This is a genomic window from Cognatiluteimonas weifangensis (assembly GCF_003416885.1).
Classification (GTDB): domain Bacteria; phylum Pseudomonadota; class Gammaproteobacteria; order Xanthomonadales; family Xanthomonadaceae; genus Cognatiluteimonas; species Cognatiluteimonas weifangensis.
The window spans coordinates 303,229-360,899 of sequence record NZ_QVPD01000001.1 but is presented as its reverse complement, the minus strand read 5'-3'; the positions used below and the strand labels follow the sequence as shown (position 1 = coordinate 360,899).

Genomic DNA, 57,671 nt, shown 5'->3' with positions numbered 1-57,671 from the left:
CGCGCCGCGCGAGCTGCACCCCACCGCCCGTCGCGTGCGACCGGCGTCACAACCCGCAGCGTATTCCCTTCGCCCCGCTTGCGGGGAGAAGGTGCCCGCAGGGCGGATGAGGGGCCGCCCCACCCGCGCATCTCCTCAACCCGCACCGTATTCCCTTCTCCCGCTTGCGGGGAGAAGGTGCCCACAGGGCGGATGAGGGGCCGCTCCACCCGCACATCCCCCTCAGTCTGCTTTCACGCTACCCTTCCCGCCAAGGGGAACGCATGCGACTCTCGGTCATCCTGCCGGCGAAAAACGAAGCCCAAGGCCTGCAGCAGACCTTGCCGGCCCTGCGCGCGCTGTTCCCCGCCGCGGAAATCATCGTCGTCGACGACGGCTCCACCGACGCCACCGCCAGCGTTGCCGCCGCGCACGGCGCCACCGTCCTGTCCTCCCCGTACCCGATGGGCAACGGCGCCGCGATCAAGCGCGGCACCCGCGCCGCCAGCGGCGACACCCTCGTATTCATGGACGCCGACGGCCAGCACGACCCGGCGCTGATCCCGCAGCTGCTGGCCAGGCTCGAGCAGGGCTACGATATGGTCGTCGGCGCCCGCAACGCCCAGGGCCAGGCCAACGCCGGCCGCGGCGCCGCCAATGCCTTCTACAACCGCCTAGCCAGCTGGATGACCGGGCACAAGGTCGCCGACCTCACCTCCGGCTTCCGCGCCGTGCGCGCCGAGCGCTTCCGCGAGTTCCTGCATCTGCTGCCCAACGGCTTCAGCTATCCCACCACCAGCACCATGGCGTTCTTCCGCAGCGCCTACCCGGTGGCGTACGTGCCGATCCCGGTGGCGGCGCGGCTGGGCAAGAGCCATATCCGACCGATCCGCGACGGGCTGCGATTCCTGCTGATCATCTTCCGCATCGCCACCCTGTACTCGCCGCTCAAGCTGTTCGCGCCGACCGCTTTCGCGTTCCTGCTGCTGGGACTGGGCTACTACGGCTACACCTTCACCACCGAGCACCGCTTCACCAACATGAGCGCGTTGCTGCTCAGCGCGGCGGTGATCGTGTTCCTGATCGGGCTGGTCTCCGAGCAGATCACCGGGCTGACCTACCTGGCGGCCCGGGCGGAACGCAAGCCCGAATGAATCCAGGCGGCAACCGCAAGCCCCGGGTGCTGGTGCTGGCGTCGACCTACCCGCGCTGGCGCGACGACCCGGAGCCGGGATTCGTGCATGAGCTGTCGAGGCGATTGAGTGCGGAGTTCGATGTCACCGTGCTCTGCCCGCACGCGGCCGGCGCCGCGCCGCGGGAAACGATGGACGGCGTGCGCGTGCTGCGCTACCGCTACGCACCGGCCGGCCTCGAAACCCTGGTCAACGACGGCGGCATCGTCACCAACCTCAAGCGGCACCCGTGGAAATGGCTGCTGGTGCCGGGCTTCGTCCTTGGCCTGCTCTGGCAGGCATGGCGGACGCGGCGCCGCCTGCGGCCCGGCGTTGTCCATGCGCACTGGCTGCTGCCACAAGGGTTGGTGGCGGCTCTGCTGGGGACGCCTTTCCTGGTGACCTCGCATGGCGCGGACCTGTTCGCGCTGCAGGCCGCGCCCCTGCAGGCGTTGAAGCGCCTTGTCGTGCGCCGGGCCACGGCGGTCACGGTGGTCAGCCAGGCAATGCGCGCGGAGTTGCACCGGGTCGGCGCCACGGACGACAAGATCCGGGTGCAGTCGATGGGCGTGGACCTGCGGCAGCGTTTCACCCCGGACCCGGCGCAAGCGCGCAGTGCCGACGAGATCCTGTTCGTGGGCCGGCTGGTCGAGAAAAAAGGGCTACGCCATCTGATCGACGCGCTGCCGGCAATCCTGGCTGCGCATCCGCAAGCCTTTCTCAGCATTGCCGGCTTCGGACCGGAAGAGCGCGAGCGGCGCCAACAGGCCGCGCGACTGGGCCTGCAGGACCGCGTGCGCTTCCTCGGTGCCGTACCGCAGCCGCAGTTGCCTGCGCTGTACCGGCGCGCGGCGGTGCTGGCCGCGCCGTTCGTCGCCACCGGCGATGGCGATCGCGAGGGGCTGGGGCTGGTGCTGGTCGAAGCGCTCGGCTGCGGCTGCCCGGTGGTCACCACTGCGCTGCCCACCGCGCGCGAAATCTTCGGCAACGCGCCCGCACCCGATTGCGTCACGCCCGGCTCGGTGGCGGCGCTGGCCGCAGGCGTCGGCCGTATTCTGGCCGCGCCCGAGCAAGCCCGCCTCCGGGCAATGGCATTGCGCGATCGACTGCTCCCGCGTTTCGACTGGGACGCGACTGCGGCCGCCTATGCGCGCACGCTGCGCGCCATCACCGGAGCGCACGCATGAAAGTGCTGGTCACTGGCGGAGCGGGGTTCATCGGCCGCCATACCGTCCGGCGGCTGCTCGGCGAGGATGCGCAAGTCCTGGTGCTGGACGATTTTTCCTCCAGTGCGCGCACCGCGCTTGACGAGTTTGCGGGGCATCGCGGATTCGACGCCATTACCGGCGACATCTGCGATGAAGCGCTGACACGACGTGTTTTCGAGCGTTGGCGCCCGGAGGCCACCGTACATCTGGCGGGCCTGGTCAGCGTGGCCCGCAGCATCGCAGAACCCGAGGAAAGCCATCGCATGAACGTGGGCGGGGCGATGGCAGTCGCGAAAGCGGCGCAAGCGGCCGGTTGCCGCCGATTCGTGTTCGCCTCTTCGGCGGCAGTGTATGCGGATGCGGAACAGCTTCCTTTGCGTGAGGACGCCATCCTGCGCCCCGCGTTGTCGCCCTACGGCGCGCACAAGGCCGAGGCCGAACGCTTGCTGCGGGCACTGGACGAGGCATCCATGCGCGTCGTCATCCTGCGGTACTTCAACGTCTACGGCGCCGGGCAGCCGGCGGATTCGCCCTATTCCGGCGTGATCACGCGATTCCTGGACAGGCTGGCGCGTGGCCTGCCGTTGCAGATCAACGGGGACGGGGAGCAATCGCGCGATTTCGTCCATGTCGATGATGTCGCGCGGGTCAACGCTGCCGCGGCGGCGGGGCGACTCGGGCCGGGGACCTACAATGTCTGCGCCGGTGTCCCCGTCACGATCAACGCTCTTGTCTCGCTCTTGCGAGAAGGGATGCCGGAGCTGGAAATCCGGCATGCGTCCCCGCAGCCTGGGGAAATCCGGCATTCGCTGGGGGACGCGCGGAAACTCGCGGCCGCGTTGGGCGAATGGCAACCTGCGACGTTTTCGTCCGGGATCGCCCGATTGCTGGATTCCTAGACATTGCCAGCGGATAGCCTGTGCGTGTCATTGGCGGGTGCCATGCAGGTACGCGAGTGCGGTCGCTGCGCGCGCCAGGCCTTTGCGCAGGGGATAGGGCAGCCATGCCTGATCCAGCACGGCCTCGATGCTGTCGGCCCGGGCGACGGCGAGCCGCGCCAAAGGAGCTAACAGCGCTGCGCGCCAGGGATGCAGGGTCGCATCGATCGCCGCGTACCCCAGTGCCCGGTACGCTTCCGGGTGGTCGCCCCGGAACAGCGGCGCGCTGTAACGTCCGCTGGCCTGCATCTTGCGGCTGATGCCGGGGAAGTCCAGGTTGGCAGCATGGTCGACCGGTGCATTGGCATTGTGGGCCAGCCGGGCGCCTGTCCGCTGCATCCGCAGCAGCAAATCGCGGTCCTCGAAGCCGTAATGCCGATAGCGTGGATCGAAGCCGCCCACGGCGCGGAACAGCGGCGCGCGCAGCAGAATGTTGGCGGTGGTCATCGAATGGAGCATTCCGCCGTCGTGCGCGGCGGCGGCGCGGCGCCTGCCAGCGGCGGACTGGTAGCGCCCCCAGAAGCCGCCGGCATGGCCGACGATGTCGCCGATGCTGGCGTCGGCGCCTTCGGCCAGGCATGCGAGGTGTGCCTGCAGAAAATCCGGATGCGCGGGCGTGCAGTCGCAATCCAGCAGCAGCAGCAGGCTGCCCGTGGCCTCGGTGACGCCCAGATTGATCGCACCTGCGCGGCCGAGATTGGCCGGTGCCCGAAGCAGGCGCGCCCAGTCCGGAAGCTCCCGGGCCAGATGCGCGGTACTGCCGTCGGTGGACGCATCGTCGACGACGACCGCTTCCAACGTGTGATCCGCCGGGCGCGGCAGTCGCCCGATCGCTATCACGGTGGCCAGTGCCTCCGCGCCGCCGTTGAAGCACGGCACCACTAGGCTGATGTGCGTTTTGGTCATTACCCTGATGCGCCTTGCAACCAGTCACGCAGGGCGTGCCACAACAGCCGCAATCTGTTGCCGGGGACGAAGAAGCGGAGATCCCGAGGCAACCGGGTCGCGTGTCCGTTCGCGCGGCGCAGGTTGTACAGGTGCGCGCGCCGGCAATCCGGGTCCATGTGTTTGCGATGCTTTCGATACACCATCCAGTAGCCGCGTCGGCGCGTCGGGGATCGACTGATGCGGGTGCTGTCCTCGTGCGCGTGGATGCGCTGCAGCGGCCGTCGGACGCCCCGTGCGGGTCCGTGGGCAAGGATCATCCTGATCCACAAGTCGTAATCCTGCCCCGCCGGAAGGGACTCGTCGTAACCACCGCAGGCAAGCACCTTCGAGCGTTCGGCTAGGATCTGGTTGCCCACGACGTTTCGCTTGAGAATGCTGCCCGCATCCACTCGCCCTGGAGCGAGACGAAGATGCTTCACTGCGCTCGTTGCGATGAGATCAGAAGCAAAGACGAAGGAGTCACCTGGCTGCAGTGCGTCCAGTAAGCGGTTCAACCGACCGGGAAGCATCTCGTCGTCGTCGTCGAGACCGGTGACGTAGCGTCCACACGATTCCCGTATTGCACGATTGCGGCAAGCACTCCCCCCAAGACGCTTCGGTTGCCTGATCCAGCGGAACGGAATGGGGGGCTTGAATTTATCCAGCAATGTCGGCGTCGCGTCATCGGAAGCGTCGTCGACGACAATCAACTCGATATCGGTCCGCCCCTGGGCGAGTACCGACGACAGCGCGCGGTCCAGGTACCCCGCTCGGTTCCTCGTTGGGATACAAATGCTGATCATGATCCCGGTGTCGGTGGGGCGGCTCACAGCAGGCGCCTGCAAAGATCGGTTAGCTGGTAGAAGGCCGCTACCAACCGGGGGCTTGCTCGGGACAATGACAGATCCCTGTTCATGGCAGGAAAGTAGGCTGGAGAGAACCTGCGGGCCATGGAGCGAATATCAGGCTCGTCGAGGCCGGCCTTGATCGCACGTTCGATGCCCCTGGTGTACAGGGAGTCGGCATGGCGCCGTATCAATCGAGAATCACTGGCCTCGAACTCGATCGACGTGGCCCTCCAAGCCTGCGCCGCGCGGAAATAGCCTTCCACACTGGTGCTGTCGGGGGCGGAAGTCATGATCGATCCACTGCGCATCCGCCGGTGGTAAAGGGTTTTCCGCGTAAACACCGTGCCCTTGCTTCGGAGGAGCGCTTGCAGGGTGAACGGCTCGTCTTCGTGCTTCATTGCCTGGAACCGCAGGGGAATTCTTCCCTCGAGGACGGAGCGACGCATGATGTAGAGGCAGGAGGAGGAAATGAATTCCCGACGGCGCAGCATGTCGAGCAGGGCATCCTTCCCTGTCTGGAAGTACATGTCGGCCATGCGGTGATAGCGTGATGTGTTGCCGAGTGGGTGGTTCTCGTCGGAAAAGACATCGGCTGAAAAGCAAAACAGATCTATTTCGGGATGGCTTTCTAGCGTCTCACTGAAGGTCGCAAGCAGTTCGTCCGACAACACGTCATCAGCGTCACAGAACAAAATGTATTCGCACTTGCTCAGGGAAATCCCCGTGTTTCGTGCCGGGCCCAGCCCCGCGTTGTCCTGACGGATGCAGTAAATAGGACTCGCTGGAAAATCTGATGCGATCAACCGGGTCAGGTCGTGCTGGGATCCGTCGTCCACCACGGTGATCTGCCCAAAAGGAACAGTTTGCGCGAGTGCGCTTCGCAGCATTTCGCTGAGATATTTTTCGTCGTTGTACGCGGGGACTACAAGGGACACCGAATGACTGCGATGTGTACGCTGTGAAGAGCCGGCGCTGCTAGTTGCATTCATTCCTGAATTCATCTGGTGCAGGCGAAAAGCGTGCGCCCGTAGTTTCCGGCGTAAGGGGGCGCGCGATCACTGTCTTTCCCCAAGGCGACAATGCTGCTGAACGTTGTGTTCTCCCTGAGCCAGTCATGGATATGGGCGGGAGTCCAGCCGGGCATCCTGCGTCGGAACCAAGCTTCATCTGCATCGCCGAGTTCGATGAATAATACGCGTTTGGTAAGTCTGTCGAGATGGCGGAGCAGTTCGGTGGCGAGGCCCGGGTCTCCGCCTAGAACGAAGTGATGGAGCAGGCTAAGGCAGCTCACAATATCGTAACGAGATGAAGTTTCTCGCAAGAAAATCGTCGCCTCGCCAGCAAGTAGAGAGCTGACTGGTAAACCATATTTGAGCACGCCGATTTTTCTGGCGAACTTGTCGATTTCGATGCCGTATGCATCGTATCCTGCATCTCGCATTTCCTTGACGAACCAGCCGTAGTTGCAGGCGATGTCGAGGTAAGTGGACCCTTCTTCCAGCCTGAGGGGAGTCAGGTGCCTCATCATCATTTCCAGACGGTCACTGCACTTTCTCACCAGTCGCCACTGCGAAAGTTCGGGGCTGGAAATGGGCTGGTATAACTCCCGTCTATTAACGTTCCAGCTCACGTCCAGAAGGTATTGCTGCAATGTGGTTGTCTGCGGCCTGTTTCTCACATATGCGCGGATCCGCTTGTAGCCGCGGGCACAGGCTACTGCGACGCGATGGTTGCCATCGCTCAGTTGGTAGCAATCGGAATGCTGTATGGGATAAACGATGATGGGATCGTTGGGCCGGGAAAAAGCGTGTGATGCCTGGCCTTTTCGGATTTCAGCGCCCCGGTAAAGCGCCACCAGGTTACGCGCTATTGGCAGGATTCCGCCTGCATCCTTGGCATTGAAGTAGCGTCCGAACATGTCGATGCAGCGGACGGCATTCGTGTAGTAGTCGGTTTGCTCGAAGGTGCCGGCGTCGAACAGGCGCTCACCGATCTCGATGTATTGCCTGAGGAGCCTGGAATGTGGGGAGTGGGCTACCTGAGTCGAAGTACGAGTGGCATCGTCCGTGTGTCGCGAAAACTGGAGCCCGTCCATCCCGTGCTCCCCGCCGCAGAGTATCTTGTCCAACGCGATGGGGCGACTGGTAGAAAGGCGCCAGGTGCGTTTAGCATGCTTCAACGCCTTGCCTGCCATGTTGCGCATAGAGATGGATCGTGGTCCTTGCATCTTGTCCGCCATTTCAAAAGCCCATTGCGCTGGAGCGAAGTCCCGTATATTTCCTTATCGACAGCCACAATAGTCCTTGGCCGAGCACCAGACTGATTCCCGTGGCGACAGCCGCTCCCGTTGCGCCATGTTCCGGAACGAGTGCCAGATTGAGGACGATGTTCGCTGCAACCGCGATTCCTATACCCCTGAGACAGTGTCGGATGTTGTCCGTCATGATGAGTATCGTGCCCACGGATCCGAAAATGAGAAAACCGAACTGGGCGCAGGCAAGGATCTGCAGGCTGTCGGTGCTTCCGGAATAGGCGATGCCGTAAAGAGCGACGATGATCGGCTTCCCAAAGGCCAGAAACAAGATCACCAGCGGACTGGTCGCGACCAGGTACCTGGCAGCTGTCTTTCTCAATAAACGTTGGAGATTGTCGGTTTCGCCGCGGTGGTAGAGACGGGCAATCTTGGGCGCGAGGTGCATATTTGCAGCTGCGGAGATTAGCGTGATCAGTTCGGCCGTCCGGGCACCAATCGCGTAGAGTCCGGCCTCATGCTCGCCGCTCAGCTTCGTAACAATCAGCAGGTCGATTCTGCTGTTCAGCAGGTAGAGGGTGGCCAACCACATCAGCGGCAGGGAAGTCAGGATTGAGAGCGGAGAGTGACCGGATTCGGGCGGATGCGTTCCGGCGATCCGGCCAGCCTGGTGGCTTTTCAGTACGAAAATAATTGCAGCCGTGACGGTGACCATCGCCACAAGGTGCTCTGGCGCCAGCGATCCGGAAACCAGCCAGAATGCACCGAGTACCGTCAGCGTGATAATGGGAGACAGTAGCAGTTGCGGCCATTGGCTCGTGATGATGAGCGATCTGGCCTGGAGCAGGGAGGTTCGTACGGCCGATAAATTGTTGAGCAGGGGCAAGGGGGATGCAAGAACGAACAGCCAGCGTGTCTTTTCCGGAACCGGCAATACCAACGCCAATAGCAGGATTGCCGCCATCGCAAGCCCGGAGAAAACAATATGCCGATCCGCCCAACGTATCATCCATCCGAGGCTGCCGACCGTTTTTGCTCCTTCGCGTATGAGGTAGTTGGGTAAACCGAGGCTTGCGGGGATGGTGACGATGGCAACTGTCGCCAGCACGAATGAGTAGAGACCATAGCCGTCTGGCCCGAGGACGCGTGCGTAGAAGACGCTGCCCATGAGTGCCAAAAGGATTCCGCCGATCTTCAATGCCACCATTTCGAAGGTGGAACGCAGGATCTGCCCTTGCTTCACCTCCATCTGGAGTCTGCGAAGTGCGGAATTGAAGAACGACTGGAGTGTGGGCAACGGATTCATTCCTGCGGATGTCGGCTGCAGCCGGGGGCTGTAGTTCCTTCCGTGAGAGAGTTTTTGCAAAGCTCAGCCCGCAATCTGGCGAGCTCTTCCTTGTAGTAGCCAGTCCGCACCAGCAACCAGCGATGCACATCGGCCATGGAGCGGATCCGGCGTGGGCCGTAGCGAACGCCAAGGGTTTGGTAATGGTCCAGGTGCCGCAACGCCCAAGCCTCGTAGCCGGCATTGCCCAGGTCGGCGGCCTGCGCCAGTGCGACTTGCGGCTTGGGTTGCAGGTCCAGGCCGCGGTTGAATGCGGCCAGTGCCGCTTCCGGGTCGTGCGTGGCCAGCGCCGCGCGGCCTTGCAGGCGATACAGCGCCTGTTGCCGGGTCGGGGCACGGGCGAATGCCGGGTTGGCGGCTACGGCATCGATCAATCGCTGCCAGCCAGGCAGTCCGAGTGCCGGGCAACGCCCCGCAAGCACGGCCCGGTTGAGTTGGTCCAGCCAGTCGAGCATGCCCTGGTTCCAGATGCGTTGCGCGCGCAAGGCCTGCTCGGCGGCCTCGAGGTCGGCGGCCGACAGTGTGTTGGCGCCGCAGGCCTGGGCGATGCGGTTGAGCGCAATGATGCTCTGCCCGGGCAGACGTCGCTGCGCGCGCTGCAACAGCTGGCTGGCTTCGGCGGTGCGGCCCTGTGCGGCGAGGATATTTGCGGCGTAACCCTGCGCGCGCGCGGAATCCGGATTGCGTTGTGCCCAGACCATAGCTTGCAGCGGAGGATCGCCCCAGAGCACGGCTCGCTGCCAGGTCAGCCCCAGCAGGATGGCGGGTAGCGCCACTGCCAGGGCCAGTCGCGCGTGCCGTGCTGGTCCCGGCGCCAGCAGGGCGTGCGCCAGCGGCCAGAACAGCAACAACGCGGGCAGGTAGTTACGGTGCTCGAAGTACAACTCCAGTGGCACCGGTCCGCTTTCCACCAGGTGCCCGGCGAGGAAGAACAGCAGCGCCGCCGACAGCCGCGGCCAGCGCGTGCGGACGGCAAATCCGATCACGACTAGGGCGAGGATCGCCAGCAGCGCAGGCAGCGTCGTCCAGGGGTCGAGCAGGCTGTGCGATGCCGCGAAGCCGTCGTTGAACACGCCGCCACTGCCTTCGCGCGGCACCGCCAGCAGGCCCAGGTATTCCATCAGCGCGCGGGGCTGGCTGAGCAGGCGTTCGCCCAGGGTGAAATCACGGATCGCCAGACAGCGCCGGATCGCGGCCGGGACCTGCAGCAGCAGGTAGCCGAGCAAGGCCAGCGACGGCAGGCCGAGCAGCAGCCAGGCGTCGCGACGCAGCGCCCGCCTGCACGGCACCGGCAGCATCGCGGTCTGCGGCAGGTACAGCACCCACCAGGCCATCAGGGTCAGCAACGGGGTCAGGAAGCCGTTGGCCTTGCTTAGCCCCGCCAGCAAGGTCGCGCCGCCGACGCCGACCGCCGCCCACGCCCAGCCGTGCAGACGGCGGCCGTCGCGCCATAGCCGGTAACTGCGATCCCAGGCGAGCAGGCCAAGCAGGCAGAACGTGGCCGCCAGCATCGCCTGCCGCTGCACGATGTACAGCGTGGTGGACACCCACAGTGGATGCGCCAGCCACAGCGTGGCGCCGAGCAGGGCGACCGGGGACTGCCGGCCTTGGCCGCCCTCCTGCGATCGCGGCAACAAGGCTTCCAGCCGCCGCAGCAGCCAGAACAGCAGGCCGCCATTGAGCAGGTGCAGCAGCAGGTTGCTGCGCTTGAACGGGAACGGATCGGCCGGCCAATCGCGCGCGTCGAGCAGGAAGCTCAGCTGCGCTACCGGGCGTCCGGTGGGATCGCCCTCGCCTGATGTCAGGAAATAGAGGAGCGTGTCCAGGTTGCGCACGCCACCGTAATCACCGAGCGCATCGAGGTTGATCCGGTCATCGAACAGAAACCCGCCTTTCAGCCCCGGCCAGTAGGCCGCGGCCGTCAGTGCCAGCAGCAGCGCGACCAGGGCGAACGCCGGCAGTGGAGAGCGAGTGGTGGCCGTCATCGCGCCAGACTGTCACAGCCATCGGGCGCCTGCCAGCCGGGACGCGCGAATAAAAAAGAGAGGGCCGCTTGCGCGGCCCTCGGATGACGCTTGTCGCTGCTGCGGATCAGCGGCAGCTGCCCGGACGGAAGCGGGCGTCGACCGTGGTGTCGGCGGGGTTGCCGCAGATCCAGGTGATCGAACCTTCGCCCGAGGTGGTCACCGGGGACAGGCCGAGGCTCTCGCCGTCGATCTTGTCCTCGGAGCTGGTGTAGTGAATCTTGATGATGCCAGCGGCGGAAGCGGCGTCGGCGCAGCCAGTAGTGCCTACGCAAACCGAACCAACGTCGTTGCCGACGATTTCGGTGTCAGCAGCCAAGCCAGCCTCGCCATTGCTGTCGGGCAAAGTGCCTTCGGACTGGTAGGTTTCCGAAACCGCCAGCTTGGCCGAGGCGGCCAGGTTGATGCCTTCCGACACCTTGGTGCGGACGGTGTAGTCCTGGTAGGCCGGGATGGCGATGGCCATCAGGATGCCGAGGATCGCGATCACGATCATCAGTTCGATCAGGGTGAAGCCTTGCTGCAACTTCTTCATGTTCATGGGTGTATCCCCTAGGAGTGGTGAACTTCACGTGCCCCGCGTGCCGGCTGCTCCGGTCCGTCGGGAGCCGTGCAACGATGCACGTGCACGGACAGCATACGCAGGTCGCGTGCCAATCAGGCCAGGATTGGCTTCTGGACAAGGGCATCGGACCCCAGTCACGGTTCCAAACCGAGGGTTCCGGGGCGCCATGCAAAAAAACGTCAATTAGTGACGTCGAGCGTCGCTTCGCGATGGGTGACCCGGCTGGCCGGTGGCCGCCAGCAGCGTCCAGGGGTCCAGCGCCACCGTGGCCAGCGGCCGGGCGTCGGCGGCGGCGACCAGTTGCACGGCGCTGCCGCGGCTGGAATCCAGCGGCAGCCAGCGGACCGCCGCGGCCGGCAGGTCGAGCCGCCGCAGCGCGGCCTGCAGCCGGGCTTTGGCCAGTGGGCTGCTGCGCAACGCGGCATCCAGCGAGTGGGCGCGCCGGTGCAGCTGCGGCGCTACCGCTGCGTAATCGCGGTACAGCCGCGGTTGCTGCACCGCCAGGTGGCCCGACAGTTCTTCGAACAGCAAGGCGTTGCGCGCCTGCGGTTCGGTCGGCATCGCGACGCCGACCAGTCGCGGCCGGCCATAGCCGGGGTGGTTGTAGGGTGGCCGCGCGCGTGCCCAGTCGGCAGGCGCGATCTGGTTGGCGAATACCAGCTCGAAACGGTCGACATTGCCGACCAGGAACACCGGGCGGCTCTGGAAGAACACGTGCGCGCCGTAGGCGAAGAACGCGGCCTGCAGCAGTGCGATCACGGTGAGGTCGAAGCGCATGCCGCGCTTGCCGTGGCGGTAGACGAGCAGGGTCAGCAGCGGCCCGACGGTGAGGTCGATGGCCGCCAGGAGCAGCAGCAAACGGTCCACGCCGGAGACATGGAACAGCGACGGCGGGTACCACAGCGCGATTGCCAGCGCCGCGGCCAGGCTCAGCACCAGCAGGCTGATCAGCAGGTGGATGCCGGCTGCGCGCCAGCGCGTCATCCCGGTGGGCGCAGGCACGTCGGATGCCGACATTGGGGTTGAAGAGGGCGCGGATGCGGCCGTGGATGCGGACGCGGACGAGATCCGTGCAGGCCAGCGCCTGCGCGCCGCTCCCGCGATTGCGGCCAGCGCGCCGGTGGCCAGCAGCAGTTCGAACGGGCGATAAGGGATGGAATAGCGCGGCTCGGCCTGCAGCAGCGCATGCATCGCGGTGACGTACAGGAACAGCAGCGCGGCGATCGTGGCGGCCGGCGGCGCCCAGGGGCGGCGGCGCCAGGCACCGACGACCAGTGCCAGCGACGCCATGAGCGACAGCGCGAACAGCAGCGGATTGAGCCGGTGCAGCAAGCCGGTGCTGGCGCGCAGGATCGGATGGGTATCCAGCGGCGAGTGGCTGACCCGGTGGAAGTACACGCCGCCGGCGCCGACGCGAATGTCCCAGTCCCACAGCAGCCACGGTTTCTGCAGCAGGTACCAGCGGGCGTAGTAGCCGGGATCCTCGCCCATGCGGGTGCCGATCTCGCGCAGGCCGGCGACGGTGTCGGCCTTGAGCAGGCGTTCCTCGCGGTCGATCGCCTGCATGATCCGGCGCGAGATCGGATTGCGGCTGCTGGTGTTCCATGCCGCGTGGTACTGCGGCCACGCCCCCTGCACCAGATTGACCTTGGCGCGGTCGCCGCTGCCGCCGTCGGCCAGCGTGCTGCCGCGGATGCCCCAGGCCGCCACCGGTAGCAGGAAGACGGCCAGCAGCCACGCCGCCGCGTGGCCGCGCTGCCCGCGCCACAGCAGTGCCGCCAGTGCGAACGGCAGGAACAGCACCAGCGGGTTGACCAGCCAGGCGTAGCCGAACAGTGCGCCGGCGGCGAGTATCCAGCGGCGGGCGCCGGGCCGATCGAAGGCGTGCGCCGTGCACAGCAGCGCGAACACCAGCGTGGCGCCGAGCACGACTTCCGAGAGCAGGGCGCCGGTGGCGGCGATGTGGTGCGGCCACAGCGCCAGCAACACGCCCGCGAGCAGTGCCCAGCCCGAGGCAAGCCAGCGCCGCGCCAGCAGCACGGTGCCGGTGACGGTGAGCGCGCCGAGCAGCGCCTGCGCGTGCAGCAGCAGCGCGTACCAGTCGTCGGGTCGCGACTTCAAGGCCATCGCCGCGGCGATGAACAACGGATAGCCCGGGCCGCGGAAACCGTCCGGCGTCGGCACCGCAGCCGTGTCCGTCGGCCATGCCTTGGAAAACACGCCGTGGTGCAGCAGGTTCCATGCGTAGGCGACGTAGTCGCGCACGTCGCCGCGGATCGGCGCCTCGACCACGGTGGCCAGCACGAAATACTCGCGCAGCAGCCACGCGAACAGGGTGAGCAGGGCCAGTCCGAACAGGAAGCGGCGATGCGCGCGCCCGGCGGCGTCGGACAACATCGTGGTCAAGGCGCCGCTCCGCTCAATCGATCCCGAGCTTCTTCAGCTTGTAGCGCAGCGCGCGGAAGGTGATGCCCAGCGCGGCGGCGGCGCGGGTCTTGTTGTAGCGGTTCTCCTGCAGCGCCTGTTCGATGGCCTGGCGCTCGATCTCCTCGATGTAGGAGGGCAGGGCGGTGGTGGCGCTTTCGTAGGGGCTGACGGTGCGCGGGTCGCGCGGGGCGGAGGGCGCGGCCGCAGGTGCCGGGGCGTGCGCGGGGGCGGCCGTCGTGGCCGGCGTGGGGGCCGGCGGCGCGGTCGGCAGGCGCAGGGCGTCGGCGTCGATGCGCTCGCCGTCGGCCAGGGCCAGGGCGCGCTCGAGGATGTTCTCCAGTTCGCGCACGTTGCCGGGGAAGGGATAGGCCAGCAGCGCGGCCAGGGCGTCGTCGCCCAGCGCCGGCGCGGCGCGGCCCTGTTCGCGGGCCAGGCGCGCGAGGATCCCGGCGGCCAGTTGCGGCAGGTCCTGGCGGCGCTCGCGCAGCGGCGGTACCCGCAGCTCGATCACGTTGATGCGGTAGTACAGGTCGTGGCGGAAGGTGCCGTTGGCGACCAGCGCGCCCAGGTCCTTGTGGGTGGCGCTGAGGATGCGCACGTCCACCGGGATCTCGACCGCGGCGCCGACCGGGCGCACCGATTTTTCCTGGATCGCGCGCAGCAGCTTGACCTGCATCGGCAGCGGCAGCTCGGCGATCTCGTCCAGGAACAGGGTGCCGCCGTCGGCGGCCTGGAACAGCCCGGCCTTGTCGGCATGGGCGCCGGTGAAGCTGCCTTTCTTGTGGCCGAAGAATTCGCTTTCCATCAGCTCGGCCGGGATCGCGCCGCAGTTGACCGGCACGAACGGGCCCTTGGCGCGGCCGCCTTCGGCATGGATGGTGCGGGCGACCAGCTCCTTGCCCACGCCGGACTCGCCGGTGATGGCGATCGGCGCCTGGCTGCGCGCGACCTTGGCGACGGTGGCGCGCAGCGCCTGCATCGCCGGGGAGTCGCCACGCAGGCGGCCGAGGCCGACTTCGTGGTGGTTGCGGTCGGCCTCCTCGCGTCGGCGCAGGCCCAGGTCCAGCGCGTGCTTGACCAGGCCGCGCAGGACGTTGATGTCCACCGGCTTGTTGACGAAGTCGAAGGCGCCGGCCTTGAGCGCCTCGACCGCGGCCTCGACGTTGCCGTAGGCAGTGACTACCGCGGTGGGGATTTCGGGGTGACGGGCGCTGATCTCGGCGACCAGTTCGAGGCCGGAGCCGTCGGGCAGGCGCATGTCGGTCAGGCACAGGTCGTAGCTGCCGCCCTGGGCCAGCTGCGCGCGCGCGGCGGCGAGGGTGGCGGCGGTGTCGGTGCGCAGGCCCATGCGGCCCAGGGTGAGCACCAGCAGTTCGCGGATGTCCTGCTCGTCGTCGACGATCAGTGCGCTTTGGGTGGCGCCGCGGATTTCGCTCATGCGCGCACCTTAGCGGATGCGCGGCACAGGGGCCAAGTATGACTTCCGGGCGGGGCGGCGGTCTGCCCCGCGCCCCGCAGGCGGCTCCTCCTCGCCCCGCTTGCGGCGCCCCTCGCCCCCGCTTGCGGGGAGAGGGACAGGTTCGCGGAGCGAACCAGGGTGAGGGGTGCGGCTTTTGCCGGCGCGGTTGGTGCGTCGCGCGGGTTGGTGCAGTCGCTTCGCCGGCCCCTCATCCGCCCTGCGGGCACCTTCTCCCCGCAGGCGGGGAGAAGGAGACGCTGGCTCACGGGGAGAAGGGGAAGCGGCTTGCGGGGAGAAGGGGGAGCGGCTCACGGGGAGAAGGGAACGGCGGCTCACGGCGGGGCCGTGCGCCGGTGGTTATGCCGGCAGCAGGGTGTGCGGGCCCGGCAGGGTGATGCGGAAGCAGCTGCCGCCGCCGGCCACGGAGACGTAGTCCAGGGTCGCTTCGTTGGCGCGGCACAGCTCGCGGGCGATGTACAGGCCCAGACCGGTGCCGTGCTCGGAGGTGGTGAAGAACGGACGGAACAGGCTGCCGCGGGCGCCCTCGGGGATGCCCGGGCCGCGGTCGAGGACGTCGATCGTCGGGGCGCCGGTGCTCGCGTGCACGGCCAGTGTCACCCGTGCCGGTTCGGTCGGCAGGTGGCCGTAGGTGAGGGCGTTTTGTACCAGCACGGTCAGCACCTGCTGCAGGTGGCGCGGGTCCACCATCGCCGCCACCGGCGTCGGCTCGCCGCCGACCTGCACGCTGCCCGATTCCGGCGGCAAGGTCTGCCGGTAATCGTCGACGAAGCGCCGCGCGAACGCCGCCAGGTCGACGTGCTCGGCGCTGGCGCGCTCGCGTCGGGCCAGCCCGAGCACGCTCTCGACGATGCCGTTGGTGCGCAGGCACTGCTGGTGGATGATCTGCAGCAGGCGGCGGTCGGCGGCGTTGATGTCGTCCGATTCCTCCAGCAGCTGGGTGGCGTAGCTGATCGCCGCCAGCGGATTGCGGATCTCGTGGGCGAGGCTGGCGGAGAAGCGGCCGAGCGTGGCCAGGGTCATCGACTCGGCGCGGCGCGAGACCAGCGAGGTGTCGTCCAGGAACACCAGCGCGGTGTCGCCCTGCGCCAGCAGCCGGGCGAAGCGCGGCAGCACCTCGATCTGCTCGCTGCCGAAACGCAGCGGGGTGTCGTCGGGCTTGCCGTCGCGCAGCCAGGTGCGCAGACGGCGCGCCAGGTCGGGCGCGACCCGGGTCAGGTCGCGCTCGCCCTCGCTCTCGCCCAGCAGCAGCAGCGCGGCCTCGTTGGCCAGGCGGATGCGGCCCTCGCCGTCGACCAGCAGCACGCCGGTGCGCATGCGGCGGATGATCAGCTCGTTGATCGCGGCCAGGTCGGCGACCTCGGCGCCGCGGCGCGCGGCCAGCGCCTGGCTTTCGCGCATCTGCCGGCCCAGCAGGTAGGTCAGCATCGCGATCGACAGGTAGCTGACCGCGAACATCACGCGTTCGGCCAGCGGACGGCCGGTGTCGGCATCGAACAGGGTGCTCCAGACGAACTCGGCCAGCACGCCCACGCCGGCCAGGGCGCCGGCGCCCAGGCCGTAGCGCAGCGGCAGGATCAGCGCCGCGGCGCCGACGTTGAACAGCAGCATCAGCGCGATGCCGGGCGCGGCCAGCGGCAGCGAGTGGATCGCCAGGGAGGCGGCGAGGATGTCGAGCGTGGTCCCGACCAGCACCTGCCCGCGCAGCGCGCGCCGGCGCTGCGCCCAGTACAGCAGCGCGGCCGCGGCGACCAGGTAGACCAGGGTGGTGGCCTTGCCCAGCAGCGGGTGCCGCGGCTCGCCGATCAGCGCCCCGGCCGGGCTGAACAGCACCAGCGCCAGCAGTGCCGCCTCGAACACGCGGTACAGGCTGAAGAAATACAGGTCGCGGCGCTGGGCGTCGGCGAGGGCGAGCGTATCGGTCCGGCGCGCGGTGGCGGGGCTGGGCGGCAAGGGGCGGGTGTCCGGGCCTGGGCGGTGTCGTCGCGAGTATAGGCGGCCGGTGCAGGGCGATTACGCCAGGCGCACCGGGCTCCCGTTTGCTCTGAGCGTAGGCCGCCGGAACCGGGACCGGGACTGGAAGCGTGCTCGTATTCCATTCGCCCTGAGCGTAGGCCCGAAGGGCCGGAGTCGAAGGGCCGGACAGCGTGACGCAAGCGGCCAGAGCCCTTCGACTCCGCTTCGCTACGCTCAGGGCGAACGGGGGTCGTGGGAGGCCGCGTGGTGGCGCAGGGATCCGGCCCCGGTTTTGCCCGGGGCCGGCGCTTGCGCGACAATGGCGGTTCCGCTCGCGCTTCCACTGCCGGCCGGTCCCCGCGACCGCCCCCCGGACATTGCCCGCGGGCGTCCCCTTATTCCCGCTGGACGATCGATGAACTTCCACGAATATCAGGCCAAGCAGCTGTTCGCCGACTACGGCATCGCGGTTCCCCCCGGGCGCGTGGCGCGCACCCCCGAAGAGGCGGTCGATGCGGCCAAGGCCATCGGCGGCGATTTCTGGGTGGTCAAGGCGCAGATCCACGCCGGCGGCCGCGGCAAGGCCGGTGGCGTCAAGCTGGCCAAGACCCTGGACCAGGTGCGCGAGTACGCCAAGGGCATGCTCGGCACCAGGATGGAGACCTACCAGTCCGCCGGCGTGGCGCTGCCGATCGACAGCGTGCTGGTGACCCAGGCCACCGACATCGCCAAGGAGCTGTACCTGTCGGTGCTGGTGGACCGCTCCAGCAAGGCGGTCACCTTCATCGCCTCCAGCGAGGGCGGCGTGGAGATCGAGAAGACCGCGGTCGACAACCCCGACGCGATCAAGACCCTGCACGTCAACTACGTCCAGGGCCTGCAGCCCTACCAGTGCCGCGAGATGGGCTTCGGCCTGGGGCTGAACGCCAAGCAGGTCGGCCAGCTCACCAGGATCATGCTGGGCCTGTTCAAGCTGTTCAACGACAAGGACCTGGCGCTGGTGGAACTCAACCCGCTGGCGATCCTGAAGAACGGCGACCTCGCGGTGCTCGACGGCAAGGTCAACTCCGACGACAACGCCACCTTCCGCCACCCCGACCTGGCCGCGATGCGCGACATCCGCCAGGAGGACGAGACCGAGGTGCGCGCCAGCCAGTACGACCTCAACTACGTGACCATGGACGGCAACATCGGCTGCATGGTCAACGGCGCCGGCCTGGCGATGGCGACCATGGACGTGATCAAGCTGGCGGGCGGCGAGCCGGCCAACTTCCTCGACGTCGGCGGCGGCGCCAACAAGGAGCGCGTCACCGAGGCCTTCAAGCTGATCCTGTCCAGCGACAAGGTGAAGGCGATCTTCGTCAACATCTTCGGCGGCATCGTCCGCTGCGACATGATCGCCGAGGGCATCATCGCCGCGGTCAAGGAAGTGGGCGTGCAGGTGCCGGTGGTAGTGCGCCTGGCGGGCACCAACGTGGAGGCCGGCAAGGCCCTGCTGCGCGAGTCCGGCCTGGCGATCATCCCCGCCGACGACATCAACGACGGCGCCAGGAAGGCGGTGGAAGCCGTCAAGCAGGCCGCCTGACCATGCGTTTGTTCCCGCTTCCAGCCCCCTTGAGTCGAGGGGGCGACCTTGCCGCGAAGCGGCAAGGTGGGGGATGTGGAAGCAACTCCTGACGGACAAGGCGCTTCAAGCCTTGTCCGACGTGTCCGAAGCCACGGGCACGCACACTCAAAGGGATTCCAAGAATGTCCGTTTTGGTCAACAAGAACACCAAGGTCATCGTCCAGGGCTTCACCGGCACCCAGGGCACCTTCCACGCCGAGCAGATGCTCGACTACGGCACCAAGGTCGTCGGCGGCGTCACCCCGGGCAAGGGCGGCAGCGAGCACCTGGGCCTGCCGGTGTTCGACACCGTCGCCGACGCGGTCGCCGAGACCGGCGCCGATGCCTCCGTCATCTACGTGCCGCCGCCGTACGCGGCCGACGCGATCCTGGAAGCGGCCGACGCCGGCATCAAGGTGATCGTCGCCATCACCGAGGGCATCCCGGTGCTGGACATGCTGCGGGTCAAGAACACGCTGAAGGGTTACGAGGACGTGGTCCTGGTTGGCCCCAACTGCCCGGGCATCATCACCCCGGGCGAGTGCAAGATCGGGATCATGCCGGGGCACATCCACAAGCCGGGCAAGGTCGCGATCGTGTCGCGCTCGGGCACGCTGACCTATGAAGCCGTGAAGCAGACCACCGACGCCGGCCTCGGCCAGTCGACGGTGATCGGCATCGGTGGCGATCCGATCAACGGCCTGAACTTCATCGACTGCCTGAAGCTGTTCCAGGACGACCCGCAGACCGAAGGCATCATCATGGTCGGCGAGATCGGTGGCAGCGCCGAGGAAGAAGCCGCCGAGTTCATCGCCGAGTACGTGACCAAGCCGGTGGTCGGCTTCATCGCCGGCGCCTCGGCGCCCAAGGGCAAGCGCATGGGCCACGCCGGCGCGATCGCCTCCGGCGGCACCGGCACCGCCGCCGGCAAGTTCGCGGCGATGGAAAAGGCCGGCGTCACCACGGTCAAGTCGCCGGGCGACCTCGGCGCGGCGATCGCCAAGCGCCTGGGGTAAGCCGCCCCTCATCCGGCGCTGCGCGCCACCTTCTCCCCGCTGCGCGGGGCGAAGGGAAATCCGCCTCTCCTCCGGCGGCTCGCAGGATTAGGTGACAAGACAAGCGGCACGCCGTGCCTTCTCCCCGCGTGCGGGGAGAAGGTGCCGAAGGCGGATGAGGGGCCGGCGGAACATCGCGCCCACCGGCACGATGCGCTGGCCGGGCCGATAAAAGCCGCACCCCTCACCCTGGTTCGCTACGCGAACCTGTCCCTCTCCCCGCAAGCGGGGCGAGGGCAATGCCGTTCCTTTTCCCCGCGTGCGGGGAGAAGGTGCCGAAGGCGGATGAGGGGCCGGCGAAGCGGCAGTCGTGCACGCGGCGGCGTATGGCCCGTGCCCGCCGCACTCCCACCCTGCCGTGTCGCGTGCGGCCGAACCTGCCGACGCGGCGGAGGAAGGGCGCCCTTCAGGCGGCCGTTGCCGCCTCCAGCCGCTTCCACGCGGCATCGTCCAGGCGCTCCAGCACCGCGAGCGCCTCGAGGTTTTCCGCCAGCTGCTCGGCGCGCGAGGCGCCCAGCATCACCGTCGACACGTGCGGGTTGCGCAGGCACCAGGCGATCGCCAGTGGCGCCGGCGCCAGTCCGAGCTCGCGCGCCAGCGCGGTGAACTTGCGCGCGCGCTCGATCCGCCGCTCCTTCGACTCGCCGATCACCATCCGCTGCAGCCAGCCGTAGCCGTCCTGCGCCAGGCGGCCCTCGCTGCGCACGCCGTTGTTGTACTTGCCGGTGAGCAGGCCCGAGGCCAGCGGCGACCACACCGTGGTGCCCATGCCGAATTCGGCGTACAGCGGCGCGTACTCCAGTTCCACCCGTTCGCGGTGCAGCAGGTTGTACTGCGGCTGCTCCATCGTCGGCGGTTGCAGGTTGCGCAGGCGCGCGATCTTGTGCGCCTCGCGGATCTGCGCCGCCGACCACTCGGACGTGCCCCAGTACAGCACCTTGCCCTGCTGCACCAGGCCGTCCATCGCGCGCACCGTCTCCTCGATCGGCGTGTCCGGGTCGGGGCGGTGGCAGAAGTACAGGTCCAGGTAGTCCACCCGCAGGCGCCGCAGCGCGTCGTGGCAGGCGTCGACCACGTGCTTGCGCGACAGGCCTTTCTGGGTCGGCCGCGGTTCGCGGACGGCGCCGAAGAACACCTTGCTGGAGACGCAGAAACCGTCGCGCGGCAGGCGCAGGTCGGCGATCGCGTCGCCCATCACCCGCTCGGCCTCGCCGTTGGCGTAGGCCTCGGCGTTGTCGAAGAAGTTGACGCCGTGGTCCCAGGCCGCGGCGATCATCTCGCGCGCCGCGCCGCGCCCGACCTTGTTGCCGAAGGTGACCCAGGCGCCGAAGGACAGCGCGGAAAGCTGCAGGCCGGAGGATCCGAGGCGGCGGTATTGCATGGGGGGCTCCGTGCTGCGGAGCCCCCATCCTACCGTCAGTCGATCGGCGGAGGCAGCAGCGGCGCGGGAGGTACGGGAGGTGCAGACGGCGCGGACGTGGGTGCTGCCGGCGGCGCAGGAGGCGCAGGCGGTGCGGGCGGCGCAGGCGGTGCGGGCGGCGCGGGAATCCTGAACTGCATCGGTTCCGGCACGGCGACCTGCACGCTGCCGGCCTTGCGGTCGCGCAGGTAGCCGATGGCGACCTTGCTGCCGGTATCGCGGCCGCGCAGCGCCTCCATCACCTCGCGCGGCGAGCCGACCGGCTGGCCGTCGACGCTGCGGATCACGTCGCCGGGCTGCAGCCCGTCCAGCACCGGGCCGGTGCTGAGCACCAGCACGCCCTTGTCGGTGCCGAAATACCGGCCGAGACCGGCGTCGACCGAGGCCAGGTTGAGGCCGTTCCAGCGCATCGCCTCCATGATCACCGGGAACTTGCAGTCGTCGCCCCGGCAATCGCTGCCCGGTGCGAGGCGGATGATCTCGCGCCGTACTTCCGGCGCGATCGCGGCGACACGCGCGGCCTCGGCGGCGGCGCGCGCCTCGCTCGCGGCGCGCCGCGCGGCCGGCAGGGCTTCGCTCGCCAGCGCGCGCGCATGCTCGGCCGCGACGCGCGCTTGCCGCAGTTCGATCTCGCCCTCAGGGCCGATGAACATCAGCCGGTCGCCTGCGCGCGGCGCCACCGCGACCGTCTGTTCGCGGCCATCGCGCCAGAGGCGCAGTTGCACCTTGGATGCGACGTCGTGTCTGCCGATGGCGGCGCGTGCGGCTTCCACGCGCGCCGGGGCGCTGGTGCCGGCGAGCGCCTTGCCGTCGATGGCGACGATGCGGTCGCCGCTTTTCACGCCGGCCGCGTCGGCTGCGCTGCCGGGGGTGACGCCGGCGATGCGCACGCCGGCCTGGGCGTCGGGCGCGAGCACCACGCCGATCACCGGTTTGCGCAGCAGGCGCTGTTCGATCGTCCAGCGGGCCGGCTCGTCTCCGCCGTACGCGCGGACCAGCTCGGCGTAGCGCTTGGCGGCGGCGTCGAGCTGTGCGCGTGCGGCATCGAGTTCCTTCTGCTGCGCGGCGGTCGGCGCCCTGGTTTCCGGGGCGGCGCTCCATTCCTGGGCGGCCGCGGGCAGGGCGAGCGCGACAGCGACGGCGAGCCACAGTGCCGCGCGGGTGGGGGACAGTGTCATGCGTTCTCTCCTGGTCGTGTCGGGATGGGTGTGCGGCAGGTCAATCCACGCTCACCAGCAGCGCGCCGCCGTCGCCCTGCGCGGCGAGGATGCGCTGGGTGCTTTCGAACCCGGCGGCCTGGCGCAGCGCGTCCACGCGCGCCTGCCACAGCGCGGCGCGTTGCGCGGCGTCGAGCCCGGGCCGGGCGAGGCGGGCGTCGATGTCGGCGACCTGTGCGTCGAGTTCGGCCGAGAGCAGGGCCGCGCCGGCGCTGGCGACGCGGTCGTCGCGGGCCAGCGCGAGCAGCGCTTCCAGGCGGGCCGACTCGACGTACAGCGCGTCGAGCGGCTGCGCGGCGTCCGGCGCGGGCGTGGTGTGCGCCGCGTAGCGCGGCTTGCGGGCGGCTTCGACGGCCTCCGGCAACGCGATGGCAGCCGCGTCGGCATCCGGCTTGCGGCTCCCGGCGGCGACCGCGGCGGCGGCGGCGGATCCTGCTGCGGAGATTGCCGGGGGTTTCGATGCGATTGCCGAGGCCGGCAACGCCGGGCGCGCCGCGCTGGCGACGACGGGCGCGGTGGAGCCGGGCGGTGGGGCGACGGGTGCGGCGTCGTGCCGCGGCCACGCGATGACCAGTGCCAGGGCAGCGGCGGCGGCACCGAGCCAGCCGACGGCACGCGCAGGGCGCCTGCGGCCGCGATGGCGGGTGGCGGTCGCGACCGGCGGCATGCCGGCGGGTGCGGTCGCGGTGGCCGGCGGCGTCGCGTCCGTGTCGCGCGTATCGAGTCGCGCGGCGATGCGCGACCACGCAGCGGCCGGCGGCGTCTCCTGCGGCAGGGCGGCGAACGCGGCGCCCCAGTCGGCCGGGCCGCGCCCGCGCGGATCTTGGGCGTCAGGCATGGACGGATTCCTCCAGCAGTGCGCGCAGCCTGCGGCCGCCGCGCGCCAGTTGCGATTTGGAAAAGCTCACCGTGCGCTCCATCAGCGCGGCGATCTCTTCGTGGGTGTAACCCTCGGCGTGGTACAGCCACAGCACGCTGCGGGTCGTCGCCGGCAGCGCCGCCAGGGCGCGTTGCAGCGCGGCGGCCTCGGCGGCGGCCACGGGCGGCGGCGCCAGATCGTCGGGCAGGTCGTCCTCGCCGGGCAATTCCCGGGGCGGACCGGCGGTCCTGCCGCGGCGCAGGCGCATCAGCGCCTCGTTCACCGCCACCTGACGCAGCCAGCTCCAGAACGGCGCGCCGTCGACGGCGCGGTAGTCGCCGATCCGGTCGAGCAGTTTGAGCATGGTGTCCTGCAGCACGTCGGCCGCCTCTTCGCGGTCGCCGCACAACCGCAGCGCCAGGGTGAAGACCGGGCGCTCGAACCGGCGGTAAAGCTGCTCGAACGCCGCCCGCTCGCCGGACCGCGCCCGGGCGAGCAGGGCGGCGGGCACGTCGATGGCAAAGGCCGAGGCGGGCGGGGCGGTGGCGGGCATTCCAGGGGAAGGATGCGCCAGGGGGCGAAAGGGTCGCAGCGGCCGCCGCGCGCAGCCGTCGCCGCGCCCGCGGCGGTGGCCCGGGCTATGATCTGGAGGCGCCCAATGCGCTTTCGAGGAAGGGGAATCCGGATGTCCGTATCGCTGCTCGCCATGGTCCTGCTGGTCGCAGGCGTCATCACCCTGTTCAAGACCGTGCGCATGGTGCCGCAGGGCTGGGAATGGACGGTGGAGCGCTTCGGCCGTTACACCGAGACCCTGAGCCCCGGCCTGCATTTCCTGATCCCGATCGTGTACGGGATCGGCCGCAAGGTGAACATGATGGAACAGGTGCTGGAGGTGCCGTCGCAGGACGTCATCACCAAGGACAACGCGGTGGTCAAGGTCGACGGCATCGTCTTCTTCCAGGTGCTGGACGCGGCCAAGGCGGCCTATGAAGTCGCCACCCTGGAGATCGCGATCCTCAACCTGGTGATGACCAACATCCGCACCGCGATCGGCTCGATGGACCTGGACGAGTCGCTGTCCAAGCGCGACGAGATCAACGCCAAGGTGCTGGTGGCGGTGGACCAGGCGACGCACCCGTGGGGCATCAAGGTCAACCGCATCGAATTGAAGGACATCGCCCCGCCGCGCGACCTGGTGGAGGCGATGGCGCGGCAGATGAAGGCCGAGCGCGAGAAGCGCGCCAACATCCTCGAGGCCGAGGGCTTCCGCCAGGCGGCGATCCTCAAGGCCGAGGGCGAGAAGCAGTCGACGATCCTGGAAGCCGAGGGCGACAAGGAAGCCGCGTTCCGCCAGGCCGAGGCGCGTGAGCGCCTGGCCGAGGCCGAGGCCAAGGCCACCCAGTTCGTCTCCGACGCGATCGCCGGCGGCAACGTGCAGGCGATCAACTACTTCGTCGCGCAGAAGTACATCGAGGCGTTCAAGGCGCTGGCCGAGGCGCCGAACCAGAAGTTCGTGATGATGCCGATGGAATCGGCGGGCGTGATCGGCTCGCTCGGCGGCATCGCCGAGCTGGCCAAGGAGTCGCTGCTGCAGCAGTCCGGTCGCGCGGCCGGCACGGCGGCGGCGCCGCGTGCGGGGGGCTGAACCATGCGCTGGGACGTGTTCGCCTGGGCGGCGCTGGCGCTGATCCTGTTCGCCGCCGAAACCCTGGCGCCGGGTGCGTTCATGCTGTGGCTGGGCTTCGCCGCGACCGCGGTGTTCCTCGCGGTGTGGGTGCTGCCGGGGATCCCGCTGCTGGCGCAGGTCGCCGCGTTCGTGGTGCTGAGCTTCGTCTCGATCCAGGTGTACCGGCGCTGGTTCCGCGGGCGCGAGCCGCAGAGCGACCGGCCGGCGCTGAACCGCCGCACCGCCGCGCTGGTCGGGCAGGTGGTGCCGCTGCACACCGCGATCGTCAACGGCCGCGGTCGGGTGCAGATCGCCGACGCCTACTGGGACGTCAGCGGGCCGGAGTTGCCGGCCGGGGTCCCGGTGCGGATCGTCGGCGCCGAGGGCATGCACCTGCTGGTGGAGCCGGCGTGATCCAGGCCCGGGTGTGGCCGTGGTGGGCATGCCTGTGCGCGTGGGCGGTGCTGCCCGCCGCGCTGGCCGGCGACGGCGGCCGGGGCTGGGTCGGCAAGATCGTGCCGCCGTATCCGGATGGCGTGGTCGAAACCGCGGGCAGCTGCATCGGCGATCCCGCGGCCGCGCCGGCGGCGCTCTGCGACCACGCCATCGCCGTGCTCCACGATCCGCAAAGCGGGCTGCGCACGATCCTGGCGTTGACCCAGGCCCCGCATTTCGGCAAGCAGCCGCTGTGGCGCATCGCCGACGCGCTGGAGCCGGGCGAACTCGACGATCGCGGCGTCGAGGTCGCCACGGCCACCTGCCGACTCCGGGGCCGCGACGACGCGGCGCTGGTGGCGCTGGTGCGGCCGACGGAACGCGCGTGGTGGGCGCCGCTGCGGGCGTGGCGCTTCGACATCGCGGCCGGGCAGCTGCAGCCGGTCGCGGCCGCCGATGTCCGCTGCCGCAACGAAGGTTTCGGCTACGACGGCTGACCGGCGCAGCGGCCGTCGTCTCCCGGGAAGTGCCCCCCAGGCGGTTCCGCGCCGTGCAACCACGCGCCGGAGGGCGTCACGAGCAAGTTTCGCCGTGGCGCGGGATAATCGGCGTCCCCCCGCACGAGCCCGGCCGATGACCCGCAAGACCATCCTCAACGACGCCCATCGCGCCCTCGGCGCGAAGATGGTCGATTTCGGCGGCTGGGACATGCCGCTGCATTACGGTTCGCAGGTCGAGGAGCACCACCAGGTGCGGCGCGATGCCGGCATGTTCGATGTCTCGCACATGACCGTGGTCGACCTGCACGGCGCGCGCGTGCGCGAGTTCCTGCGCCACCTCGTCGCCAACTCGGTGGACAAGCTGCGCAAGCCCGGCAAGGCGCTCTACACCTGCATGCTGAACGCGCAGGGCGGGGTGATCGACGACCTCATCGTCTATTACCTGGCCGAGGACTTCTTCCGCCTGGTGGTCAATGCCGCCACCCGCGACAAGGACCTGGCCTGGATCGGCGCGCAGGCGCAGCCGTTCGGCGTGGCGGCGACCGAACGCGAGGACTTCGGGATGATCGCGGTGCAGGGCCCGGCCGCGCGCGAGCGGGTGCTTGGCTTGCTGGACGAGGCGGGCGCGCAGGTCGCCGGCAAGCTGGCCCGCTTCGCCGCGGTGGAGGTGCAGACGAAGGACGGCACCCGGCTGTTCCTCGCCCGCACCGGCTACACCGGCGAGGACGGCTTCGAGATGGTGGTGCCGGTCGACCGCGCAGTCGCGCTGTGGAACGCGCTGCTCGAAGCCGGGGTCAAACCCGCCGGCCTGGGCGCGCGCGACACCCTGCGCCTGGAAGCGGGCATGAACCTCTACGGCCAGGACATGGACGAGACGGTGACTCCCTACGAAGCCGCGCTCGGCTGGACCGTGGCGCTGGACGCGGACCGCGACTTCATCGGCCGCGCGGTGCTGGAAGCGCAGCACGCCGCCGGCGCGCCGCGGCAGATGATCGGCCTGGTGATGGACGAGAAGGGCGTGCTGCGCCACGGCCAGCGCGTGCTCACCGCCAACGGCGAGGGCGAGATCCTGTCCGGCACCTTCGCCCCGACCCTGGGCAAGGCGATCGCGTTCGCGCGGGTGCCCGCCGGTGAGCCCGGAGAGGTGCGCGTGGACATCCGCGGCCGCGAGGTGCCGGTGCGGGTGGTGAAGTTCCCGTTCGTGCGCGAGGGCCAGGCGCAGGCCGGGATTTGATTTTCATCCCGGCTGGCTGGCTAAACTACGACCCCCAACCCCACGGTCGGTCCGACCCGCATTCCCGGAGCCCACGATGAGCGAGATCCCCGGCGATCTGAAATTCCTGAAGTCCCACGAGTGGGCGCGCGTCGAAGGCGACGGCAAGGTCACCGTCGGCATCTCCGATCACGCCCAGGGCCTGCTCGGCGACCTGGTCTACGTCGAGCTGCCCAACGTCGGCGACCGCGTCGAGGCCGGCAACGCCAGTGCCGTGGTCGAGTCGGTGAAGGCCGCCTCCGACGTGTACAGCCCGGTCACCGGGGTCGTGGTCGAAGTCAACAGCGCGCTGGCGGACAAGCCGGAAACCATCAACGAGGACGCCTACGGCGACGGCTGGCTGTACGTGGTCGAGATCGAGGAGCCGGACCAGCTCAACGAGCTGCTCGATCCGGACGCCTACGCCGAGCTGCTCGAGGAAGAGGACCACTGAGCGCGGCGCCCGCCGCGTGCGTTGCGACCGGCCGCCCTGTGCGGCCGGTTTCGTTTGCGGCCGGCGAAAGCGCGGCGCAGGCGCGCTGCTGCGGTGTCGGTGCGGTGCGCCGCTCCGCGGCGCCAATGTCCGGGCGGCATCGCTGCCGCCGCGATCCGGATGCGCAGCGAGGTTCGCGCGGACGACGCCACGGACGTCTCCACCCGCGCGACGCACGCCGGACGCGCGTGGTCGGCGTCGCGCGGCGACCGGAATTTCTTGCGCACTTTGGCGCAGTCGGGCTGCTGCGACGCGCCATCGGCGCTGTCGTGGTGGCGCTCCATTGCGGCGGCGCCGGACGCCCGGCGGCGTGCGCGGCGCGGGCGCACGCATGCCGCGCCGCATGTCCGCGATCGCGGGCGCGTCGGTGCCGCCGGTCGACGCAAACCGCATAAAACGCGGAGTTTTTTCGTGCGCCGCCGAATCCGGCGCGATGTCGCCGGTGCGTTGCGGCGGTGCGCGACACGCGCGCAGCGCGCATGCCGCGCGCCCGGCGGCGGCGACCGCGGCGGCCGAGCGCGGGAATTTTTTTGCGACAGGTTGTTGACAGCCGAAAAAACCGTGATTAGGTTTCGCCCAGCAGACGTGACCTGCGGACGAGAGTGAGTCGGACAACCGCGACAACGAGCAGCACGACACAACCCTCCGCCCGGACAGTCTCGAAGGTGGACGCGGGCACCGTCTCCCCCCGAAAAAGCGATCGTCACACCCAACACGCCGACCTGCATCGCCTCGCGACGCGGGTTTTTTGTTGCCGGCCATTGCTTGCCGGTGCTCGACTGATGCGGGGAATCCCTCCGCAGGAGTCCGCCCTCACGGGCGCGGACTCTCCATCGGGATCCGTTCCGGCGCGCTCCGCGCGTCGGCGGTTGGTCGCGGGTCCGACTCCCGCGATGTCGTTTTGAACTGGGCTGCAGTACCCGTAAGTCCACTGACGAGGAGCCATCTCATGGCCATGAAGAAAGCTGCGAAGAAGTCCGCCAAGAAGGCGACGAAGAAGGTCGCCAAGAAACCGGCGGCGAAGAAAGCCGCCAAGAAGACCGTGCGCAAGGCCGCCAAGAAGACCGCCAAGAAGGCCGTCCGCAAGACCGCCGCCAAGCGGCGCCCGGCGAAGAAGGCCGCCAAGAAGGCCGTGCGCAAGACCGCCAAGAAGGCGACCAAGCGTCCGGCGAAGAAGGTCGCCAAGAAGGCCGTGCGCAAGACCGCCAAGAAGGCGGCCAAGCGTCCGGCGAAGAAGGCCGCGGCCAAGCGCCGCCCGGCGAAGAAGGCCGCGAAGAAGACCGCCAAGAAGGCGGCCAAGCGTCCGGCTGCCAAGAAGGCCGCGAAGAAGGCCAAGCGTCCTGCGAAGCGCAAGGCCGCCCCGGTGGCGATGCCGACCGCTCCCGCACCGATGATGTAAGCGGTACCCGATTAGCCGTCATCAAGACTCCCTCTCCGCACGCCCAGGCGGAGAGGGAGTTTTTTTTCGCCCTTTCTTATCGACTCCGTGGATCGGTTCCGGGCAGAGCCGTTGCCCGGCCGGTCGGGAGTGGCCGCACCCTGCTCGCGACGTCATGGCCCGAAGAAGGCCTGAGCGTCGTCGTCATCTCCGCGAAAGCGGGGATCCTGTGTCTTGAGACCATCAAAAACGAACCGAGGGGCTCGGACATTCCCGACTCCGGGAATCGGCTTCGGAAGCAGTCGCCGCCCGGCGGGCTGGGGGTGCTGCGCCCTCCTGACGACGCCCTGTCTTCAAGTCGGGGTGCAGGCCATCCTATCCATGGGTCTGTCCTCGGTTTTGATCGGCTTCGGGAGGAGTCGCCGTCCGGCGGGCTGGGGGTGCTGCGCCCTCCTGACGACGTCCTGTCTTTAAGTCGGGTCGTGGACCATCCATGGTCCACTCTCCGCACCCCCAGCCCGCCGGCCGGCGACTGCGCGAGACTGGAGGTTCGTCGCTTCGGCTGGTTTTTTCTGCAAGCGCCAACTTACTTGCCTGGAAGCCGGTGGCCCGGCCTGTGCGGGACCGTCGGCGGCATGGATGCCGCCGAGGAGCCTACAGGGACGTATTCACGGCGTGTCCCGCACAGGTCGGGCCACCGGCTTCCCCCGCGATGTTTCCGCACTTGGGAATGTCTTCGCGGCGTGTCCCGCACAGGCCGGGCCGCCGGCTTCCCCGCAGATATTCCCGCACTTGGGGATGTCTTCGCCCGCACAGGCTGGATCGCGCTGGTTCCCCGGCGGATGTTGCTTCACATGAAGGGGTATTCACGGCGTGTCCCGCACAGGTCGGGCCACCAGCTTCCGCCGCAGAAGCTTCGGCGCTTGAAGGGGTGTCTTCGCGCCGGCCCTGCGGCCGGGCCACCGGGTTCCCGCGCAAAAGTCTCTCGCGTGGGAGGGGAGATCCGGTTTTGGGAAGGACGCCGGGTGCAGATGCGCAGCCCGGCTTGTCTCCTGCCGCGCGGCGTTATTCCGGCCGGGCGCGCGATACCGAGTCGTCGCTGCCGGACTGCACCGACGGCGCCTGCGGCGCATGTTGCTGCTGCGCGTACAGCAGCTCGACATCGTCCTGGTCTAGCTCCAGCCAGTCGCCGGTCGGCAGCCCGATCGCGCTGTCGAGGATGGTGGGCAGCAGCCCGCCCGGTGCGCTGCTGCTGCTGTTCCACAGCAACGCCACGCCCAGATCGCGCTCGGGCAGCAATGCGATCGAGGCGCGGTAGCCCTGCACCGCGCCGCCGTGGAAGACCACGCGGTGGCCGGCGTAGTCGTACACGCGCCAGCCGATGCCGTAGCCGGCGGCGCCCAGGCGCTCGCGTCGCCACGAAGAGCCGCGCAGTTCCGCCGGCGTGTCCACCACCGGCGCGTGCAGCGTCGCCAGCAGGGATTCGGGCAGCACGTCGGGACGGTGCCCGGTCTGCGCGATCAGCCATTGCGCCATGTCGCTGATGCTGGCGTTGACCCCGGCGGCGGGGGCGACGCGGTAATAGGTGGGCTTGGGCGTCAGCGCCACCCAGCCGTTGCGGCCGCGCACGTGCGGTCGCGCCCAGCGCGGGCTGCCCTCGATGCCGTCCAGGCCGTAGCTGGCGTCGTCCATGCCCAGCGGCTTGAAGATGCGGCGGGCGACGGCCTCGCTGAAGAAGCGCCCGGTGGCGGCGAACACGACGTCGCCGATCAGGCTGAAGGCGACGTTCTGGTAGGCGTAGCACTGGCCGGGCGCGCACTTCATCGGCGCCGCGGCCAGCCGGCGCACCAGGCTGCGGTAGTCGGCGTTGTTCTCGATGTCGCGGTCGTAGGCGTTCTGGGGCAGGCCGACGCGGTGGCTGAGGACCTCGGCGACGGTCAGCTGCTGCGCGGCGCCGGGCTGCGAGAACTGCAGCTCGGGCATGAAGTCGGCGACGCGGCTGTCCCAGCGCAGCGCGCCCTCGGACACCAGCAGGCCGGCGACGGTGCCGGCGAAGGCCTTGGACAGCGAGGCCAGGCGGAACACGGTGTGGGCATCGACCGGCTCGGCGGCATCGACGGCGGTGATGCCGTAGCCGCGCGCGCTGAGGATGTGGCCGTCCTTGACGATCGCCATCGCCAGGCCGGGGACGCGCTGGCCGGCGACCAGCGCCTGCGCCATCGCCTCGAAGCGCTGCACGTCGAAGCCGGTGGCCAGCGGCATCGCCCGCGGCGGCGGCGGGACGTAGGCGATCTGATGCGGGGCGACCGGGGCGCTGCGTGCCGGCGCGGTGACCACGGTCGCCAGCTGCGTCGCCGGCGACGGCGAGGACCAGCGCAACGGCGTCTGCGCGGCCGACCCCAGCGCCAGCGGCAACAGCAGCGCCAGCGCAGCCAGCCGATGCTTGCGCCAGCGATGCGGCAGCGGCTCGGGAACCGACAAGGCTGTCCGCACCGGATCGTCTTTCATCGGGCATGCCCCCTGCGTATGCTGCGCCTGCGGGTCGATCATAACGCCTGCTCCCGTCTTTGCATGAACAAGGGGAACTTCGATGGGCACGCTGCTGATTCTGCTCGGGATTGTGGCCGTCGTCGCAGTTTGGGCGGTGGCCATCTACAACGGTCTGATCACGGCCCGCAATGCCTTCCGCAATGCCTTCGCCCAGATCGACGTGCAGCTGCAGCGGCGCTTCGACCTGATCCCGAACCTGGTCGAGACCGCCAAGGGCTACCTCACCCACGAACGCGAAACCCTGGAAGCGGTGGTCGCCGCGCGCGGCGCGGCGCTCTCGGGCCTGGCCGCGGCCAAGGCCAGCCCCGGCGACCCGGCGGCGATGGCCACCCTGGGCGCGGCACAGGGCATGCTCGACGGTGCGCTCGGGCGGCTGCTGGCGGTGGTCGAGGCCTACCCGGATCTCAAGGCCAGCCAGAACATGCTGCAGCTGACCGAGGAGCTGACCTCGACCGAGAACCGGGTCGCCTTCGCCCGCCAGGCCTTCAACGACTCGGTGATGGCCTACAACAACAAGCGCGAGGTGTTCCCTTCGAGCGTGGTCGCCGGCCTGTTCGGCTTCGCCGCGGCGGCACTGCTGGAAATCCCGGCCGCGCAGCGGGCCGAGGTGCGCGCGGCGCCCAAGGTGCAGTTCTGAAGCACGCGCGCAGACGCCTGGCCTGCGAGCTGGCGAAGCCACGCTGTCGCGGGCCCGACGATCGCAGGCAGCAGGATCCATGAACTTCTTCGAACGCCAGGCCGCCGCGCGCCGCACCTCGACGCGGCTGCTGCTGTTGTTCGCGCTGGCGGTGCTGGGCATCGTGCTCGCGGTCGATGCCGGCGTGTATCTGGTGTTCGGCGCGGCGGGCCGGGCCGGCGCACTGCTGACCTTCACCACCCTCGCCACGCTGGCGATCATCGGCATCGGCTCGCTGTACCGGGTCGCCTCGCTGCGCGGCGGCGGCGAGCCGGTGGCGCTGCAACTGGGCGGCGTGCCGGTACCCGAGGACGCCACCGATGCCGACTTGCGCCGGCTGCGCAACGTGGTCGAGGAAATCGCGATCGCCTCCGGGGTGCCGGTGCCCAAGCTCTACGTGCTCGAGCACGAGGCCGCGATCAATGCCTTCGCCGCCGGCTACACGCCGTCGGACGCGGTGGTCGCGGTCACCCGCGGCGCGCTCGACCGGCTCAACCGCGACGAACTGCAGGGCGTGATCGCGCACGAGTTCAGCCACATCCTCAACGGCGACATGCGCCTGAACATCCGCCTGATCGGGGTGCTGTTCGGGATCCTGATGCTCGGCGTCATCGGCCGCAAGGTGCTGCAACTGGGTGGTCGCGGCCGCAATAGCCGCGGCGCGGCGGTGATCCTGGTGGCGGCGCTGATCGCGCTGCTGGTCGGCTACGTCGGGCTGTTCTTCGGGCGCGTGATCAAGGCCGGCGTCAGCCGCACGCGCGAGTCGCTGGCCGACGCCAGCGCGGTGCAGTTCACCCGGCAGACGCGGGGCCTGGCCGGCGCGCTGAAGAAAATCGGCGGCCTCGATGCCGGCTCCAGGCTCAACGACCGCGGCGACGCCGAGGAGGTCAGCCACATGCTGTTCGGCGACGGCGTCGGTTTCTCCGGGCTGTTCGCCACCCATCCGCCGCTGCTGGCGCGGATCCAGGCGCTGGAGCCGACGTTCCGCGCCGAGCAACTGCACGACTTGCAGCGGCGCTGGCTGGCGGCACCGCCCGACGGCCTGGCCGAGGATGTGCAGCTGGGGCTGGTACCCGCCGGTGACGCGACGCTCCCGGCCGCGGCGGGCGAGTTCGCGCTGACCCCGCCGATGGTGGTGGCGCAGGTGGCCGCGCCGGCTGCCGACGACTACCGTCGCGCCGACGCGATCGTCGCCCGGATTCCCGACGAACTGCGCATCCTGGCCGCGCGCCGCGACGCGGTGATGCCGCTGCTGCTGGGCCTGCTGCTGGCCGAGGAGCCCGCACTGGCGCGGATCCAGTACACCGAGATCGCCGCGCGACTGGGTGCGGCCGTGGCCGACGCGGCGCGGCAGGCGCATGCACGATCCCTCGCCGGCCTGCATCCATTGCTGCGGCTGCCGCTGGCGGCGCTGGCGTTCCCGGTGCTGCGGCGGCGGCCGCGGCCGGAACTCGACACGTTCCTGGACACCGTGCACGCGGTGGTCAATGCCGACGGCCGGGTGTCGCTGTTCGAGTACTGCCTGGGCCGGCTGCTGCAGGTGCAGGTGCGCGAAGCGCTGGACCCGGCGCGCTATGCGCGGTTCGGCCGGCGCAAGCTGGCCGGGGTGCGCAGCGAGGTATCCACGCTGCTGTGCGTGGTAGCGCAGGCCGGGCATGCCGATCCGGCCGAAGCGCAGCGCGCCTACCTGGCCGGGATCCAGCGGGTGCTGCCGCGCGACCACCTGCCGTACCTGCCGCGCGCCGGCGGGGTGCTGGCGCTGGACGCGGTGTGGGCGCCGCTGGACGCGCTGGATCCGCTGGCGCGGCAGGCGCTGGTCGAAGGCCTGTCCGCCACCATCGGCCACGACGGCCGCATCGGCGTGGCCGAGTCCGAACTGCTGCGCACGATCTGCGGCGTGCTGCATTGTCCGCTGCCGCCGATGCTGGAGCGGGCCGTTCCCTGAGCAAGAGTTTCCCCCGTTCGGGAGTCGGCTTCGGAAGGAGTCGCCGCCCGGCGGGCTGGGGGTGCTGCGCCCTCCTGACGACCTCCTGTCTTTAAGTCGGGGCGCAGGCCATCCTTGGCCTGCTCTCCGCACCCCCAGCCCGCCGGCCGGCGACTTGGCGAGATTGAAGATCGTCGCTTCGGCGGCTTTTTTTACAAGCGCCGACTCACTTGCCAGAAGCCGGTGGCCGGGCCTGTGCGGGACCGTCGGCGGCATGGATGCCGCCGAGGAGCCTACAGGGACGTATTCACGGCGTGTCCCGCACAGGCCGGGCCACCGGCTTCCCCTGCAGACGTTTCCGCACTTGGGGGACGAAGGGATGGGGCCGCCGAGACTCCAGCGACGTATTCACGGCGTGTCTGCACAGGTCGGGTCACCGGCTTCCGCGGAGGTTTCCGCGCTTGGGAGACGAAGGGATGGCGCCGCCGAGACTCCAGCGACGGATTCGCGGTGTGTTCCGCATCGGCCGGGCTGCCGGCTTTCCCGCAGAGGTTCCGCGATTGGTAGAAGGATCCGGGAAAAGTCCGGGCATCCGGTCGTCGCGCGCGCTCAGGCCCGGCCGCGGATCAGGTCGGCGGCGCGCTCGGCGATCATGATCGTCGGCGCGTTGGTGTTGCCGGTCGGCAGGCACGGCATCACCGAGGCGTCGACCACGCGCAGGCCGTCGACGCCGCGCACGCGCAGCTGCGGATCGACCACCGCTGCCGCGTCGCTGCCCATGCGGCAGCTGCCGACCGGGTGGTACACGGTCTCGGCCTTGGCGCGGACGAACGCCGCCAGCTCCGCGTCCGACAGGTCGCTGCGCGCCGGGAAGATCGGCGCGCCGCGGTACGGGTCGAAGGCCTTCTGCGCGAACACCTCGCGCGCGAGCCGGGCGCACTCGACCATCATCTTCAGGTCGAAGCCTTCGGCGTCGCCGAGGTAGTTCGCCTCGATCCGCGGCTTGTCGCCGGCGCGGTTGCTGGCCAGGGCGATGCGGCCGCGGCTGCGCGGATGCAGGAAGCAGGCGTGCAGGGTGTAGCCATCGCCGGCAAGGCGATGACGGCCGTGGTCGTCGAGCATCGCCGGGACGAAATGGAACTGGACGTCGCAACGCGCATCCCTGGCCAGGCGCGAGCGCACGAAGCCGCCGGCCTCGGCGATGTTGCTGCTGCCCGGGCCGCGATGCCCGCGCAGGAAATAGTCGAAGGCGATCCGCAGGTCGCCGAGGCGGTCGTAGCTCAGCCGCGGCGGGCAATGCTGCAGGGTGCAGATGTCCAGGTGGTCCTGCAGGTTGGCGCCGACGTCGGGCGCGTCGGCGACCACGGCGATGCCATGCCGGCGCAGCTCCGCAGCCGGGCCGACGCCCGAGAGCATCAGCAGCTGCGGCGAGTTGACCGCGCCGCCGCAGACGATGACCTCGCGCGCGGCCGGCTGGTGGAAGGCCTTGCCGCGCATCGAGTAGGTGACGCCGTTGGCGCGCGGGCTGGCCGACGTGGCGCGCTCGAAGGTGATGCGGCTGACCAGCGCATGGGTGTGCACGGTGAGGTTGGAGCGCGTGCGCGCCGGGGCCAGGTAGGCGACCGCGGCCGAGCAGCGCGCGCCGTCGCGCTGGGTCACCTGGTACAGGCCGACGCCGGCCTGGTCCGGACCATTGAAGTCGTGGCTGTGGGCATGACCGGCCTGTTGCCCGGCCTCGATGAAGGCGTAGGACAGCGGGTTGACGTAGCGCAGGTCCGAGACCGTCAGCGGGCCGTCGCCGCCGTGCAGCGCATCGCCGCCGCGGACGTTGCCTTCGCTGCGGATGAAGTAGGGCAGCACCGTGTCCCAGTCCCAGCCCGCGGCGCCCTGCGCGGCCCAGCCGTCGTAGTCGGCGGGCACGCCGCGGATGTAGCACATCGCGTTGATCGAGCTGGAGCCGCCCAGCACCTTGCCGCGCGGCCACCACAGCGTGCGCCCGTCCAGATGCGGCTGCGGCGCGGTGTCGTAGTTCCAGTTCACGCCTTTCTGCCCGACCAGCTTGGCCAGGCCGGCGGGCATGTGGATGAAGGGATGCCAGTCGCGCGGGCCGGCTTCCAGCAGCAGCACCTTGCAGTCGGGATCCTCGCTGAGCCGGTTGGCGAGCACGCAGCCGGCCGAACCGGCGCCGATGATGATGTAGTCGTACACGGGCCACCCCGCGGCACGGGTGTGCCGACTTCAGGGGCAAACTATGCCCGGCTGCTGGAGCAAATGCTCGGGAATGGTGCCGGCCCGCGCTGGCGGCCGGCGCCCGCCATCGGCTACCGTGCACGCGCTGCCGGGCCGGCAGCGGCCAGCGGAAACCCCATGCCCGCAAGTCCAGGTGGACGCGTCCATGCCGGCGAAGCGCGCGCGGTGGGGCTGTCGTTCGCGTATTTCTTCTGCGTGCTGGCCGCCTACTACGTGATGCGGCCGGTGCGCGAGCAGCTGGCCGCGGCGGTGGGCTCGACCCAGCTGCCGTGGTTCTTCGCGGCGACCTTCGTGGCGACCCTGGCGCTGACGCCGGTGTTCGCGTGGCTGGCGGCGCGCTGGCCGCGGCGGGTGCTGGTGCCGGTGGTGTACCTGTTCTTCATCGCCTGCCTGCTGGGCTTCGTGCCGCTGTTCGGCGTGCGCGGGCTGCTCGACCCGCGCCTGCTGGGCATGGTGTTCTTCGTCTGGGTGAGCGTGTTCAACCTGTTCGTGGTGTCGGTGTTCTGGAGCTTCATGGCCGACATCTGGGACCAGCGGCAGGCGCGGCGGCTGTTCCCGCTCATTGCCCTGGGCGGCACTGCCGGCGCCATCGCCGGGCCGGCGCTGACCCGCAGCCTGGTCGGGGTCATCGGCGTGGCGCCGCTGCTGCTGGTGTCGGCGGCGCTGCTGGGCGCGGCGCTGGTGTGCGTGGTGGCGCTGGGGCGCTGGTCGCGGCTGCATGGCGCGCGCCGGCAGGCCGATGACGAGGCGGCGCTGGGCGGCGGCATGTTCGACGGGCTCAAGCAGGTGTTCGGCGATCCGTTCATGCGCGCGATGGCGTTGCTGATGCTGCTGGGCGATGCGATCGGTACGGTCAACTATGTGCTGGTCACCGATTACTCGGGAGCGACCTTCCACGACGCGGTGTCGCGCACGCGGTTCGCGGCCGACATCGACCTGGCCACGAACGTGCTGCAGGTGGCGGTGCAGTTGACCCTGACGCGCTGGTTGCTGGTGCGCCACGGGGCGGCGCTGCCGATCGCGATCTGGGCGGCCGCGACGGTCGCCGCGCTGCTGCTGGCGATGGCTACGCCGGTGGTCGGGTTGCCGACGGGCGCCGTCCTGCCGACGGTGGCGGTGGCGCTGATCGTCAGCCGCGGGCTGTCCTACGGCATGCAGGGACCGGCGCGCGAAAGCCTGTTCACCTTCGTCCCGCGCAGCCTGCGCTACAAGGGCAAGAACGCGGTGGACACGGCAGTGTGGCGTTTCGGCGACGTGGTCACCGCCAGCGGCATGAACCTGCTGCGCCTGGCCGGCGTGGCCACCGGCGGGTTCGCGGCCCTCGGGGCCCTCGCCGCGACCGCCGCCGGCACCATCGGCTGGCGTCTGGCCCGGCGCGTGGAACGCGGCGGGCCGCCGGAACCCTAACTGCCGCCGTGGCTCACCGCGGAACCGGAGCGTCGCGCCCAAGGCGCTTGCGAACTCGCTTGCGATGCCGTGCTGGCCCCGCCTCGCAGGCGAGCCATGCCGTGCATTCCATCCTGGAGACCTGACGCCCGCCTCCACGCCGGCGACAGCCCTGCCCGGAGGGCGCGCTTCGCGACGCTCCCCGGAGCCGGACCCGCGGCCTAAACCATCGGCGGGTCACGCGCATCGGAGTGGGTATGCTCACCGTCACCGTGTCCGACTGGCAGCCCGATCCCGACTCCGCCGCGCCGGCGGCCGCCGACGTCGACCAGGCGTTGGCGCGCGCGGCCGCGGCCGGCGACGGCAGCGCCTTCGAGGCGCTGTATCGGCGCCACGCCGCGCGCGTGCATGGCGTGGTCGCGCGGCTGGTCGGCTTCGACCGCGCGCGTGCCGAGGACCTGACCCAGGAAGCCTTCGTGCGCGCCTGGCAGGCGTTGCCGGGCTACCGCTTCGAGAGCGCGTTCACGACCTGGCTGCACCGGCTGGCGGTCAACACCGCGCTGATGGAGTTGCGTGCGCGCCGCAGCCGGCCGCAGATCGAGGACGACGAGCAGGCGCTGGACCACGCCGGCGCGCCGGATTCGGCCGGCCACGCCACTGCGCTGTCGCTGGACCTGGAGCGCGCGGTCGCGACCCTGCCGCCGCGCGCCCGCGCGGTGCTGGTGCTGTACGACGTGGAAGGCTGGAAACACGAGGAAATCGCCGCCGCGCTGGACATGGCGGTCGGCAGTTCCAAGGCGCAACTGCACCGCGCCCGCGGCCTGTTGCGCGCACGCCTGGGAGCGCACGCATGAACGAGAACGACGACATCCGTCCCGAACGCACGCAGCACGCCGCCGACGCGCCGCTGGACGCCGGCCTGCGGCTGCAGTTGCGCGGTCTGCGCCGCGAGCTGGCCCCTGCGCACGACCTGTGGCCGGAGATTGCGGCGCGCATCGCCGCGTCCGCGTCGCCGGCAGGCACGCCGTCGGCAGGCACGCGGTCGACGCGCACGCAGTTGCCGCGCACGCAGTCGGCGCGCACCTCGCCGCGGCGCTTCGCGCCATGGGCGCTGGCGGCGTCGCTGCTACTGGCCGTCGGCGTGGCCTGGCAACTGCAGCCGCCACCCGCATCGCAGGCCGGGGCGACGCTGGCGTCGGCGCCGTCGCTCGACCGCGAGGCCACGGCGCTGACCCGCGAATATCGCGCCGCGTTGCAGGAACTGCAGGCCGCCGCGCCGGCGCCGCAGGCGGAGCAGCCGGCGCTGCGCGAGCTCGACCGCAGCGCCGCGCAGATCCGCACCGCGCTGGCGCGCGATCCCGACGCGCGTTTCCTGCTCGAGCGCCTGCGCCACACCTATACCCTGCGCCTGGCACTCACCCAGCGCGCCGCCCTGACCTGATCCAGCACCGCTTTCGGAGACGACGTCATGCGCCACCCCATCCCCACCCTGGCCCTGGCCCTGCTCGCCGGTCTCGTCGCCACGCCGCTGCTGGCGGCCACGCCGATCGAGCAGACCCGTCCGCTGGACCCGCGCGGCCGGGTCGAGGTCGACAACCTCAAGGGCCGCATCCAGGTGCGCGCCTGGGAGCGCAACGAGGTCCGCATCACCGGCACGCTCGGCGAGGGCGCGGAAAAGCTCTTGATCGAGGGCGACCGCGGCCACCTGGTGGTGCGCGTGCAATACCCCAAGCGCATCGGCGCCTGGCGCACCGACCGCACCGGCCCCAGCGACCTGCGGCTGCAGGTGCCGCTGCAGGCCGACCTGGACCTCGGCTCGGTCTCTGCCGACATCGATGTCGCAGGCGTGGCCCCGGGCGAGCTGGAAGTGGAGACGGTCAGCGGCAACGTGGTCGCGGCCGCCGCGCCGAAACAGGCGCAGGTCAACAGCGTCAGCGGCGACCTGCGGCTGACGCTCAACAGCGGCGACGTGCGGCTGGAAACAGTCAGCGGCGACATCGTCCTGTCCGGGCGCCTGGACGGTGCGGTGCATGCCGAGACCGTGTCCGGCGACATCGCCGTCGACAGCCGCGGCCAGCGCCTGCGGCGCCTGTCCACCGGCACCGTCTCCGGCGACGCGCAGGCGCGCGTGGGGCTGCGCGACGGCGGCCAGATCAAGGCCGAGTCGGTCAGTGGCGACATCCGCCTGCACCTGCCCAAGGCGCTGTCCGCGCGCGTCAGCGGCGAGAGCTTCAGCGGCGACCTGCAGGCCCCCGGCGCCAGCGTCCACAAGGAGGAGTTCGGCCCCGGCAAGCGCCTGGAGCAGCGCTACGGCAGCGGCGCCGGCGAGATCCGCATGGAGACCTTCTCCGGCGACGCCGAACTGGTCCTGGAGTAAACGCCGCGCGCGGCACCAGGCCGCGAAGCCCGGCGGGCATCGAAGGGCTGGCCGGCCCGCCGGGACAACGGCTGCCTGTGGCTGCCTGCCGCATGGCCTGGTCACCGGCCCGCGCGTGTTCTGCCGGCTCTCCTGGCTCGCGTCGTGCTGGTTGGCAGCCACGGCGCGGTCACAGCTTCGCGTGCCAGCCGCGTTGGCCGCGCCGCTGTTCGGAGCGGCGCTCAGCGCCTGGTTTTCGGCGACACCCACATCGCGATGCGCGCGCGCAAGACCGTCTCGCCGGCGTCGTTGCGCACCAGCACCTCCACCGGCAGTTCGTAGCCGGCATCGGCGGCGGCCAGCGGTGCGAATGCGGGGCTGGCGGTGGCGGTCATCGTGCCGATCGCCTTCTTCAGGTATTCGACCGTCATTCCTTTGGGGATCCAGCGCATCGAGGCCGGGATGCTGACGTCGCAGGTCAGCCCGCCGATGAGCTCGGCCAGGTTGCACAGTGCGATCGCGTGCACGGTGCCGATATGGTTGGTCACCGCGCGGCGATGGCGGATGGCGGCGACGCCGCGTCCCGGCTCCAGCGTCAGGATGCGCGGGGCGATGCCGGAAAAGTACGGCGCCTTGCGGCAGACCAGCCGCGAAAACAGCCAGCGTCCGCCCGGCCAGCGCGCCAGGCGCCGGTACGCCGCCAGCACCGGCGAGGCCATCGCCCTACGCGGCCGTGCGCGCGGCGGTACGCCCGTACAGCGTCGCGTAGCCGGCCGAGCGCAATTCTTCGGACTCGAAGTCGTCGACCGTGATCGCGTCCAGGGTCATCGCCCGCAGCTCTTCCAGTTGCCGGCGTTCCTCGGCGCTGATCCAGCCTTCGCGCACGCCCTCGTCGAGCTGCGCCGGGAATTCCAGCGCCTCGATGTCGCTGTTCTTCAGCGCCTTGAGGAACTTGCGCTCCACCGGTTCGGCCAGCACCACCTTCGGCAGGTAGCTGTCGATACGCCCGCCCGGATTGTTGGCGCACGGGGTGAGGAACACGCCCTGCGCCATCCGCGTGCGCGCGTCGCACGGGGTCATCATCAGGGCGGCGGCGCGGTGGCCGAGGCGGTCGCTGGGCGGCGTGGCGCGGCGGCCCCAGGGGAACACCAGCGCCCACAGCAGCCAGCGCACCGGGCGGATCGGGAAGTTGCGCAACGCGCCCGAGAGCGCGCTCTCGATCTTGTTGATCGCATCGTGGAACGCCCACGCCAGCAACGGCTGGTCGCCTTCCGGGCAGCCCTCGTCCTGGTAGCGCTTGAGCATCGCGCTGCAGATGTAGAGCTGGCTGAGTACGTCGCCCAGGCGCCCGGACAGGGATTCCTTGAACTTGAGCTTGCCGCCCAGCAGCAGCATCGAGGTGTCGGCCATCACCGCCAGCGCGGCGGAATAGCGGTCGAGCTTGCGGTAGAAGCGGCGGGTGTAGGCGTCGCCCGGCGCGGCGCCGAACTTCGACCAGGTCAGGCCGTACCAGAACGCGCGCACGGCGTTGGAGATGGCGTAGCCGATGTGGCCGAACAGGTTGCGGTCGAATTCGTCCAGGCGCTGCACCGGGTCCTGCAGCTGCGCCGCCTTCATCTCCTTCATCACCCACGGATGGCACAGGATCGCGCCCTGGCCGAAGATCATCAGCGAGCGGGTCATGATGTTGGCGCCCTCGACCGTGATCATGATCGGCAGCGCCTGCCAGTTGCGGCCGGCGTAGTTGCGCGGGCCCAGGATGATGCCCTTGCCGCCGTGGATGTCCATGACGTCGGTGGCCACCTCGCGCGCCATCTGCGTGCAGTGGTACTTGGCGATGGTCGAGGGTACCGCCGGGTTCTCGCCGCGCGCCACCGCCGCGGCGGTGGCCTGCGACAGCGCGCTGATCGCGTAGGCCTTGCCGGCGATGCGGGCGAGGGCTTCTTCCACGCCTTCGAAGCGCCCGATCGAGAGCCCGAACTGCTTGCGGATGCGGGCATAGGCGCCGGTGACACAGGCGCCCGCCTTGGCGCCGCCGCTGGCGGTGGACGGCAGCGTGATCGAGCGCCCGATCGACAGGCATTCCATCAGCATCTGCCAGCCGCGGCCGGCGTAGTCCTCGCCGCCGATCAGTTGCGACAGCGGCACGAACACGTCCTCGCCCTGGACCGGGCCGTTCTGGAACGGGTTGTTGAGCGGGAAGTGGCGGCGGCCGATCCGCAGCCCCGGGGTGTCGCGCGGCACCAGCGCCAGCGAGATGCCGATGTCCTTGTTGTCGCCGAGCAGGCCGTCGGGGTCGTACATGCGGAAAGCCACGCCGATCAACGTCGCCACCGGCGCCAGGGTGATGTAGCGCTTGTTCAGGGTGAGCCGGATGCCCAGCACCTGCGCGCCGCCCCACTCGCCCATGGCGACGATGCCGTAGTCGGGGATCGAGGTGGCGTCGGAGCCGGCGAACGGCCCGGTCAGGGCGAAGCACGGCACCTCGGTGCCGTCGGCCAGGCGCGGCAGGTAGTACCGCTTCTGTTCGTCGGTGCCGTAGTGCATCAGCAGTTCCGCCGGGCCCAGCGAATTGGGCACGCCGACGGTGGAGCTGACGGTCGCCGAGATCGAGGCCAGCTTCTGGATCACCTTGTGGTTCATCAGCGCCGAGAAGCCGAGGCCGCCGTATTCCTTCGGGATGTTGAGGCCGAAGAACTTGTTGGCCTTGATGTACTGCCACAGCTCCGGCGGCAGGTCGGCGCGGACGTGGGTGATGTCCCAGTCGTCGACCATCCGGCACAGTTGCTCGCAGGGGCCGTCGAGGAAGGCCTGCTCCTCGGCGCTGAGCTCCGGCTTGGGCTGCGACAGCAGTTGCCGCCAGTCCGGCTTGCCGGAGAACAGCTGGCCCTCGAAGCCGACCGTGCCGGACTCGAGTGCGGTGCGTTCGGTTTCCGACAGCGGCGGCAGGATCCGGGTGTAGAAGCGCAGCAGCGGCGCGGTGAGGTAGGGCTTGCGGATGCCCGGCAGCAGCAGTGGCAGCGCGATCAGCAATAGCAACCCCGCAGCCACCAGGGTCGCGGCCGGGTTGGCGCCCAGCAGCCAGCAGGCCAGCAGCAGCGAGCCGGCGATCGCGGCCCAGACCGCCAGGCGCAGGCGGTGGTAGGCGGCCACGGCCCCGGCGAGCAGGAAGACGACAAAGGGAAGGGCGATGCTCATCGTGCGCTCCACAGGAGAAGTCGGACCGGCCCGCGGCCAGGGGCTGCGTCCGGGCTATACCATACGCCGAAGTATGGATAGCATTCGAAGACGCTGTCAATCGACCCTCCCGCGGGGCCGTCACGCGGCGTTTGCCTGTCCATCATGCGCCCAGCGCGTACTATTGCCCGACATGCCGTATGGACCGACCCGCCCGATGACGACGACCCCGACCCCGGCTGCCTCCAGGCCAGCACGCAGCGGGCGGCTCAGCGCCGAGGACTGGGCGCAGGCTGCGCTCGACCTGATTGCCGACCAGGGCGTGCTGGCGGTGGCGGTCGAGCCGCTGGCGCGCCGGCTCGGGGTCACCAAGGGCAGCTTCTACTGGCATTTCCCCTCGCGCGAGGCGCTGCTGGTGGCGGCGCTGGAGCGCTGGGAAAAAGTCGAGCAGGAAGACGTGTTCGGCCAGCTCGAGGCGATCCCGGATTCGGGCCAGCGCCTGCGCGCGCTGTTCGACCTGGTCGCGCACGAGGCGCGCTCGCACATCATTTACAGCGAGCTGCTCAAGGCGCTGGACCATCCGGCAGTCAAGCCGGTGATCGAGCGCGTGTCGGCGCGCCGGCTGGACTACCTGACCGCCTCGTTCCGCCAGGCCGGCCTCAACCGCAACGCGGCCAGGCATCGCGCGCGCCTGACCTACGCCGCCTATGTCGGCTTCCTGCAGTTGAGCCTGCAACTGCACCAGCCGCGGCTGCAGCACGACGAGTTCGAGGCCTACGTCGAGCACGTGATGGCCACGCTGATCCCGTCCTGAATTCCGTTTTTCCCTTTCGACTCGACCTGCTGGAGGCAACACCGGTGAGCGCACTTTCCAAAGACCTGCCCGCAACCCCGCCCGCGCCGGCGGGCGCCGGCAGCACGCTGCAGGCCCTGACCGACTGGGTGGCCGAAGTCGCCGCGCTGACCCGGCCCGACGCGATCCACTGGTGCGACGGCAGCGACGCCGAGAACGCGGCGCTGGTCGCGCGGATGGAAGCCGACGGCACCCTGGTCCGGCTCAACGAGCAGACCCATCCGCACAGCTGGCTGCACCGCTCGCACCCGGACGACGTCGCCCGGGTCGAGCACCTGACCCTGGTGTGCACGCCGCAGCGCGAGGACGCCGGCCCCAACAACCACTGGCTGGCCCCGGCCGAGGCGCACGCGAAGATCGACGCGCTGTTCGACGGCTGCATGCGGGGCCGGACGATGTACGTGATCCCGTACTGCATGGGCCCGATCGACTCGCCGCTGTCGCGTTGCGGCGTCGAGATCACCGATTCGCCGTACGTCGTGGCGAACATGCGGATCATGACCCGCATGGGCGCGCCGGCGCTGGCGCGGATCGAGCGCGAGGGCAGGTTCGTGAAGGGCCTGCACTCGATCGGCGAGCTCGACCCCGAGCGCCGCTTCATCATGCATTTCCCGGAGGAGCTGACGATCAAGTCCTACGGCTCCGGCTACGGCGGCAACGCGCTGCTGGGCAAGAAATGCCATGCGCTGCGGATCGCCTCCTACCAGGCGCGCCGGGAGGGCTGGCTGGCCGAGCACATGCTGATCCTCGGGCTCGAGACCCCGCGGGGCGAAACCCACTACATCGCCGCCGCGTTCCCCTCGGCCTGCGGCAAGACCAACCTGGCGATGCTGATCCCGCCGGAGGGCTACCGCGAGGCCGGCTGGAAGATCTGGACCATCGGCGACGACATCTGCTGGATGCGCCCGGGCGCGGACGGCCGCCTGTACGCGATCAACCCGGAGGCCGGCTTCTTCGGCGTCGCCCCGGGCACCTCGCGCAAGTCCAACCCCAATGCTCTGGCCACGATCCAGTCGCACACCATCTTCACCAACGTCGGCGTGACTGCGGACAACCAGCCGTGGTGGGAGGGCATCGACAACGGCCAGCAGCCGGTCGTCGACTGGCGCGGGCAGCCCTACGATCCGGCGGTGCGTCCGGCCGCGCACCCCAATTCGCGCTTCACCGTGTCGGCCCGGCGCTGCCCCAGCTACTCGGACCAGGCCGAGGCCCCGCAGGGCGTGCCGATCAGCGCGATCGTCTTCGGCGGCCGCCGCGCCACGCTGGTGCCGCTGGTGTTCGAGGCCCGCGACTGGACCCACGGCGTGCTGGTCGGCGCGGCGATGGGCTCGGAGACCACCGCCGCCGCCACCGGCCAGGTCGGGGTGCTGCGCCGCGACCCGATGGCGATGAAGCCGTTCTGCGGCTACAACTTCGCCGACTATTTCGCCCACTGGCTGTCGTTCGACCAGCCGGGCGCACAGCTGCCGAAAGTGTTCCACGTCAACTGGTTCCGCAAGGGCGCCGACGGCAAGTTCCTGTGGCCGGGCTTCGGCGACAACCTGCGGGTACTGGAATGGATGATCCGGCGGGTGCAGGGCACGGCCGGCGCGGTCGAGACCCCGATCGGGGCGCTGCCCCGGCCCGGGGAGATCGACCTGGAGGGCGTGGCGCTCACGCCGGAGGCGCAGGAGGCATTGTTCGGCTTCGACCGCGAAGGCTGGTGCCGCGAATTCGGCAGCCTGGCCGAATACCTGGCCGAGTACGGCCCGCGCATCCCGGAGGCGCTCCGGGCCGAACAACAGCGCATCGCGGCGCAGCTGCAGGAGTGAGCCTCACGCGCTCTTAACGGCTTCACATGTTGCGACGCACCAAAACCGGCGCCGGCGATCTGAACAGGATTGCCGGCGTCCTCTTTTGAAACAAGGAGATACGACAGAAATCCAGGCCCGCGCCCGGGGCTGGGGCCGGGCATGGCCGTTTCAACCCCGACTGCGGCCCCGGGGGGTTGTTAAAGAATTGTTGCCTGTTCTATAGTCGGCCGGTCATGCCACCTTCGGCTTTGACGTACATGTACATCTCAAGGTCCTTCGTCCCTATGGGGGTTAACAAAAATGGCTTCTAAGCAACTCGCAAAAGGCCTGAAGCGAAGCGCACTGACCGTGGCTCTGGGTCTGTGCTTCGTCGGCGGCGTCAATGCGCAGTCGAACGTGTCCGGCGCCATCGTCGGCAGCGCGAATCCGGGCGACACCATCACCATCGCCAATCCGGCCACCGGCTTCACCCGCAGCATCACGGTCGGCGCCGACGGCAACTACCGCTTCCCGGCGCTGCCGACCGGCCAGTACACCATCACCGATGGTTCGGGCACTCCGCGTAACGTCGCGGTCCAGGTCGGTACTGCTTCCACCGTCAATTTCGGTGGCGATGCGACCACGCTGGGTACGGTGACGGTCGTCGGTACCAACGTCGTCAACCCGATCGACGTCTCCTCGGTCGAATCGACCACGATTCTCACCGCCGAGCAGATCAACCGTATCCCGGTCGCACGCGATACCACCTCCGTCGCTCTGCTGGCGCCGGGCACGGTGCGTGGCGACGCCGCGTTCGGCAACCTGGCCTCCTTCGGTGGTGCCTCGGTCGCCGAGAACCAGTACTACGTCAACGGCTTCAACGTCACCAATACTTTCCGTAACCTGAGGTTCGGCTCGATCCCGTTCGAAGGCCTCGCCGAACAGCAGGTCAAGACCGGCGGTTACGGCGCCGAGTTCGGCCGCTCGCTGGGTGGCGTGGTCAACCAGATCACCAAGCGCGGCAGCAATGAGTTCCATGCCGGCGGCAATGTCTACTTCGAGCCCGAGTCGCTGACGGAGGACGTGAAGAACACGTACTACTCCAACCCGCTGACGCCCGACAGCTTCGGCACCCTGCGCAGCGACAATTCGCATGATGGCGGCTGGAAGGCCACGGCCAATGCCTGGGCAAGCGGCGCGCTGATCAAGGACAAGCTGTTCTTCTACGGCTTGCTTTCCTACAGCAAGATGCAGAATGACGCCTTCGGCAGCACCTTGGCCACCGGCAACACCAGCACCGAGACCAAGAGCCCGACGTGGTTGTTGAAGATGGACTGGAACATCAACGACAACAATATCCTCGAATTCACCGCGTTCTCGGACAAGCGCACCGACTACATCGATTCCTACCTGAACGAGCCGGGTTCGTTCGAGCGCACCGATTACCTCGGCCAGAGGGTCTTGGAGTCGGGCGGCGACAACTACATCCTGAAGTACACCGGTTACCTGACCGATACCTTTACCCTGTCGGCCCTTGCCGGCCACAGCGAGTTCGCGCGCAGCGTCTACCTGCTGAGCCCCGATGGCACCAAGATTTTCTACAACGGCGACATCAGCGCGCCCGCGCAGCCGGGCTGCCCGGTCGTGGTCGATGCCCGTCCCGGCTACCGACAGGCGATCACGGGACCGTACTTCAGCACCTGCAACATCAGCGGCACCACGCTGGACCGGATCGATTCCGGTGACACCCGTGACCAGTACCGCCTCGACGCCGAATGGCAGCTGGGCGATCACCTGCTGCGCTTCGGCTACGACGTCGACAACTATGAGTCGGTGGCGGGCGAAGGGCTCGAGGGCGGTTACCAGTGGCGCTACTCGACCCGCAATCCGGACGGCATTCCGAACAACGGCGACGAGCAGGACATTGTCCGGCAGCAGTTCTTCAGCCAGGGTGCGACGGTCGAGGTCAAGCAGCACGCCTACTACATCGAAGACAGCTGGCACATCACCGACAACTTCATTGCCTACCTGGGCGGTCGTTGGGATACCTTCGAGAACATCAACGGCAACGGTGATACCTACGTCCACATCAAGGACCAGTTCGGTCCGCGCCTGGGCTTCAGCTGGGACGTGTTCGGCGACTCGACCTTCAAGGTCTTCGGTAATGCCGGCCGTTATGCGCTGCCGCTGACCCCGAGCGTTGCCGTGCGTGGCGCCAGCGCCTCGCTGTTCAGCCGTGAGGATTTCAACTTCACGCAGGTCGACCCGGAGACGGGTTCGCCGATCGATCCGGTGTCGCGCGGCAACTTCCGCTATCTCAACGCCGAGACCGGTGAGCCGCACATTGCGTCGACCGTCGCTTCAAAGAACCTGAAGCCGATGTACCAGGACGAGTACATCCTGGGCTTCCAGAAGCAGCTGAACGACAACTTCTCGCTGGGCGTGCGCGGCATTTACCGCGATCTGAAGGCGGCCATCGACGACAACTGCGACTACACCGCGGTGCTTGAGGCGAATGGTTTCACCTACGACCCGGCCACTTGGTGGACCGATGCCAATGGCGAGTACCCGAACCTGCCGAATCCCGGCTTCCCGTACTGCCGGATGTTCAACCCGGGTGAGGACGCGATCTTCGAGACCGATCTCTATGGGGATGGCAACCTCACCACGGTGACGGTCCCCGGTGCGCGCCTGTCTCCGAAGGCCAAGCGCACCTACAGCGCGCTCGAGTTCTTCTTCGACGGCCGCTGGGACAAGCTCTTCATGCAGGGTTCGTACACCTACGCCAAGTCCAAGGGCAATACCGAGGGAGGCGTGAAGTCGGATATCGGCCAGGACGACACCAACGTCACGCAGGACTTCGACTACATCGAACTCACCGTCGATACCTACGGTTACCTGCCGAATGATCGCCGTCACAGCCTCAAGTTGTTCGGCAGCTACGACATCACTGACCAGTGGACTGTGGGTGCCAACCTGCTCGTCCAGTCGGGTCGTCCGCTGAACTGCTTCGGTGTGCTGGATCGGGATCCGACTGCTGGTTACAACCCGCACCCGTACGGTTCCTCGTTCATGCGCTGCGGCACCACGGGCGCCGGTGCGATCGACGACGCCACGGTGCAGCGCTTCCCGCGCGGCACCAAGGGCCGCCTGCCCTGGACCAGCCAGCTGGACTTGAATGTCGTCTATCAGCCCAACTGGGCCGAAGGCCTGCAGTTCAAGGTCGACGTGTTCAACGTCCTGAACTCGCAGAAGGTGACCTCGGTCATCGAAACTGCGGAAGATGCGGCATCGGGTTCCCCGAGTCCGACCTACCTGCTGCCGGCTTCGTTCCAGCAGCCGCGTTCGGTCCGCTTCATGGTGCAGTACGACTTCTAAGTTCAAACTGTAGCTGTATTTCGACGGCCGCCTCCGGGCGGCCGTCTTTTTTTGTAAAGTGTTTCTCTCTCTCTCTCCGGATTCGGGTTAACGATGCAATCCAGCCTGGAGCCGCAGTGGCTCGCGGCCCGTGGTCATGAGGTCAAGGGCGAGCTGTCTGCTGCGCGTGCGATTTACGAATCGATCCTGCGCGGTGACCAGACCCAGGCGTTCGCCTGGTATCGGCTATCTGCGCTTGCCTTGTTGCAGGGCCGTTATCGGGATGCACACGCTGCCGCGGTCCAGGGCGCGATGATTGCCGTTGACAGCTGTCGCTGGAAGGCGCTGCCTTATCTGACTCAACAACTATTGGGATTCGACGAGCGGGCTGCCGTGCGACACGCCATCGCGGCAGCGGATTGGTCGAATCCGACAATCCTGGCGCAGTCAGCAGTGCTGACACAGCAGCTGTGGCTGGCCGACGCCCATGAGCAAGGATTGCGATTGGCAGACATCGCGTTGCGGGCGGTGCCTCACAGCCACTTGCTGCATTATGTGCGCGCCAACCTGCTCAGGTATTTGGGCCGGATGAAGGAGGCCACAGCGGCATTCGAGCATTGCCTGTCCTTGGCGCCGCAGTTTGCCGAGGCGCATTGGGCGCTTTCCTGCCATGCCAGGGCCGAGCCGCCCGGAGCCCGCACTGCGCGGGTGCGTATGGCACTGAGCCGCGCGTCAGGCGACACCATGCAGCAGGTTTACCTGGGCTACGCCCTGTTCAAGGAGCTCGACGACGCCGGAGAAACCGAGGCTGCCTGGGATGCGCTTATGGCGGCGGCCACAGCCATGCGCCGCTTGCAGCACTACGATCCTGCCCACGAACAGGCCACAGTGCGGGCATTGCGTAAAACCTTCGATACCCCCTTGGCTGCGGGTCCGTCGCATGGTGGTGGGCATACGCCAGTCTTCATTGTCGGCATGCCGCGCACTGGTACCACTGTGCTGGAGCGCATTCTGGGCAATCACAGCCGTGTCGCCAGTGCGGGTGAGCTCAATACCTTTTCGGTTTGCATGGGGCTGTCCTTGGATCGGAGCTTCGTATCGCCGCCAGCGGCCGACGCCGTGCATGCCGCCATGAAACTTGACTTCGCGTCTGTGGGGGCGCTGTACATGCAGCGTACCATTCCACTTTATGGCGATCGCGCGTATCTGATCGACAAGAACCCGTTGAACGTCTTCAATGCCGGGTTTATCGCCCGTGCCATGCCACAGGCGAAGATCCTGTGTCTGTTGCGAAATCCCATGGACGCCTGTTTCTCCAACCTTAAGGAATTGTTTCCCGGGGGAGGGTATGGCTACAGCTACGATCTCGATACTCTGGGCGAATATTGGCTACTTTTTCGTGGTCTGGTGGAGCACTGGAGTGCGATGTTGCCCGGGCGGTTCATGACGGTCGAGTATGAGGCGTTGGTTGCCGACCCTCTGGGGGTCAGCGGTCGTGTAATGGCATTCTGCGGTCTGGAGATCGAGCCGGATTGCGTCGACATCACCCGTAACGCCGCGCCGGTCTCGACGGCCAGCAGTTCGCAGGTGCGCAGCCCCATCCATCGAGGCGGCATCGGCGCCTGGAGGCGCTACGAGCATCGGCTTGCGCCGCTGCGTGAGCGATTGCGTGGGGTAATTCCGGAATTGCACTAGCGTTGCCGGCAGTCACTTTTTGCACGGAGACAGGATTGGTGCGACAGATTGAGGCTGGAGAACTCGAGGCGCTTTGGCAACGGGCGCACAGGCATGCCGAGCGCAAGCAGTGGGAACAGGCCAAAGCCTGCTTCAATTCGATCTTGGCTTATCGGCCGGATGATCCCGCAGTCTTGGTGCAGCTGTCCTACATCTGTTCCCTGGAAGGGCATTACCGTGCAGCGAGAGCGGCTGCCTTGCGCGCTGGCGCGGCCAATGTACCCATCTCTCCCCAGGTAGTGAACCAGCTGCTGCCTCGCCTGCGCACCTTCAATGAGGCGGAGGTCTTTCATCGTCTGCTCGGCCGGCTGGGGCCGCCAGAACGCATGCCGATCCCCCTGCTGCTTGGTTGCGCCGCGCAGTTGAGTTACTTCAATGAGCAGGAGCGTGCATTGGCTCTGCTCGACGAGGCGAAGCGTGCAGATCCGGACTATCCCGCCACGCTCATGTCGCGCGGGCAGGTATTGACCTATATGGCGCGTTTCGAAGAGGCGGAGCAGGATTTGCTGCACAGCCTGCGCCGCGCGCCGGAACTTGCGCAAACGTATTGGTTGCTGTCACGGCTGCGCACGCAGACACCTGCGGACAATCACGTCGCGCAGATACGCGAGCAACTGGCGCGCCAGGGGCGCCCCGCGGCGGATGAGGCAATGCTCGGCTATGCCCTGCATAAGGAACTGGACGATCTTAAGGATTACGTCGAAGCGGCGCGAGCGCTGGATCGAGCGTGTCGCGCCAAGAGATCGATGCTGGATTACCGAAGCGAAGATTCACGCAGGTTGGTCGATGCACTATTGGCCTCCGCGTCTCCACCGCAGGCTGGAGATGCGCCGGCCGCTAGCGTGGCAGCTCGATCGATACATACGCCCTTGTTCATCGTCGGCATGCACCGCTCCGGCACCACGCTGCTGGAGCAATTGCTGGATGGGCACGACCAGGTCAAGGGCGTCGGCGAACTGTACGACTTCACCAGCCAGATGCGTTACGCCACCGACCACCATTGCCGCGGCGTGATCGATGCCACCATCGTCGAGCGTGCGCGGGATGTGGACTTCTCCGCAGTTGGCCGCGGCTACCTGGAAAAGATGGAATGGCGGCTGGGCCCGGAGCCGTATTTCACCGACAAGCTGCCGTCCAATTTCCTCAACATCGGCTTCATCTGCCGGGCGCTGCCGCAGGCCAAGATTCTGCACATGGTGCGCGACCCGGTCGAAACCTGTTTCTCCAACCTCCGCGAGCTGTTTTCCGAGGCCAACCCCTATTCCTACGACCAGCTGGAACTGGCGGATTTCTACAAGCAGTACCGCCGGCTGATGGCGCATTGGCACCGGCAGTGGCCGGGAAGGATCCTCGATGTGGATTACGCCGAACTGACCCGGGATCCGGAAACGGTCTTGCGCCGGATCTGCGCATTCTGTGGCCTGGACTTCCAGCCGCAGATGCTGGCGCTCACCGAACGCAAGCGCGGCGTGGCAACCGCCAGCGCAGTGCAGGTCCGGCAGGGGATCGTCGCTCGCGAGCGCCCGAAGTGGGCGCCGTACGAGGCCTATCTGCAGCCGCTGATCCAGGCGTTGCGCGACGACTGAGCGTGGTGCGACGCGATGCCGGCAGCGCGGGCGTAGCAATCAGCCGGACCGGACGGGGCGTTATCCCACGTCACAAGCGCGGGGTGCCCTGGGCACTCGCAAGGCCGCGTTGGGCGCGTCGGCCGGACGCGGCGAGGAAAAGGCAGGGCGCGCCGCCGCTGGACGAGTCGTCCCGTTACAGATCCTGCTCGTAGCGCACGTACGGCACGGTGCCGTCGCCGGACTCGTCGCCGGTAGTCGAGAACGGGTTCTTGCCGCGGGTCACGACGTTGTCGGCGCCGACCGTGAGTTGCCCGCTCCAGGGCGTGCGCCAGGTCAGGCCGAGACCGAGGCCGCTCCATTTGGGCTGCCCCGGGGTGTCGACAACGTGGCCGACGATGCTGGCGCCGAACGCGCCGAAGCCGCCACCCACGGTCAGCGACTTGCTGCTCCAGCGATCGGCCAGATCCGGGACTTGCGATGCGGGGACCAGGCGGGCCTTGGCGACGGTGCCGGCGATCGACACGAAGCCTTCGTTGCGCAGGTTCTTCTGCGCGAACACGGTCAGGTCGTTGACGTCGACCTGGCTGCGCGGGGCACCGGGCACCAGCCAGCCGGGGAGGGTGTCGCGGCCGCTGCCGGCGGCCAGGCCGAGCTTGCCTCCGGCGCGGCTGAATGCAGCCGACGCGCTGGCGCGGCGGCTGCCGTTGTGGTCCTTGTCGAAGCTGTTGCCGAGGGCGGCCAGCAGGCAGTTGTTGGGCAGGTTGCCGAGGGCGCCGGCGACTCCGCTCTTGCGGTCGCACAGCAGCGCCAGCGAGTCCCCGGCTTCCAGGCCGAAGGTGGCATCGAGCGAGTTGTTGCCGAAGCGCCAGCGGCTGCCGACCTGCGGCGCCTCGGTGGGTTCGAGCACCAGATAGGCTTCCAGCTTGCCGCTGGCGTTGTTCCAGACCGGCAGCCAGGTACTGTCGCCGCGTCGCGTCTGCGCCGAAGCGCCTGCCGCCATGCAGAGCAGGAGCAGCAGCGCCAGAGGCAATTTCAGCAGCCGGACGATCATGTGCGGGTGAGACCTTGGCCCCGGGAATGAGTTCCCGGGGTGGGGATATCCAATCTACCGGATTTATGTTTCTTTAACAATCGCCGGGCCGGGGATCCGCCCTTACTGCAACCGCTCCGGTGCGGCGGCGGTAACCGCCTGCGCCGGAAACAGGGCAGCGACTTCCTCGAGGCTGAACCGGTATTGCTGGCCGCAGAACTCGCAACGGATCTCGGCCGGCCCAGCGGCCGCGGCAGCCCGGGCCTCCGTTTCCCCCAGCGCCTGCAGCATCGCGACCACCCGTTCATGGGAGCAGGAACAGGCAAAGCGCAGCGGGCGCTCGCCCAGGACCTCGACGCCGTCCTCATGGAACAGCCGTCGCAGCAGGGTGGCGGCCGGGCAGCCCAGCAACTCCCCGGTCGTGAGCGTGTCGAACAGCGCGCCGGCGCGGGTCCAGCCGTCCTCGTCGCCGCTGTCGCCGGGCAGTTTCTGCAACATCAGGCCTGCGGCGCGGCGGTCGTCGGCCGCCAGCAGCAACCGCGTGGGCAGTTGCTCGGACTGGCGGAAGTAATCCTCGAACGCCCCGGCCAGCGAATCCGCTTCCAGGGCCACCAGGCCCTGGTAGCGGACCGGTTCGCGACCGTCGACGGCCGGGTTTTCGATCGTGATCGCCAGCACCGCGCCGGCGCCGAGCAGGCGCAGGTCGCGCGGCAGCGCGGCGTCGCCGGCGACCTGGGCGATCCCGCGCAGGGTGCCGGCAACGGTGCATTCGGCGAACAGGGTGCGCAGCGGACCATCGCCGCGCAGTTGCACCGAGAGCCGGCCCTCGACCTTGGCGTGGCCGGTGAACAGCGCCGCGGCGACGGCCGCCTCCCCCAGCAGCTCGGTCACCGCCGCCGGGGCCGCCCGGTGGAAGTCGGTGGCGCGCGCGCGGATCTGCGCCCAGGTGGCGTCCAGGTGGACATGGACGCCGCGCACCCCGGCCTGCGGCAGCAGGAAGCGGGTGAGGCGGTCGGAGGCATGGTCCCCGGCGGAATCGGCGCTGGCGGTAGCGGTACGGGTGCTTGCGGGATCGATCATGCAGTGCTCGTGCGTGGGGCGCGCGGCGGCGATAATGCGCGCTGCGACGGGACAGGTGGCGGATTCAATGGGGATCGGGGACCGCTAGTGCAAGCCGAACCGCTTCTCGTGCCCGGTCCGCCCCGGCGTCGGCGGCGCCGCTGGTGGCGCTGGCTGCTGGCGCTGCCGCTGCTGTGGGTGCTGGTCACGGGGCTGCAGGTGCTGGCGCTGCGCTTCGTCGACCCGCCGTTCTCGGCGTTCATGGCCGCGCGCCAGCTCGCGGCCTGGCGCCAGGGCGACTGGGACTACGGCATCGTCCACGACTGGCGCGACCTGGAGCGGATCGCGCCGAGCCTGCCACTGGCGCTGGTGGCCGCCGAGGACCAGAACTTCCCCGTGCACCACGGCTTCGATTTCGAGGCGATCGCCAAGGCGCGCCGCAACAACGCACGCGGGCGCAAGCTGCGCGGCGCCAGCACGATCAGCCAGCAGGTGGCCAAGAACCTGTTCCTGTGGAGCGGTCGCAGCTGGGTGCGCAAGGGCGTGGAGGCCTGGTACACGGTGCTGATCGAGGCGCTGTGGCCCAAGCGCCGGATCCTGGAGGTGTACGCCAACATCGCCGAGTTCGGCGATGGCGTGTACGGCGCGCAGGCGGCGGCGCGCAGCTTCTTCGGCAAGGATGCCAGCGGCCTGTCGCCGGCCGAAAGCGCGCGCCTGGCGGCGGTGCTGCCGAGCCCGCGGCGCTACGACGCCCGCAACCCCGGCCCCTACGTGCGCCGCCGCAGCGCCAATATCCAGCGGCAAATGCGCCACCTGGGCGGCAGCGCCTATCTGGAGACGCTGGACTGAGGCAGGGCCGGCGGCGGCCGGCCGGCAGCGGCGCCGCGCTCGTACCAGCCGCGCGAGCGGTTGACGATGCGCACCACCGACAACATCACCGGCACCTCGATCAGCACCCCGACCACGGTCGCCAGCGCCGCGCCCGAGCGCAGCCCGAACAGGGCGATCGCCGCGGCCACCGCGAGCTCGAAGAAATTGCTGGCGCCGATCAGCGCGCTCGGCCCGGCGACGCAGTGGGCGACGCCGAAACGGCGGTTGAGCCAGTAGGCCAGGCCGGCGTTGAAGTAGACCTGCAGCAGGATCGGCACCGCCAGCAACGCGATCACCAGCGGCTGGCGCACGATGGTTTCGCCCTGGAAACCGAACAGCAGCACCAGCGTGGCCAGCAGCGCCAGCAGCGACAATGGTCCGAGCCGGCGCAGCAGGCGGTCCAGCGCCGCCTGGCCGCCGCGCGCGAGGCAGGCGCGGCGCAGGCCCTGCGCGATCGCGATCGGCGCCAGGATGTACAGCAGCACCGACAGCAGCAGCGTCGGGTACGGGATCGTGATTGCCGACAGCCCCAGCAGCAGGCCGACGATCGGCGCGAACGCGACCAGCATGATCGCGTCGTTGAGCGCGACCTGGGCGAGGGTGAAATGCGGTTCCCCACGGCACAGGTTGCTCCACACGAACACCATCGCCGTGCACGGCGCGGCCGCCAGCAGCACCAGCCCGGCGATGTAGGACTCGATCTGCGCTGCCGGCAGCCACGGCCGGAACAGCACGCCGATGCACAGCCAGCCCAGCAGCGCCATCGAGAACGGCTTCACCGCCCAGTTGACGAACAAGGTGACGCCGGCGCCTTTCCAGTGCCGGCCGACCGCGCGCAACGCGGCGAAGTCGACCTTCATCAGCATCGGCACGATCATCAGCCACACCAGCACCGCCACCGGCAGGTTGACGTTGGCGACCTGTGCGTCGCCGAGCGCCGCGAACGCCGCCGGGAATCCGCGCCCCAGGCCGATGCCGGCGACGATGCACGCTGCGACCCAGGCGCTCAGCCAGCGTTCGAACCGGCCCAGCGCGGGCGGCGCGGGCTCGGCGGTCGCGGCGACCGCGGTCATGGCGCCGGCTCCGTGCCGATCGCGCGCGCCGCCTGCTGCAGCGTCGCGGGCCCGAGTTGGGCCGGCGGCAATGCGACCAGCCGTTCTACGCGCCGGCGCAACGCGTCGAAGGCGGCGCAGTAGGCGCGTCGCCGGGCGTCCTCGTCGCCGGCGACGGCGGCCGGATCGTCCACGCCCCAGTGCGCGCGCGCCGGCGCCCCCGGCCAGGCGGGGCAGGTCTCGCCGGCGGCGTTGCCGCAGACGGTGATCACCAGGTCGATGCGCGGCGCTGTGGGACCCGCGAATTCGTCCCAGCTCTTGCTGCGCAGGTGCGCGGGGTCGTAGCCGATCGCCGTGGCGAGTTCGGCGGCCAGCGGCTGCACCTGGCCGCTCGGGTGGCTGCCGGCGCTGAAGGCGCGGAAGCGGCCCGCACCGAGCACCTCGAGCAGGGCTTCGGCCATCACGCTGCGCGCGGAATTGGCGGTACACAGGAACAGCACGTTGCAAGGATTCGTGGTCATGGCCGGGTGTGGGAGTGACGGGATCAGCAGCAGGTCGCGGCCGAGCCGCAGCAGGCGTCCTGGCTGGCGGAAGTCGCACCGCAGCAGGTGTCTTGGCTCGCGGTGGCCGGCCTGTCGCAGCAAGCCTGGTCGGCGGTAGCCGGGGCTGCGCACACTGCATCCGGGCCGCAGCAGGTCGTGGCCGGCGCCTCGGCGGCCGGCGCGTAGTAACTGGTCGCCGCGCCGTGGCTGTGGAATGCCTCCCAGCGCACGCCCTGCGGATCCTGCGCCCAGAACTTGTCCGAGCGCGCGTAGCAGCAGGTGGTGCCAGTTTCGGCCAGGACCACCGCATCGGCCGCCTGCAGACGGGCGCCGATTGCCGCCAGCGCCTCGGGCGTGTCCGCCTGCAGGCCGAGGTGGGCGATGCCGGGGGCGCCGGCCTTGCCGCTGGAGATGGCGAAGTTCAGGCGCGGATCCTCGAGCATCCATTTGGCGTAATCGGGCTGCTGCACGCTCGGATCGGTGCCGAACAGCCGGGTGTAGAAGCGCAGGCTGGCGT

The 57,671-nt window shown here is 69.0% G+C and carries 46 protein-coding genes (1 of these 46 running past the window's edge); 23 read left to right on the top strand and 23 right to left on the bottom strand.

Going from position 1 to position 57,671, the window contains the following annotated elements:
- Positions 1–263: 263 nt before the first annotated feature.
- Genes D0Y53_RS01640 through D0Y53_RS01630 form a run of 3 tightly spaced genes read left to right on the top strand, consistent with a single transcriptional unit; the run spans position 264 to position 3,258 of the window.
- Positions 264–1,133 carry a glycosyltransferase family 2 protein gene (locus tag D0Y53_RS01640; RefSeq protein WP_117201363.1) on the top strand — a complete coding sequence of 290 codons (870 nt, stop codon included), beginning with the start codon at positions 264–266 and terminating at the stop codon, positions 1,131–1,133.
- Between the two features lie 26 nt (positions 1,134–1,159).
- Complete coding sequence (locus D0Y53_RS01635) at positions 1,160–2,338, top strand: glycosyltransferase (RefSeq protein WP_233511591.1); 1,179 nt, start codon at positions 1,160–1,162, stop codon at positions 2,336–2,338.
- Positions 2,335–3,258, top strand: a complete 924-nt coding sequence (locus D0Y53_RS01630) for an SDR family NAD(P)-dependent oxidoreductase (protein ID WP_117201361.1) — start codon at positions 2,335–2,337, stop codon at positions 3,256–3,258. Before D0Y53_RS01635 ends, D0Y53_RS01630 begins: the two co-directional genes overlap by 4 nt.
- Before the next feature lie 27 nt (positions 3,259–3,285).
- Here D0Y53_RS01630 and D0Y53_RS01625 read toward each other — a convergent pair whose 3' ends face one another.
- From D0Y53_RS01625 to D0Y53_RS01580, 10 genes are all read right to left on the bottom strand, one after another.
- On the bottom strand, positions 3,286–4,203 hold the full coding sequence (locus D0Y53_RS01625) for a glycosyltransferase family 2 protein (RefSeq protein WP_117201360.1): 918 nt from the start codon (positions 4,201–4,203) through the stop codon (positions 3,286–3,288).
- Entirely contained in the window at positions 4,203–5,054 is an 852-nt protein-coding gene (locus tag D0Y53_RS01620) for a glycosyltransferase (RefSeq protein WP_117201359.1), read from the bottom strand. Before D0Y53_RS01620 ends, D0Y53_RS01625 begins: the two co-directional genes overlap by 1 nt.
- A complete protein-coding gene (locus tag D0Y53_RS01615) occupies positions 5,051–6,007 on the bottom strand; it encodes a glycosyltransferase family A protein (RefSeq protein WP_158550549.1) in 957 nt (318 codons plus the stop codon). The genes D0Y53_RS01620 and D0Y53_RS01615 overlap by 4 nt, the downstream gene beginning before the upstream one ends.
- Positions 6,008–6,069: 62 nt before the next feature.
- Positions 6,070–7,311 (bottom strand): methyltransferase domain-containing protein, encoded by a 1,242-nt coding sequence (locus D0Y53_RS01610; protein ID WP_117201357.1) that lies wholly within the window; start codon positions 7,309–7,311, stop codon positions 6,070–6,072.
- 1 nt (position 7,312) lies between these two features.
- The gene (locus tag D0Y53_RS01605; protein WP_233511590.1) at positions 7,313–8,572 is read right to left on the bottom strand and encodes a flippase; all 1,260 of its coding nucleotides are present in this window, start codon (positions 8,570–8,572) and stop codon (positions 7,313–7,315) included.
- Positions 8,573–8,625: 53 nt separating this feature from the next.
- On the bottom strand, positions 8,626–10,653 hold the full coding sequence (locus D0Y53_RS01600; RefSeq protein WP_117201355.1) for a tetratricopeptide repeat protein: 2,028 nt from the start codon (positions 10,651–10,653) through the stop codon (positions 8,626–8,628).
- A 106-nt stretch (positions 10,654–10,759) separates the two neighbouring features.
- The gene (locus D0Y53_RS01595) at positions 10,760–11,233 is read right to left on the bottom strand and encodes a pilin (protein WP_325048055.1); all 474 of its coding nucleotides are present in this window, start codon (positions 11,231–11,233) and stop codon (positions 10,760–10,762) included.
- Positions 11,234–11,440: 207 nt separating this feature from the next.
- Positions 11,441–13,654, bottom strand: coding sequence for a TfpX/TfpZ family type IV pilin accessory protein (gene tfpZ, locus D0Y53_RS01590; RefSeq protein ID WP_117201354.1), 2,214 nt, complete (start codon positions 13,652–13,654; stop codon positions 11,441–11,443).
- Between the two features lie 22 nt (positions 13,655–13,676).
- Positions 13,677–15,122, bottom strand: coding sequence for a sigma-54-dependent transcriptional regulator (locus D0Y53_RS01585; protein WP_117201353.1), 1,446 nt, complete (start codon positions 15,120–15,122; stop codon positions 13,677–13,679).
- A 378-nt stretch (positions 15,123–15,500) separates the two neighbouring features.
- Positions 15,501–17,114 (bottom strand): sensor histidine kinase, encoded by a 1,614-nt coding sequence (locus tag D0Y53_RS01580; RefSeq protein WP_117201352.1) that lies wholly within the window; start codon positions 17,112–17,114, stop codon positions 15,501–15,503.
- 418 nt (positions 17,115–17,532) lie between these two features.
- Between D0Y53_RS01580 and sucC the strand changes: the two genes are divergently transcribed.
- Together sucC and sucD are read left to right on the top strand one after the other, a co-directional pair.
- On the top strand, positions 17,533–18,702 hold the full coding sequence (gene sucC, locus D0Y53_RS01575; protein WP_117201351.1) for an ADP-forming succinate--CoA ligase subunit beta: 1,170 nt from the start codon (positions 17,533–17,535) through the stop codon (positions 18,700–18,702).
- A 164-nt stretch (positions 18,703–18,866) separates the two neighbouring features.
- Complete coding sequence (gene sucD / locus D0Y53_RS01570) at positions 18,867–19,739, top strand: succinate--CoA ligase subunit alpha (protein WP_117201350.1); 873 nt, start codon at positions 18,867–18,869, stop codon at positions 19,737–19,739.
- Positions 19,740–20,184: 445 nt separating this feature from the next.
- Here the strand turns inward: sucD and D0Y53_RS01565 are convergent, their stop codons facing one another.
- The 4 genes from D0Y53_RS01565 to D0Y53_RS01550 are packed head-to-tail and all read right to left on the bottom strand — an operon-like array spanning position 20,185 to position 23,827.
- A complete protein-coding gene (locus tag D0Y53_RS01565) occupies positions 20,185–21,159 on the bottom strand; it encodes a potassium channel beta subunit family protein (RefSeq protein ID WP_117201349.1) in 975 nt (324 codons plus the stop codon).
- Between the two features lie 35 nt (positions 21,160–21,194).
- A complete protein-coding gene (locus tag D0Y53_RS01560; RefSeq protein WP_117201348.1) occupies positions 21,195–22,376 on the bottom strand; it encodes a PDZ domain-containing protein in 1,182 nt (393 codons plus the stop codon).
- A 40-nt stretch (positions 22,377–22,416) separates the two neighbouring features.
- Entirely contained in the window at positions 22,417–23,253 is an 837-nt protein-coding gene (locus D0Y53_RS01555; protein ID WP_117201347.1) for a hypothetical protein, read from the bottom strand.
- Positions 23,246–23,827, bottom strand: coding sequence for an RNA polymerase sigma factor (locus D0Y53_RS01550; protein ID WP_117201346.1), 582 nt, complete (start codon positions 23,825–23,827; stop codon positions 23,246–23,248). The genes D0Y53_RS01555 and D0Y53_RS01550 overlap by 8 nt, the downstream gene beginning before the upstream one ends.
- Positions 23,828–23,959: 132 nt before the next feature.
- On the opposite strand from D0Y53_RS01550, the gene D0Y53_RS01545 reads away from it, so the two are divergent.
- The 6 genes from D0Y53_RS01545 (at position 23,960) to D0Y53_RS01520 (ending at position 29,019) form a co-directional block, all read left to right on the top strand.
- Complete coding sequence (locus tag D0Y53_RS01545) at positions 23,960–24,919, top strand: SPFH domain-containing protein (protein WP_117201345.1); 960 nt, start codon at positions 23,960–23,962, stop codon at positions 24,917–24,919.
- A gap of 3 nt (positions 24,920–24,922) precedes the next feature.
- Complete coding sequence (locus tag D0Y53_RS01540; protein WP_117201344.1) at positions 24,923–25,354, top strand: NfeD family protein; 432 nt, start codon at positions 24,923–24,925, stop codon at positions 25,352–25,354.
- Positions 25,351–25,872, top strand: coding sequence for a hypothetical protein (locus D0Y53_RS01535; RefSeq protein WP_147318973.1), 522 nt, complete (start codon positions 25,351–25,353; stop codon positions 25,870–25,872). Before D0Y53_RS01540 ends, D0Y53_RS01535 begins: the two co-directional genes overlap by 4 nt.
- Positions 25,873–26,008: 136 nt before the next feature.
- Entirely contained in the window at positions 26,009–27,109 is a 1,101-nt protein-coding gene (gcvT, locus tag D0Y53_RS01530; RefSeq protein ID WP_117201342.1) for a glycine cleavage system aminomethyltransferase GcvT, read from the top strand.
- 76 nt (positions 27,110–27,185) lie between these two features.
- The gene (gene gcvH / locus D0Y53_RS01525) at positions 27,186–27,581 is read left to right on the top strand and encodes a glycine cleavage system protein GcvH (protein ID WP_117201341.1); all 396 of its coding nucleotides are present in this window, start codon (positions 27,186–27,188) and stop codon (positions 27,579–27,581) included.
- Positions 27,582–28,569: 988 nt separating this feature from the next.
- A complete protein-coding gene (locus D0Y53_RS01520) occupies positions 28,570–29,019 on the top strand; it encodes a hypothetical protein (RefSeq protein ID WP_117201340.1) in 450 nt (149 codons plus the stop codon).
- Between the two features lie 1,044 nt (positions 29,020–30,063).
- Here the strand turns inward: D0Y53_RS01520 and D0Y53_RS01515 are convergent.
- Positions 30,064–31,506 carry a serine hydrolase domain-containing protein gene (locus D0Y53_RS01515; RefSeq protein ID WP_117201339.1) on the bottom strand — a complete coding sequence of 481 codons (1,443 nt, stop codon included), beginning with the start codon at positions 31,504–31,506 and terminating at the stop codon, positions 30,064–30,066.
- An 82-nt stretch (positions 31,507–31,588) separates the two neighbouring features.
- On the opposite strand from D0Y53_RS01515, the gene D0Y53_RS01510 reads away from it, so the two are divergent.
- Both D0Y53_RS01510 and D0Y53_RS01505 read left to right on the top strand, forming a co-directional pair.
- Complete coding sequence (locus tag D0Y53_RS01510) at positions 31,589–32,185, top strand: LemA family protein (protein WP_117201338.1); 597 nt, start codon at positions 31,589–31,591, stop codon at positions 32,183–32,185.
- A 79-nt stretch (positions 32,186–32,264) separates the two neighbouring features.
- Positions 32,265–34,169 (top strand): M48 family metallopeptidase, encoded by a 1,905-nt coding sequence (locus D0Y53_RS01505; protein WP_117201337.1) that lies wholly within the window; start codon positions 32,265–32,267, stop codon positions 34,167–34,169.
- Between the two features lie 588 nt (positions 34,170–34,757).
- Here the strand turns inward: D0Y53_RS01505 and D0Y53_RS01500 are convergent.
- Positions 34,758–36,356: a GMC family oxidoreductase gene (locus D0Y53_RS01500; protein ID WP_117201336.1), complete on the bottom strand. Its 1,599-nt coding sequence runs from the start codon at positions 36,354–36,356 to the stop codon at positions 34,758–34,760.
- Between the two features lie 159 nt (positions 36,357–36,515).
- Between D0Y53_RS01500 and D0Y53_RS01495 the strand changes: the two genes are divergently transcribed.
- The 4 genes from D0Y53_RS01495 (at position 36,516) to D0Y53_RS01475 (ending at position 40,161) form a co-directional block, all read left to right on the top strand.
- Positions 36,516–37,805 carry an NTP/NDP exchange transporter gene (locus D0Y53_RS01495; protein ID WP_117201335.1) on the top strand — a complete coding sequence of 430 codons (1,290 nt, stop codon included), beginning with the start codon at positions 36,516–36,518 and terminating at the stop codon, positions 37,803–37,805.
- 236 nt (positions 37,806–38,041) lie between these two features.
- Complete coding sequence (locus D0Y53_RS01490; RefSeq protein WP_117201334.1) at positions 38,042–38,638, top strand: RNA polymerase sigma factor; 597 nt, start codon at positions 38,042–38,044, stop codon at positions 38,636–38,638.
- Positions 38,635–39,225, top strand: a complete 591-nt coding sequence (locus D0Y53_RS12800) for a hypothetical protein (RefSeq protein ID WP_158550547.1) — start codon at positions 38,635–38,637, stop codon at positions 39,223–39,225. The genes D0Y53_RS01490 and D0Y53_RS12800 overlap by 4 nt, the downstream gene beginning before the upstream one ends.
- Positions 39,226–39,252: 27 nt before the next feature.
- Positions 39,253–40,161, top strand: coding sequence for a DUF4097 family beta strand repeat-containing protein (locus D0Y53_RS01475; RefSeq protein ID WP_117201331.1), 909 nt, complete (start codon positions 39,253–39,255; stop codon positions 40,159–40,161).
- A gap of 221 nt (positions 40,162–40,382) precedes the next feature.
- Here the strand turns inward: D0Y53_RS01475 and D0Y53_RS01470 are convergent, their stop codons facing one another.
- Together D0Y53_RS01470 and D0Y53_RS01465 are read right to left on the bottom strand one after the other, a co-directional pair.
- Positions 40,383–40,859: a hotdog fold domain-containing protein gene (locus D0Y53_RS01470; RefSeq protein ID WP_117201330.1), complete on the bottom strand. Its 477-nt coding sequence runs from the start codon at positions 40,857–40,859 to the stop codon at positions 40,383–40,385.
- A gap of 4 nt (positions 40,860–40,863) precedes the next feature.
- Positions 40,864–43,338, bottom strand: coding sequence for an acyl-CoA dehydrogenase (locus D0Y53_RS01465; RefSeq protein ID WP_117201329.1), 2,475 nt, complete (start codon positions 43,336–43,338; stop codon positions 40,864–40,866).
- Positions 43,339–43,534: 196 nt separating this feature from the next.
- Here D0Y53_RS01465 and D0Y53_RS01460 point away from each other — a divergent pair, with 196 nt between their 5' ends.
- The 5 genes from D0Y53_RS01460 to D0Y53_RS01440 all read left to right on the top strand — a co-directional run bounded on the left by D0Y53_RS01460 (position 43,535) and on the right by D0Y53_RS01440 (position 52,619).
- Entirely contained in the window at positions 43,535–44,131 is a 597-nt protein-coding gene (locus D0Y53_RS01460) for a TetR/AcrR family transcriptional regulator (protein ID WP_117201328.1), read from the top strand.
- Between the two features lie 44 nt (positions 44,132–44,175).
- The gene (locus tag D0Y53_RS01455) at positions 44,176–45,981 is read left to right on the top strand and encodes a phosphoenolpyruvate carboxykinase (GTP) (RefSeq protein WP_233511589.1); all 1,806 of its coding nucleotides are present in this window, start codon (positions 44,176–44,178) and stop codon (positions 45,979–45,981) included.
- Between the two features lie 282 nt (positions 45,982–46,263).
- Positions 46,264–49,320: a TonB-dependent receptor gene (locus D0Y53_RS01450; protein ID WP_147318972.1), complete on the top strand. Its 3,057-nt coding sequence runs from the start codon at positions 46,264–46,266 to the stop codon at positions 49,318–49,320.
- 93 nt (positions 49,321–49,413) lie between these two features.
- Positions 49,414–50,994 carry a tetratricopeptide repeat-containing sulfotransferase family protein gene (locus D0Y53_RS01445; RefSeq protein WP_117201326.1) on the top strand — a complete coding sequence of 527 codons (1,581 nt, stop codon included), beginning with the start codon at positions 49,414–49,416 and terminating at the stop codon, positions 50,992–50,994.
- 38 nt (positions 50,995–51,032) lie between these two features.
- Positions 51,033–52,619 (top strand): tetratricopeptide repeat-containing sulfotransferase family protein, encoded by a 1,587-nt coding sequence (locus D0Y53_RS01440; protein ID WP_147318971.1) that lies wholly within the window; start codon positions 51,033–51,035, stop codon positions 52,617–52,619.
- Between the two features lie 175 nt (positions 52,620–52,794).
- Here the strand turns inward: D0Y53_RS01440 and D0Y53_RS01435 are convergent, their stop codons facing one another.
- Both D0Y53_RS01435 and hslO read right to left on the bottom strand, forming a co-directional pair.
- Positions 52,795–53,616, bottom strand: a complete 822-nt coding sequence (locus D0Y53_RS01435) for an XOO1806 family protein (protein ID WP_386724389.1) — start codon at positions 53,614–53,616, stop codon at positions 52,795–52,797.
- A gap of 138 nt (positions 53,617–53,754) precedes the next feature.
- Positions 53,755–54,711: an Hsp33 family molecular chaperone HslO gene (gene hslO / locus D0Y53_RS01430; RefSeq protein ID WP_117201324.1), complete on the bottom strand. Its 957-nt coding sequence runs from the start codon at positions 54,709–54,711 to the stop codon at positions 53,755–53,757.
- A gap of 108 nt (positions 54,712–54,819) precedes the next feature.
- On the opposite strand from hslO, the gene mtgA reads away from it, so the two are divergent.
- Complete coding sequence (mtgA, locus tag D0Y53_RS01425) at positions 54,820–55,539, top strand: monofunctional biosynthetic peptidoglycan transglycosylase (RefSeq protein WP_233511588.1); 720 nt, start codon at positions 54,820–54,822, stop codon at positions 55,537–55,539.
- Here mtgA and arsB read toward each other — a convergent pair.
- The 3 genes in view from arsB to D0Y53_RS01410 are tightly spaced (at most 23 nt apart) and all read right to left on the bottom strand, a layout consistent with a single transcriptional unit that may run on beyond the window.
- The gene (gene arsB, locus D0Y53_RS01420; protein ID WP_199491982.1) at positions 55,518–56,633 is read right to left on the bottom strand and encodes an ACR3 family arsenite efflux transporter; all 1,116 of its coding nucleotides are present in this window, start codon (positions 56,631–56,633) and stop codon (positions 55,518–55,520) included. The genes mtgA and arsB overlap by 22 nt on opposite strands.
- A complete protein-coding gene (locus tag D0Y53_RS01415; RefSeq protein WP_117201323.1) occupies positions 56,630–57,133 on the bottom strand; it encodes an arsenate reductase ArsC in 504 nt (167 codons plus the stop codon). The genes arsB and D0Y53_RS01415 overlap by 4 nt, the downstream gene beginning before the upstream one ends.
- A gap of 23 nt (positions 57,134–57,156) precedes the next feature.
- On the bottom strand, positions 57,157–57,671 hold the 3' portion of the coding sequence (locus D0Y53_RS01410) for an ArsI/CadI family heavy metal resistance metalloenzyme (protein WP_117201322.1). 49 nt of this gene lie beyond the right edge of the window; 515 of the gene's 564 nt are visible here — the last part of the coding sequence; the start codon falls outside the window, past its right edge — the gene reads right to left on this strand; the stop codon is at positions 57,157–57,159.

Coding starts and splice junctions, on each gene's coding strand:
- D0Y53_RS01640 (WP_117201363.1), top strand. CDS start 264: ATGCGACTCTCGGTCATCCTGCCGGCGAAAAACGAAGCCCAAGGCCTG.
- D0Y53_RS01630 (WP_117201361.1), top strand. CDS start 2,335: ATGAAAGTGCTGGTCACTGGCGGAGCGGGGTTCATCGGCCGCCATACC.
- D0Y53_RS01625 (WP_117201360.1), bottom strand. CDS start 4,203: ATGACCAAAACGCACATCAGCCTAGTGGTGCCGTGCTTCAACGGCGGC.
- D0Y53_RS01610 (WP_117201357.1), bottom strand. CDS start 7,311: ATGGCGGACAAGATGCAAGGACCACGATCCATCTCTATGCGCAACATG.
- D0Y53_RS01605 (WP_233511590.1), bottom strand. CDS start 8,572: ATGGAGGTGAAGCAAGGGCAGATCCTGCGTTCCACCTTCGAAATGGTG.
- D0Y53_RS01600 (WP_117201355.1), bottom strand. CDS start 10,653: ATGACGGCCACCACTCGCTCTCCACTGCCGGCGTTCGCCCTGGTCGCG.
- D0Y53_RS01595 (WP_325048055.1), bottom strand. CDS start 11,233: ATGAACATGAAGAAGTTGCAGCAAGGCTTCACCCTGATCGAACTGATG.
- tfpZ (WP_117201354.1), bottom strand. CDS start 13,654: ATGTTGTCCGACGCCGCCGGGCGCGCGCATCGCCGCTTCCTGTTCGGA.
- D0Y53_RS01585 (WP_117201353.1), bottom strand. CDS start 15,122: ATGAGCGAAATCCGCGGCGCCACCCAAAGCGCACTGATCGTCGACGAC.
- sucC (WP_117201351.1), top strand. CDS start 17,533: ATGAACTTCCACGAATATCAGGCCAAGCAGCTGTTCGCCGACTACGGC.
- sucD (WP_117201350.1), top strand. CDS start 18,867: ATGTCCGTTTTGGTCAACAAGAACACCAAGGTCATCGTCCAGGGCTTC.
- D0Y53_RS01565 (WP_117201349.1), bottom strand. CDS start 21,159: ATGCAATACCGCCGCCTCGGATCCTCCGGCCTGCAGCTTTCCGCGCTG.
- D0Y53_RS01560 (WP_117201348.1), bottom strand. CDS start 22,376: ATGACACTGTCCCCCACCCGCGCGGCACTGTGGCTCGCCGTCGCTGTC.
- D0Y53_RS01555 (WP_117201347.1), bottom strand. CDS start 23,253: ATGCCTGACGCCCAAGATCCGCGCGGGCGCGGCCCGGCCGACTGGGGC.
- D0Y53_RS01550 (WP_117201346.1), bottom strand. CDS start 23,827: ATGCCCGCCACCGCCCCGCCCGCCTCGGCCTTTGCCATCGACGTGCCC.
- D0Y53_RS01545 (WP_117201345.1), top strand. CDS start 23,960: ATGTCCGTATCGCTGCTCGCCATGGTCCTGCTGGTCGCAGGCGTCATC.
- D0Y53_RS01540 (WP_117201344.1), top strand. CDS start 24,923: ATGCGCTGGGACGTGTTCGCCTGGGCGGCGCTGGCGCTGATCCTGTTC.
- gcvT (WP_117201342.1), top strand. CDS start 26,009: ATGACCCGCAAGACCATCCTCAACGACGCCCATCGCGCCCTCGGCGCG.
- gcvH (WP_117201341.1), top strand. CDS start 27,186: ATGAGCGAGATCCCCGGCGATCTGAAATTCCTGAAGTCCCACGAGTGG.
- D0Y53_RS01520 (WP_117201340.1), top strand. CDS start 28,570: ATGGCCATGAAGAAAGCTGCGAAGAAGTCCGCCAAGAAGGCGACGAAG.
- D0Y53_RS01515 (WP_117201339.1), bottom strand. CDS start 31,506: ATGAAAGACGATCCGGTGCGGACAGCCTTGTCGGTTCCCGAGCCGCTG.
- D0Y53_RS01510 (WP_117201338.1), top strand. CDS start 31,589: ATGGGCACGCTGCTGATTCTGCTCGGGATTGTGGCCGTCGTCGCAGTT.
- D0Y53_RS01505 (WP_117201337.1), top strand. CDS start 32,265: ATGAACTTCTTCGAACGCCAGGCCGCCGCGCGCCGCACCTCGACGCGG.
- D0Y53_RS01495 (WP_117201335.1), top strand. CDS start 36,516: ATGCCCGCAAGTCCAGGTGGACGCGTCCATGCCGGCGAAGCGCGCGCG.
- D0Y53_RS01490 (WP_117201334.1), top strand. CDS start 38,042: ATGCTCACCGTCACCGTGTCCGACTGGCAGCCCGATCCCGACTCCGCC.
- D0Y53_RS12800 (WP_158550547.1), top strand. CDS start 38,635: ATGAACGAGAACGACGACATCCGTCCCGAACGCACGCAGCACGCCGCC.
- D0Y53_RS01475 (WP_117201331.1), top strand. CDS start 39,253: ATGCGCCACCCCATCCCCACCCTGGCCCTGGCCCTGCTCGCCGGTCTC.
- D0Y53_RS01470 (WP_117201330.1), bottom strand. CDS start 40,859: ATGGCCTCGCCGGTGCTGGCGGCGTACCGGCGCCTGGCGCGCTGGCCG.
- D0Y53_RS01465 (WP_117201329.1), bottom strand. CDS start 43,338: ATGAGCATCGCCCTTCCCTTTGTCGTCTTCCTGCTCGCCGGGGCCGTG.
- D0Y53_RS01460 (WP_117201328.1), top strand. CDS start 43,535: ATGACGACGACCCCGACCCCGGCTGCCTCCAGGCCAGCACGCAGCGGG.
- D0Y53_RS01450 (WP_147318972.1), top strand. CDS start 46,264: ATGGCTTCTAAGCAACTCGCAAAAGGCCTGAAGCGAAGCGCACTGACC.
- D0Y53_RS01445 (WP_117201326.1), top strand. CDS start 49,414: ATGCAATCCAGCCTGGAGCCGCAGTGGCTCGCGGCCCGTGGTCATGAG.
- hslO (WP_117201324.1), bottom strand. CDS start 54,711: ATGATCGATCCCGCAAGCACCCGTACCGCTACCGCCAGCGCCGATTCC.
- arsB (WP_199491982.1), bottom strand. CDS start 56,633: ATGACCGCGGTCGCCGCGACCGCCGAGCCCGCGCCGCCCGCGCTGGGC.
- D0Y53_RS01415 (WP_117201323.1), bottom strand. CDS start 57,133: ATGACCACGAATCCTTGCAACGTGCTGTTCCTGTGTACCGCCAATTCC.